This window comes from Cupriavidus sp. 05N38 (genome assembly GCF_056397345.1).
This window is the reverse complement of sequence record NZ_JBFTNF010000003.1, coordinates 284,866-340,629: the sequence shown is the minus strand read 5'-3', so window position 1 is coordinate 340,629 and position 55,764 is coordinate 284,866. Positions and strand designations below refer to the sequence as shown.

At 68.4% G+C, this 55,764-nt stretch carries 54 protein-coding genes, 1 pseudogene and 1 riboswitch (2 of these 56 cut by a window edge); of the genes and pseudogenes, 27 read left to right on the top strand and 28 right to left on the bottom strand.

What is annotated here, in order from left to right:
* The 6 genes from AC1DK4_RS04685 to AC1DK4_RS04660 form a co-directional block, all read right to left on the bottom strand.
* Positions 1–174 carry the beginning of a TonB-dependent receptor gene (locus tag AC1DK4_RS04685; protein ID WP_477131412.1) on the bottom strand. It extends 1,995 nt beyond the left edge of the window, so the window shows 174 of its 2,169 coding nt (coding positions 1–174); the start codon lies at positions 172–174; the stop codon falls past the left edge of the window.
* A gap of 168 nt (positions 175–342) precedes the next feature.
* The gene (locus AC1DK4_RS04680) at positions 343–813 is read right to left on the bottom strand and encodes a hypothetical protein (protein WP_441617431.1); all 471 of its coding nucleotides are present in this window, start codon (positions 811–813) and stop codon (positions 343–345) included.
* On the bottom strand, positions 803–2,143 hold the full coding sequence (gene zigA, locus AC1DK4_RS04675; RefSeq protein WP_441650205.1) for a zinc metallochaperone GTPase ZigA: 1,341 nt from the start codon (positions 2,141–2,143) through the stop codon (positions 803–805). Before zigA ends, AC1DK4_RS04680 begins: the two co-directional genes overlap by 11 nt.
* Positions 2,144–2,437: 294 nt before the next feature.
* Positions 2,438–3,124, bottom strand: a complete 687-nt coding sequence (gene dksA / locus AC1DK4_RS04670; RefSeq protein WP_441650206.1) for an RNA polymerase-binding protein DksA — start codon at positions 3,122–3,124, stop codon at positions 2,438–2,440.
* 304 nt (positions 3,125–3,428) lie between these two features.
* Positions 3,429–4,508, bottom strand: a complete 1,080-nt coding sequence (locus AC1DK4_RS04665) for a CobW family GTP-binding protein (protein ID WP_441617437.1) — start codon at positions 4,506–4,508, stop codon at positions 3,429–3,431.
* A 100-nt stretch (positions 4,509–4,608) separates the two neighbouring features.
* On the bottom strand, positions 4,609–5,130 hold the full coding sequence (locus tag AC1DK4_RS04660; protein ID WP_441617439.1) for a Fur family transcriptional regulator: 522 nt from the start codon (positions 5,128–5,130) through the stop codon (positions 4,609–4,611).
* Positions 5,131–5,367: 237 nt separating this feature from the next.
* Between AC1DK4_RS04660 and AC1DK4_RS04655 the strand changes: the two genes are divergently transcribed.
* The 4 genes from AC1DK4_RS04655 to hslU all read left to right on the top strand — a co-directional run bounded on the left by AC1DK4_RS04655 (position 5,368) and on the right by hslU (position 9,752).
* Complete coding sequence (locus AC1DK4_RS04655; RefSeq protein WP_477131411.1) at positions 5,368–6,267, top strand: alpha/beta fold hydrolase; 900 nt, start codon at positions 5,368–5,370, stop codon at positions 6,265–6,267.
* Between the two features lie 309 nt (positions 6,268–6,576).
* Positions 6,577–7,563, top strand: a complete 987-nt coding sequence (locus AC1DK4_RS04650; protein WP_441650207.1) for a tripartite tricarboxylate transporter substrate-binding protein — start codon at positions 6,577–6,579, stop codon at positions 7,561–7,563.
* Positions 7,564–7,822: 259 nt separating this feature from the next.
* The gene (gene hslV, locus AC1DK4_RS04645; RefSeq protein ID WP_477131410.1) at positions 7,823–8,359 is read left to right on the top strand and encodes an ATP-dependent protease subunit HslV; all 537 of its coding nucleotides are present in this window, start codon (positions 7,823–7,825) and stop codon (positions 8,357–8,359) included.
* A gap of 61 nt (positions 8,360–8,420) precedes the next feature.
* Complete coding sequence (gene hslU, locus AC1DK4_RS04640) at positions 8,421–9,752, top strand: ATP-dependent protease ATPase subunit HslU (RefSeq protein WP_477131409.1); 1,332 nt, start codon at positions 8,421–8,423, stop codon at positions 9,750–9,752.
* Between the two features lie 77 nt (positions 9,753–9,829).
* Here hslU and AC1DK4_RS04635 read toward each other — a convergent pair whose 3' ends face one another.
* Positions 9,830–10,384: a YcnI family copper-binding membrane protein gene (locus tag AC1DK4_RS04635; protein WP_441617449.1), complete on the bottom strand. Its 555-nt coding sequence runs from the start codon at positions 10,382–10,384 to the stop codon at positions 9,830–9,832.
* A gap of 258 nt (positions 10,385–10,642) precedes the next feature.
* Here AC1DK4_RS04635 and AC1DK4_RS04630 point away from each other — a divergent pair, with 258 nt between their 5' ends.
* The 3 genes from AC1DK4_RS04630 to AC1DK4_RS04620 all read left to right on the top strand — a co-directional run bounded on the left by AC1DK4_RS04630 (position 10,643) and on the right by AC1DK4_RS04620 (position 12,138).
* Positions 10,643–11,221 (top strand): hypothetical protein, encoded by a 579-nt coding sequence (locus AC1DK4_RS04630; protein WP_441617451.1) that lies wholly within the window; start codon positions 10,643–10,645, stop codon positions 11,219–11,221.
* 153 nt (positions 11,222–11,374) lie between these two features.
* On the top strand, positions 11,375–11,578 hold the full coding sequence (locus tag AC1DK4_RS04625; protein ID WP_441617453.1) for a CsbD family protein: 204 nt from the start codon (positions 11,375–11,377) through the stop codon (positions 11,576–11,578).
* Between the two features lie 263 nt (positions 11,579–11,841).
* Positions 11,842–12,138, top strand: a complete 297-nt coding sequence (locus AC1DK4_RS04620; protein WP_477116317.1) for a hypothetical protein — start codon at positions 11,842–11,844, stop codon at positions 12,136–12,138.
* 49 nt (positions 12,139–12,187) lie between these two features.
* Here the strand turns inward: AC1DK4_RS04620 and AC1DK4_RS04615 are convergent, their stop codons facing one another.
* Complete coding sequence (locus AC1DK4_RS04615) at positions 12,188–12,808, bottom strand: response regulator transcription factor (RefSeq protein ID WP_441617457.1); 621 nt, start codon at positions 12,806–12,808, stop codon at positions 12,188–12,190.
* Positions 12,805–14,187: an ATP-binding protein gene (locus tag AC1DK4_RS04610; protein WP_441650133.1), complete on the bottom strand. Its 1,383-nt coding sequence runs from the start codon at positions 14,185–14,187 to the stop codon at positions 12,805–12,807. The genes AC1DK4_RS04615 and AC1DK4_RS04610 overlap by 4 nt, the downstream gene beginning before the upstream one ends.
* 195 nt (positions 14,188–14,382) lie before the next feature.
* Between AC1DK4_RS04610 and AC1DK4_RS04605 the strand changes: the two genes are divergently transcribed.
* Complete coding sequence (locus AC1DK4_RS04605) at positions 14,383–14,862, top strand: copper chaperone PCu(A)C (RefSeq protein ID WP_441617461.1); 480 nt, start codon at positions 14,383–14,385, stop codon at positions 14,860–14,862.
* 33 nt (positions 14,863–14,895) lie between these two features.
* Here the strand turns inward: AC1DK4_RS04605 and AC1DK4_RS04600 are convergent, their stop codons facing one another.
* Positions 14,896–15,831, bottom strand: a complete 936-nt coding sequence (locus AC1DK4_RS04600) for a LysR family transcriptional regulator (protein ID WP_441650132.1) — start codon at positions 15,829–15,831, stop codon at positions 14,896–14,898.
* 18 nt (positions 15,832–15,849) lie between these two features.
* Here AC1DK4_RS04600 and AC1DK4_RS04595 point away from each other — a divergent pair.
* A pseudogene (locus AC1DK4_RS04595) lies at positions 15,850–16,439 on the top strand (DMT family transporter).
* Here the strand turns inward: AC1DK4_RS04595 and AC1DK4_RS04590 are convergent.
* The 3 genes from AC1DK4_RS04590 to AC1DK4_RS04580 are packed head-to-tail and all read right to left on the bottom strand — an operon-like array spanning position 16,440 to position 17,476.
* Positions 16,440–16,655 carry a cysteine-rich CWC family protein gene (locus AC1DK4_RS04590; protein WP_441650131.1) on the bottom strand — a complete coding sequence of 72 codons (216 nt, stop codon included), beginning with the start codon at positions 16,653–16,655 and terminating at the stop codon, positions 16,440–16,442.
* Positions 16,652–16,885: a zf-HC2 domain-containing protein gene (locus AC1DK4_RS04585; RefSeq protein WP_441617469.1), complete on the bottom strand. Its 234-nt coding sequence runs from the start codon at positions 16,883–16,885 to the stop codon at positions 16,652–16,654. The genes AC1DK4_RS04590 and AC1DK4_RS04585 overlap by 4 nt, the downstream gene beginning before the upstream one ends.
* Before the next feature lie 15 nt (positions 16,886–16,900).
* Entirely contained in the window at positions 16,901–17,476 is a 576-nt protein-coding gene (locus AC1DK4_RS04580) for a sigma-70 family RNA polymerase sigma factor (RefSeq protein ID WP_441617471.1), read from the bottom strand.
* 271 nt (positions 17,477–17,747) lie between these two features.
* Here AC1DK4_RS04580 and argB point away from each other — a divergent pair, with 271 nt between their 5' ends.
* The 3 genes from argB (at position 17,748) to slmA (ending at position 20,390) form a co-directional block, all read left to right on the top strand.
* Positions 17,748–18,665, top strand: coding sequence for an acetylglutamate kinase (gene argB, locus AC1DK4_RS04575; RefSeq protein WP_441617473.1), 918 nt, complete (start codon positions 17,748–17,750; stop codon positions 18,663–18,665).
* A 61-nt stretch (positions 18,666–18,726) separates the two neighbouring features.
* Complete coding sequence (locus AC1DK4_RS04570) at positions 18,727–19,710, top strand: pyrimidine 5'-nucleotidase (protein ID WP_441617475.1); 984 nt, start codon at positions 18,727–18,729, stop codon at positions 19,708–19,710.
* Positions 19,707–20,390, top strand: coding sequence for a nucleoid occlusion factor SlmA (gene slmA, locus AC1DK4_RS04565; RefSeq protein ID WP_441617477.1), 684 nt, complete (start codon positions 19,707–19,709; stop codon positions 20,388–20,390). Before AC1DK4_RS04570 ends, slmA begins: the two co-directional genes overlap by 4 nt.
* A gap of 86 nt (positions 20,391–20,476) precedes the next feature.
* Here the strand turns inward: slmA and AC1DK4_RS04560 are convergent, their stop codons facing one another.
* From AC1DK4_RS04560 to creB, 4 genes are all read right to left on the bottom strand, one after another.
* Positions 20,477–21,028, bottom strand: coding sequence for a metal-dependent hydrolase (locus tag AC1DK4_RS04560; protein ID WP_477131408.1), 552 nt, complete (start codon positions 21,026–21,028; stop codon positions 20,477–20,479).
* A gap of 16 nt (positions 21,029–21,044) precedes the next feature.
* Positions 21,045–22,484, bottom strand: a complete 1,440-nt coding sequence (gene creD, locus AC1DK4_RS04555) for a cell envelope integrity protein CreD (RefSeq protein ID WP_441650129.1) — start codon at positions 22,482–22,484, stop codon at positions 21,045–21,047.
* A gap of 120 nt (positions 22,485–22,604) precedes the next feature.
* On the bottom strand, positions 22,605–24,035 hold the full coding sequence (gene creC, locus AC1DK4_RS04550) for a two-component system sensor histidine kinase CreC (RefSeq protein WP_441650128.1): 1,431 nt from the start codon (positions 24,033–24,035) through the stop codon (positions 22,605–22,607).
* A gap of 37 nt (positions 24,036–24,072) precedes the next feature.
* A complete protein-coding gene (creB, locus tag AC1DK4_RS04545) occupies positions 24,073–24,780 on the bottom strand; it encodes a two-component system response regulator CreB (RefSeq protein WP_441650127.1) in 708 nt (235 codons plus the stop codon).
* 336 nt (positions 24,781–25,116) lie between these two features.
* Here creB and metX point away from each other — a divergent pair, with 336 nt between their 5' ends.
* Complete coding sequence (gene metX / locus AC1DK4_RS04540; RefSeq protein ID WP_441617487.1) at positions 25,117–26,289, top strand: homoserine O-succinyltransferase MetX; 1,173 nt, start codon at positions 25,117–25,119, stop codon at positions 26,287–26,289.
* Positions 26,286–26,897: a methionine biosynthesis protein MetW gene (metW, locus tag AC1DK4_RS04535; protein WP_441617489.1), complete on the top strand. Its 612-nt coding sequence runs from the start codon at positions 26,286–26,288 to the stop codon at positions 26,895–26,897. Before metX ends, metW begins: the two co-directional genes overlap by 4 nt.
* Before the next feature lie 40 nt (positions 26,898–26,937).
* Here the strand turns inward: metW and AC1DK4_RS04530 are convergent, their stop codons facing one another.
* On the bottom strand, positions 26,938–27,861 hold the full coding sequence (locus AC1DK4_RS04530; RefSeq protein ID WP_441617491.1) for a LysR family transcriptional regulator: 924 nt from the start codon (positions 27,859–27,861) through the stop codon (positions 26,938–26,940).
* Between the two features lie 207 nt (positions 27,862–28,068).
* On the opposite strand from AC1DK4_RS04530, the gene AC1DK4_RS04525 reads away from it, so the two are divergent.
* Both AC1DK4_RS04525 and AC1DK4_RS04520 read left to right on the top strand, forming a co-directional pair.
* On the top strand, positions 28,069–28,917 hold the full coding sequence (locus tag AC1DK4_RS04525) for a DMT family transporter (RefSeq protein WP_441650136.1): 849 nt from the start codon (positions 28,069–28,071) through the stop codon (positions 28,915–28,917).
* Positions 28,918–29,042: 125 nt separating this feature from the next.
* Positions 29,043–29,876 (top strand): acyl-CoA thioesterase, encoded by an 834-nt coding sequence (locus AC1DK4_RS04520; RefSeq protein WP_441650126.1) that lies wholly within the window; start codon positions 29,043–29,045, stop codon positions 29,874–29,876.
* Positions 29,877–29,895: 19 nt separating this feature from the next.
* On the opposite strand, the gene AC1DK4_RS04515 is transcribed toward AC1DK4_RS04520, so the two are convergent.
* On the bottom strand, positions 29,896–31,155 hold the full coding sequence (locus AC1DK4_RS04515; RefSeq protein ID WP_441617495.1) for a muropeptide transporter: 1,260 nt from the start codon (positions 31,153–31,155) through the stop codon (positions 29,896–29,898).
* A 185-nt stretch (positions 31,156–31,340) separates the two neighbouring features.
* Here AC1DK4_RS04515 and AC1DK4_RS04510 point away from each other — a divergent pair, with 185 nt between their 5' ends.
* On the top strand, positions 31,341–32,276 hold the full coding sequence (locus tag AC1DK4_RS04510) for a M48 family metallopeptidase (RefSeq protein WP_441650135.1): 936 nt from the start codon (positions 31,341–31,343) through the stop codon (positions 32,274–32,276).
* Between the two features lie 142 nt (positions 32,277–32,418).
* Positions 32,419–32,892: an excinuclease ATPase gene (locus AC1DK4_RS04505; protein ID WP_441617497.1), complete on the top strand. Its 474-nt coding sequence runs from the start codon at positions 32,419–32,421 to the stop codon at positions 32,890–32,892.
* A 76-nt stretch (positions 32,893–32,968) separates the two neighbouring features.
* On the opposite strand, the gene argC is transcribed toward AC1DK4_RS04505, so the two are convergent.
* Both argC and AC1DK4_RS04495 read right to left on the bottom strand, forming a co-directional pair.
* Positions 32,969–33,916 carry an N-acetyl-gamma-glutamyl-phosphate reductase gene (gene argC / locus AC1DK4_RS04500; RefSeq protein WP_477131407.1) on the bottom strand — a complete coding sequence of 316 codons (948 nt, stop codon included), beginning with the start codon at positions 33,914–33,916 and terminating at the stop codon, positions 32,969–32,971.
* A gap of 87 nt (positions 33,917–34,003) precedes the next feature.
* Positions 34,004–34,780 (bottom strand): exodeoxyribonuclease III, encoded by a 777-nt coding sequence (locus AC1DK4_RS04495; RefSeq protein ID WP_441617501.1) that lies wholly within the window; start codon positions 34,778–34,780, stop codon positions 34,004–34,006.
* Between the two features lie 30 nt (positions 34,781–34,810).
* Here AC1DK4_RS04495 and pyrE point away from each other — a divergent pair, with 30 nt between their 5' ends.
* The 4 genes from pyrE to AC1DK4_RS04475 all read left to right on the top strand — a co-directional run bounded on the left by pyrE (position 34,811) and on the right by AC1DK4_RS04475 (position 38,796).
* The gene (gene pyrE / locus AC1DK4_RS04490; protein ID WP_441650125.1) at positions 34,811–35,500 is read left to right on the top strand and encodes an orotate phosphoribosyltransferase; all 690 of its coding nucleotides are present in this window, start codon (positions 34,811–34,813) and stop codon (positions 35,498–35,500) included.
* Positions 35,501–35,681: 181 nt separating this feature from the next.
* On the top strand, positions 35,682–36,422 hold the full coding sequence (locus AC1DK4_RS04485) for an acetoacetate decarboxylase (RefSeq protein ID WP_441617505.1): 741 nt from the start codon (positions 35,682–35,684) through the stop codon (positions 36,420–36,422).
* A 132-nt stretch (positions 36,423–36,554) separates the two neighbouring features.
* On the top strand, positions 36,555–37,337 hold the full coding sequence (locus AC1DK4_RS04480) for a 3-hydroxybutyrate dehydrogenase (RefSeq protein WP_441617507.1): 783 nt from the start codon (positions 36,555–36,557) through the stop codon (positions 37,335–37,337).
* Between the two features lie 241 nt (positions 37,338–37,578).
* The gene (locus tag AC1DK4_RS04475) at positions 37,579–38,796 is read left to right on the top strand and encodes a DUF3734 domain-containing protein (RefSeq protein ID WP_441650134.1); all 1,218 of its coding nucleotides are present in this window, start codon (positions 37,579–37,581) and stop codon (positions 38,794–38,796) included.
* 216 nt (positions 38,797–39,012) lie between these two features.
* Here the strand turns inward: AC1DK4_RS04475 and AC1DK4_RS04470 are convergent, their stop codons facing one another.
* Genes AC1DK4_RS04470 through AC1DK4_RS04455 form a run of 4 tightly spaced genes read right to left on the bottom strand, consistent with a single transcriptional unit; the run spans position 39,013 to position 42,556 of the window.
* Complete coding sequence (locus AC1DK4_RS04470; RefSeq protein WP_441650124.1) at positions 39,013–39,822, bottom strand: polyphosphate kinase 2 family protein; 810 nt, start codon at positions 39,820–39,822, stop codon at positions 39,013–39,015.
* Positions 39,823–39,870: 48 nt separating this feature from the next.
* Positions 39,871–40,737, bottom strand: coding sequence for a diaminopimelate epimerase (dapF, locus tag AC1DK4_RS04465; RefSeq protein WP_441617510.1), 867 nt, complete (start codon positions 40,735–40,737; stop codon positions 39,871–39,873).
* A gap of 53 nt (positions 40,738–40,790) precedes the next feature.
* Positions 40,791–41,684 (bottom strand): lipid A biosynthesis lauroyl acyltransferase, encoded by an 894-nt coding sequence (locus AC1DK4_RS04460; protein ID WP_441617512.1) that lies wholly within the window; start codon positions 41,682–41,684, stop codon positions 40,791–40,793.
* Positions 41,685–41,689: 5 nt separating this feature from the next.
* The gene (locus AC1DK4_RS04455) at positions 41,690–42,556 is read right to left on the bottom strand and encodes a lysophospholipid acyltransferase family protein (RefSeq protein ID WP_441617514.1); all 867 of its coding nucleotides are present in this window, start codon (positions 42,554–42,556) and stop codon (positions 41,690–41,692) included.
* 379 nt (positions 42,557–42,935) lie between these two features.
* Here AC1DK4_RS04455 and metK point away from each other — a divergent pair, with 379 nt between their 5' ends.
* Positions 42,936–44,099, top strand: coding sequence for a methionine adenosyltransferase (gene metK, locus AC1DK4_RS04450; protein ID WP_477131406.1), 1,164 nt, complete (start codon positions 42,936–42,938; stop codon positions 44,097–44,099).
* Positions 44,100–44,334: 235 nt separating this feature from the next.
* On the top strand, positions 44,335–45,306 hold the full coding sequence (locus AC1DK4_RS04445; protein WP_441650123.1) for a Kdo hydroxylase KdoO: 972 nt from the start codon (positions 44,335–44,337) through the stop codon (positions 45,304–45,306).
* A gap of 39 nt (positions 45,307–45,345) precedes the next feature.
* On the opposite strand, the gene AC1DK4_RS04440 is transcribed toward AC1DK4_RS04445, so the two are convergent.
* Positions 45,346–46,749 (bottom strand): coniferyl aldehyde dehydrogenase, encoded by a 1,404-nt coding sequence (locus AC1DK4_RS04440; protein WP_477131405.1) that lies wholly within the window; start codon positions 46,747–46,749, stop codon positions 45,346–45,348.
* A gap of 442 nt (positions 46,750–47,191) precedes the next feature.
* On the opposite strand from AC1DK4_RS04440, the gene AC1DK4_RS04435 reads away from it, so the two are divergent.
* Positions 47,192–48,871, top strand: a complete 1,680-nt coding sequence (locus AC1DK4_RS04435; RefSeq protein ID WP_477131404.1) for a GMC family oxidoreductase — start codon at positions 47,192–47,194, stop codon at positions 48,869–48,871.
* Between the two features lie 58 nt (positions 48,872–48,929).
* On the opposite strand, the gene AC1DK4_RS04430 is transcribed toward AC1DK4_RS04435, so the two are convergent.
* Entirely contained in the window at positions 48,930–50,474 is a 1,545-nt protein-coding gene (locus AC1DK4_RS04430; RefSeq protein WP_441650121.1) for a methyl-accepting chemotaxis protein, read from the bottom strand.
* Between the two features lie 204 nt (positions 50,475–50,678).
* Positions 50,679–52,340: an acyl-CoA dehydrogenase family protein gene (locus AC1DK4_RS04425; RefSeq protein ID WP_441617524.1), complete on the bottom strand. Its 1,662-nt coding sequence runs from the start codon at positions 52,338–52,340 to the stop codon at positions 50,679–50,681.
* A gap of 251 nt (positions 52,341–52,591) precedes the next feature.
* A riboswitch (TPP riboswitch) is annotated at positions 52,592–52,693 on the top strand.
* Between the two features lie 101 nt (positions 52,694–52,794).
* Between AC1DK4_RS04425 and thiC the strand changes: the two genes are divergently transcribed.
* Both thiC and AC1DK4_RS04415 read left to right on the top strand, forming a co-directional pair.
* Entirely contained in the window at positions 52,795–54,681 is a 1,887-nt protein-coding gene (gene thiC / locus AC1DK4_RS04420) for a phosphomethylpyrimidine synthase ThiC (protein WP_441617526.1), read from the top strand.
* Between the two features lie 134 nt (positions 54,682–54,815).
* On the top strand, positions 54,816–55,764 hold the 5' portion of the coding sequence (locus AC1DK4_RS04415) for an FAD-dependent oxidoreductase (protein WP_441617528.1). The gene runs 230 nt beyond the window's last position; 949 of the gene's 1,179 nt are visible here — the first part of the coding sequence; it begins with the start codon at positions 54,816–54,818; its stop codon lies off the right edge, out of view.

Sequence of the window (55,764 nt, the reverse complement as noted above, 5' to 3'; positions counted from 1 at the left end):
GGTCGCGGCTGCCGGGGTGGCGGCAGGGGCAGCGGTGGCGGAGGTGGCCGGCGCGGCGGGAGCGGCAGGCGTGCCCTGCGCCAGGGCGCAGGTGGAGGCCGAGGCGATCAGGGCCACGACGGCGGCCAGCGGCGTGCGCCGCAGGAAATATTCTTGTTGGAGGCGGTAAGACATGGCTCGCGGTGCTCTTGGATGCTGTCGAGCGCGCGGCGCCGGCGCCCGCACGTGTGCCTCGGGCTGCCCGGCGCGGCAGGAAGGCGCGGGCGGCGGCGGGCACGGATTGCGGATCGTGGCGCGTTGCGTCAGGGAACGGGCGGCGGCATGGCTGCCGCGGCCCGGAAATCAGGCGAGAGCGGAGACGGCCGGAGGCGCGCGCGAGTGGAAGGGCCTGGCCGGCGGCAGGTCAGGCTTGCGCCAGCCCTTGGTTGGCGGCAGCGGGGATTGCAGGTGTGTCAGCGCCGGCAGGGCCGGCGTGCCGCAATGGCTTGCGGCCACGGTGGCGCCGTCGAACAGGACGCAGAAGTGCCCGGCCAGCTTGAGCGACAGCGGGGTGTCGGGTTCGGGCTGGGCCACGTGTCCGGACGCGCTGGCCGCGGCGGCGGCAACGGCGGCCGGGAATTCGTGCGTGGCGCTTTCGCGCTCGCCGGCCAGCGCCGGCGCATACAGCAGCCCGCCGTGATGGATGCGGTGGGTCAGCCCGGCATGCTGGGACAGCAGCAGGCATAGCGCCAGCCACAACGCCGGCCACAGGCCGAGGCCATGCGCGCGGCGGCGCTGCAGGCGCTGCCAGGGAGGCAGAGGCTTAGTGGCCATGCCCGCCGTGCCCGTCGTCGTGGCCATGCGCGTGACCATGCGCGTGGCCGTGATGATGGCCATGGCCGTGGTCATCGCAGCCGCAGTCGTCGCCATGCACGTGATCGTCGTCCAGGCCATCTTCCCAGGCCGGGAACGGGTCGGGGTAGCTCGCCCAGGCTTCGGGGCCGCCCGCCATCTCGGCATCGGTCAGCAGACAGGCGTCGAGCAGCGCTTCCAGCGCGGGGCGGTCTAGGTCCTGGCCGATCAGCACCAGTTCCTGGCGGCGGTCGCCGAAGGGAGCGGGCTGGCCGTCCACGGTCATGTCGGCTTGGATCTCGGCGCGGCTGTCTTCTTCCTCGGGCCATTCGGACGCATCCAGCGCGGCCCACCAGGCGCCGGCGCCGCCGTGGCGGCACACGCCGCCGGCCTGGCCCCAGGTGCCCGCCGTGTCCATGCGGGTGGCCAGCCAGAAGAAGCCCTTGGAGCGCAGCACGCTGCCGTGCTCGCGCAGCCATTCGGTGTGGATCAGGTCGGCGAAGCGCTGCGGGTGCAGGGGGCGGCGGCGGCGGTAGACGAAGCTGCCGATGCCGTAGGCCTCGCTTTCCGGCACATGCTCGCCACGCAGCTCGGCCAGCCAGCCGGGGGCGGCGGCGGCGGCGTCGAAGTCGAAGCGGCCGGTGTCGAGCACGCTGTCCAGCGCTACCTTGCCGAAGCTGGCCGGCACGATGGCCGCGCGCGGGTTGAGCGAATGCAGGATGCCGGTCAGGCGCGCGCGTTCGGTGTCGCTGACGAGGTCGAGCTTGTTGAGCACGATCACGTCGCAGAATTCCACCTGCTCGATCAGCAGGTCCACCACGGTGCGGTCGTCGTCCTCGTCGCGGGCCTGGCCGCGGTCCTGGAGGAAATCGGCTTCGTTGAAGTCCTGCAGGAAATGCGCGGCGTCGACCACCGTGACCATGGTGTCCAGGCGGGCGATGCTGTCCAGCGCCACGCCCTGCTCGTCCTCGAAGGTGAAGGTTTCGGCGACGGGCAGCGGTTCGGCCACGCCGGTGGATTCCACCAGCAGGTAGTCGAAGCGGCCTTCGCGCGCCAGCTTGCCGATCTCGGCGAGCAGGTCCTCGCGCAGCGTACAGCAGATGCAGCCGTTGGACAGCTCGATCAGGCGCTCGCCAGCCTGTGCCACCAGGCCGTCGCCGACCAGCCGGGCGTCGATGTTCACGTCCGCCAGGTCGTTGACGATCACCGCCACCCGCTTGCCTTCGCGGTTGGCGAGGATGTGGTTGAGCAGGGTGGTCTTGCCGGCACCGAGAAATCCGGACAGCACGGTGACGGGCAGGCGATCGGCCATGGCGGGAAGGCACGCCGGGAGAAGGCGCGCGTGTTATTGCAACAAAGTTGCGACTGTATCAGAAAGCGGGAGGTTCCGGGCCTTCCGGGCGCGTGGGGCGCACGAATCCTGCCGTCCCTAATGATAGGTCCGTGACTGTGACACCACAACGGCGTGTCGGGAAGCTGGCGCCCGCCCGGGCAACATGGAAGGCGGCGGGCCGCAAGCAGGGCCCCAATCGGCGCCCCAATCGGCGTCCCAAGCAAAACGGCCCGGAAAACCGGGCCGTCTGGGAGCGCGGGGGGCGGGGCCGGCTCAGTCGCCGAACAGCTTCTGGCGCAGTTCCCTGCGCTGCTGGGCTTCCAGCGAGAGCGTGGCGGTGGGGCGCGCCAGCAGGCGCGGCACGCCGATCGGCTCGCCGGTTTCCTCGCACCAGCCATAGTCGCCGGACTCGATGCGGGCCAGTGATTGCTCGACCTTCTTGAGCAGCTTGCGCTCGCGGTCGCGCGTGCGCAGTTCGAGCGCGTGTTCTTCCTCGATGGTGGCGCGGTCAGCCGGATCCGGGACGATCACCGTTTCACGCAGGTGCTCGGTGGTCTGATCGGCGTTCTTCAGGATATCGTCGCGCAGCTGCTCAAGGCGATTCTTGAAAAAGGCGAGTTGCGCCTCGTTCATGTAATCCTTGTCGCCCATCTTCAGGATTTCAGCTTCAGTCAGAAGTTTATTGCTGCTCATGGTTGCTGCTGATTCTCTTGTTGATGCGACCGGCGGCGTCTTGGTCCGCTCGGGTGCAGTGTCCTGCCGCTTGCGCGGCTCGGACGTTTCGCTCTGGCTGGCTGCAGTCTTGCTGCTTTGCGTGCCTCCCTTGGCCTCGCCCGCACCGGCGTGCACCGTGCTGCCGCGGGGAGCAGGCGCAGCCTTGGTGGGCCGCGCCTTCAGCGTCTCGGCCGCAGCGCTACCGTTTTTGCTGCGGCTTTCTTTCGTTTTCGTTGCGGCTACCATGGGACACCTCTCTTTCTCGCGTCGGTCGATGTCGGCGCGGGAGGGGTGCCCCGGGCGGAAGGCGGTCCCCGCACGAAGCACTGCGACCGCACCTGCCGGCAGCCCGCCTCATGCTGACGACGACCGCCGCCCTGCATTGCGCGGATGCCGCAACCGAGGCTGCGTAACCCGCACTAAATCCAGACTATTGTACTTGAACAAAAATTTTGGAGATATGGGGGAAAAGCGGGGGAGTTTTCCCTGAGTTCCCACCCCCCTCGCCGGAGGGGGATGGCAGGGCAGGCCTTGGGCGCCCGCCGCGGGGTCAGGCCAGGCAGGTAGCCAGGCCCTTCAGGATGGCGTCCTTGGGCAGGTCCACGCCGATGAACACCATCTTGGTGCCGGGGGTTTCGTCGCCCCATTTGGCGCCGATATCGCTGCCCATGAGCTGGTGCACGCCCTGGAACACCACCTTGCGGTCGACCGCGTCCATGTACAGCACGCCCTTGTAGCGCAACAGGTGCTCGCCGTAGACCGACAGGATGCCGGACAGGAACTCCTCCAGCTTGCCATAGTTGAACGGCTTGTCGCTGCGGAAGACGAAGGAGCCGATGCGGTCGGTGTGATGGTGATGGTGGTGGTGGTCGTGCTGGTGACCGTGGCCATGATCGTGGCCGCAATCGTCCGCGCACTGGTCGCCGTGGGCGTGGTCGTGCCCATGGTCGTGCTCGTGCTCTTCCTCCTCGGCGCGCAGGAAATCGGGGTCGATCTCCAGCTTTTCGTTCAGGTTGAAGCCGCGCAGGTCGAAGATCGTGTCGATCGGCGCCTCGCCGAAATGCGCCGTGCGCACCGGCGCGCGCGGGTTCATGTGCAGCAGGCGGTGGCGCAGATCGGCCATGTCGGCTTCCGGCACTAGGTCCGCCTTGGTGATGAAGATGGCATCGGCAAAGCCCACCTGGCGCTGCGCTTCTTCCTGCTTGTCGAGCTGCAGGTGGGCGTGCTTGGCGTCTACCAGGGTGATCACGGCGTCCAGCAGGTAGCGCTGGGCGATCTCGTCGTCCATGAAGAAGGTCTGGGCCACCGGGCCGGGGTTGGCCACGCCGGTGGTCTCGATCACCACGCGGTCGAAATCGATCTCGCCGGCGTCGCGCCGGGTCACAAGCTGCGACAGCGCGGCCACCAGGTCGCCGCGGATGGTGCAGCAGATGCAGCCGTTGCTCATCTGCACGATCTGTTCGCGGCCATCCTGCACGAGGATTTCGTTGTCGATGTTTTCTTCGCCGAACTCGTTCTCGATCACGGCGATCTTCATGCCGTGCTGCTCGCTCAGGATGCGCTTGAGCAGGGTGGTCTTGCCGCTGCCGAGGAAGCCGGTCAGGATGGTGACCGGGATCAGTTTTGACATTGTTTTCTCCGGGAAGGGAATTCCGCCTGGCCTGGCGTGCGCGGGGCCGGTGTTGTTTGGGGTGATGCCGGGGGCATGTGCGGGCAAGCGGTGCGCAAGCTCATCCGGTGCGCCCGGGTGTGCGCGCGCCGCATTCGGCGCAGACGCCGTTGACGGTGAGCTCCACGTGCTCGACGGCGAATCCGCTCGGCACGCTGGGCGCCGACTGGGCCGGCACGCCGGCGCCATCCAGGCAGAAAGTGCGGTCGCAGCGGTTGCAGTGAAAGTGGCTGTGCTGCCGGTGCACCTGGGCGCGCGCGGCCTCGTGCTCGACCAGGCTGAAGCGGAATACGCGGTCGTGGCCGGCGCGCTTTTGCGCCAGGCCCTGCTCGACCAGCCAGTCCAGCACCCGGTAGACGGTGACGCGGTCGACCGCCTCGCCGTCGGCCGGCATGCGGTCGATCACTGCCTGGTGGGTGAGCGCTTCGTCGCTTTCCATCAGGCAGGCCAGGATGCCCAGGCGCGGCTGGGTGACGCGGGCGCCCAGTTCGCGCAGGCGCTCGTGGGCGGCTTCCAGGGTGGCCGCCGCCGGCGCCATGCTTGCGGCAGGCGTGGCCAGGTTGGGGATGGGGCTGCTGCTCATGGGCCGATTTAACCATAGCCCCCGTACTGATGCAATTCAGTTGCGTCAACTGCGCTTCGGCACAGGCCGCTTCCGGTGGCTGGCCGGTCTCGCGCCGGGCTTGCCCCGGCAGCGTCCCGGGAGCGGCTATCATCGGCAGCAGCAGGCCGCGCCGCGCATCCCGGGAGGGCTTCGCGCCCGGCGGCCCGCCGCATTGCCGCGCATGAATTGACGCAGATCCGCCAGGAGACTCCGAAGATGCAGAACGATGCCAGTGCCCTGCTGTTCCCCAATTTCGAGCCGTTCCGCATGCAGGTCGGCGAGGTGACCATCGCCGGCGTGCAGGGCGGCTCGGGCCCGCCCTTGCTGCTGTTGCACGGCCATCCGCAAAGCCACCTGATCTGGCACAAGGTGGCGCCAGCGCTGGCCGACCGCTTCACCGTCATCGCCACCGACCTGCGCGGCTACGGCGCCAGCGACGCGCCCCCGGGCAGCACCGGCCACGAGAACTACAGCAAGCGCACCATGGCGCAGGACCAGGTGGACCTGATGGCCCGCCTGGGCTTCGGCAGCTTCGCGCTGTGCGCGCACGACCGCGGCGCGCGCGTGGCGCACCGCCTGTGCATGGATCATCCGGGCGCCGTCACGCGCGCCATGCTGCTCGACATTGCGCCCACGCTGGCGATGTACGAGCGCACCAGCATGGCCTTTGCCGCAGCCTACTGGCACTGGTTCTTCCTGATCCAGCCGGCGCCGTTTCCCGAAACGCTGATCAATGCCGAGCCCGAGTTCTATCTCAAGAAGCTGATGGGCCTGCGCCAGGCCGRCCCCAGTCCCTTCGTCCCCGATGCAATGGCTGCCTACATTGCCGCCATGCGCGATCCGGCCCATGTGCACGCCATGTGCGAGGACTATCGCGCCGCGGCCACGGTCGACCTGGATCACGACCGCGCCGACCGGTCCGACGGCCGCCGCGTGGCAGGCCCGCTGCGCGTGCTGTGGGGCGAGCACGGCGTGGTGGCGCGCTGCTTCGAGCCGCTCTCGCTCTGGCAGGAGGTCGCCGCCGACGTCAGCGGCGGCGAGGTGCCGTGCGGTCACTACATTCCGGAGGAAGCGCCGGAGATCCTCCTGCGTGAGATGCTGGACTTCTTCTGCTGAAGGGAGGTTGCCGCGTAAATGCAGAAGCGGTGAAGAGAGAAGCGGTGAAGTTAAGATGTGATGAAAATGTATTCCCGGGTTTTTCCGGATATTTGACACTTTTCGACATTGATAGCATTGCGCTCCGGTTGCGCGGCGGTTGCCGCGGGCCGCATACGCTGTGCCTTGCGCCATGGTCGGCGCCGCCGTTCCGGACGGGGTCGGCGGCACAGGATCGGCGGCACAGGAGCGGCGGCGCCCGACAGGGCGCGCGCCGGTCCGGCCGGGACAGCGTGGAATGGGAATGAGCCGGGTATCCAGGAGAAAAGCATGAAACGAGTTGCACAGTTTGTAGCGGCCGCGCTGGCGGTTGGCGTGATGGGCGTAAATGCGGGCGCGCAGGCGCAGGAATTCCCGGGCAACAAGCCAGTGTCTGCCGTGGTGCCGTTCGCGGCGGGCGGTCCGACCGACAAGGTCGCGCGCGAGCTGGTCATGATCATGTCCAAGCACCTGGGCACCACGATGGTGATCGAGAACCTCGGCGGCGCCGGCGGCACCATCGGTGCCAAGAAGGTGGCGCAGTCCAAGAACGACGGCTACACCATCCTGATCCACCATATCGGCATGTCGACGGCGCCGGCGCTGTACCGCAACCTCGGTTTCGATCCCCTCAAGGATTTCGAAATGGTGGGCGAGATCGCTGACGTGCCGATGGTGATGGTCGGCAACAAGACCCTGCCGCCGAGCAACTTCAAGGACCTGCTGCCGTACATCAAGGCCAATTCGGCCAAGCTGTCGCTGGCCAACGCCGGCATCGGCTCGGCCTCGCACCTGTGCGGCCTGCTGTTCCAGAGCGCGATCCAGACCGAGCTGACCACGGTGCCCTACAAGGGCACGGCGCCGGCGCTGACCGACATCCTGGGTGGCCAGGTCAACCTGATGTGCGACCAGACCACCAATATCGCCGGCCAGCTCAAGGCAGGCGCGCTCAAGCCCTACGCCGCCATGCAGAGCCGCCGCGTGGAAGCCTTCAAGGACATCCCGACCGCGGCCGAGCAAGGCCTGCCGGGCGTGGAAGTGAAGATCTGGCACGCCATGTACGCGCCCAAGGGCACGCCCAAGCCGGTGGTGGACAAGCTGTCCGCCGCGCTGCAGAAGGCCGTGACCGACCCGACCTTCCGCGCCAAGATGGCCGAACTGGGTGCGGAAGCCGTGCCTGCCCCGCGCGCCACGCCGGATTCGCTGAAGACGCTCCTGACGGCCGAAATCAACAAGTGGACCCCGGTCATCAAGAAGGCCGGTGTCTATGCCGACTGATCTCGCGGCGCGATCCGGCGAGACCAGGCGCTGAATCCAGCGCCGGATGATGAAAAGGCCACGCGTGAGCGTGGCCTTTTTGCTTGCCGCTTCGCGCGGCCATCCGCCCGCCGCTTGGCGGCACCGCGGGTGTCTCGTCTATATTGGTCTGGTGCCCGTGCCCGGCAGGCGGCCCGGGTGGCACGGCCCGCACGGCGGCTCTTGAATTCGTGGGCACCCGTCGCCAAGTAGCCTCCAGGCATATTCACGCGAAGGCATCATGGAACAGTATCACGGCACTACCATCGTCAGCGTCCGGCGCGGCAACCAGGTTGCGCTGGGCGGTGACGGCCAGGTCACTCTGGGCAATATCGTGATGAAGGGCACCGCCCGCAAGGTGCGCCGCATCTACAACGGCAAGGTCCTGGTCGGCTTCGCSGGCAGCACCGCCGATGCGTTCTCGCTGCTCGACCGCTTCGAGGCCAAGCTGGAGAAATACCAGGGCAACCTGACCCGCGCCGCCGTCGATCTCGCCAAGGACTGGCGCTCGGACCGCGCGCTGCGCCGGCTCGAGGCCATGCTGATCACCGCCGACCGCGACACCACGCTGGTCATCACCGGCAACGGCGACGTGCTCGACCCCGAGGGCGGCATCGCCGCGATCGGCTCGGGCGGCGCCTATGCCCAGTCGGCCGCCAAGGCGCTGGTGGAGAACACCGAACTGGCCCCCAGGGATATCGTTGAAAAGTCGCTGGGCATCGCCGGCGAGCTCTGCATCTACACCAATACCAATTTCGTCATCSAGACGCTGGAATAAGCGTCGGCCGGCCGCGCTGCCCGCAGGCGCGCGCCGGTCCGTCCCTTCTTGAACGGATACCATGTCGCATACCATGACCCCGTCGGAAATCGTTTCCGAACTCGACAAGCACATCATCGGCCAGGACAAGGCCAAGAAGGCGGTGGCGGTCGCGCTGCGAAACCGCTGGCGCCGCCAGCAGGTGGAAGAGCCCCTGCGCCAGGAAATCACCCCGAAGAACATCCTSMTGATCGGSCCSACSGGCGTGGGCAAGACCGAGATCGCGCGSCGCCTGGCCAAGCTGGCCGACGCGCCCTTCATCAAGATCGAGGCGACCAAGTTCACCGAGGTGGGCTATGTCGGCCGCGACGTCGACACCATCGTGCGCGATCTCGCCGAGATGGCAGTCAAGCAGGCGCGCGAATCCGAAATGAAGAAGGTGCGCACCAAGGCAGAGGAATCCGCCGAGGACCGCCTGCTCGACGTGCTGCTGCCGCCGCCGCGCGACATCGGCTTCAACCAGCCCGAGGAAAAGGATTCCAACACCCGCCAGGTGTTCCGCAAGAAGCTGCGCGAAGGCCAGCTCGACGACAAGGAAATCGAGCTCGAGGTTTCCGCCGGCGCCCCCAGCATGGACATCATGGGTCCTCCGGGCATGGAAGACATGACCGAGCAGATCCGCACGATGTTCGCCGGGCTCGGCCAGGGCAAGAAAGCGCGCCGCAAGATGAAGGTGCACGAAGCGTTCAAGCTGCTGATCGACGAGGAAGCGTCCAAGCTGCTCAACGACGAAGAGGTCAAGCACAAGGCGGTGGCCAACGTCGAGCAGAACGGCATCGTGTTCCTGGACGAGATCGACAAGATCGCCAGCCGCAGCGAAGTCGGCGGCGGCGAGGTCTCGCGGCAGGGCGTGCAGCGCGACCTGCTGCCGCTGGTCGAAGGCACGACGGTCAACACCAAGTACGGCATGATCAAGACCGATCACATCCTGTTCATTGCCTCCGGCGCCTTCCACCTCTCCAAGCCCAGCGACCTGATCCCGGAACTGCAGGGCCGCTTCCCGATCCGCGTCGAGCTGGAATCGCTGTCGGTATCCGATTTCGAAGCCATCCTGACGCAGACCGACGCCAGCCTGACCAAGCAATACCAGGCGCTGCTCGCCACCGAGCAGGTCCAGCTGGTGTTCGCGCCGGACGGCATCCGCCGCCTCGCGGAGATCGCCTTCTCGGTCAACGAAAAGGTCGAGAACATCGGTGCGCGCCGCCTCTACACGGTGATGGAGCGGCTGCTGGAAGATCTGTCCTTCCACGCCACCAGGTCGTCCGGCGAGACGGTCACCATCAACGCGGCCTACGTGGACGAGCGCCTCGGCGACCTGGCCGGCAACGAAGACCTGTCGCGCTACGTGCTGTAAGCCATGGTTCCGGCCATCGAGGCCGGCGATCGCCCCGCGCGGGACCTGTGTCCGCGCGGGGCGATCTGCATTCGGGCCTAGTGCGCGTGCCCGGCATGCCCGGACGCGGCGGGGGCCACGACCTCGAGTTCCGCCGCCGGCGTCTTCAGCTCATGCAGGCTCTGCCCCTCGGCCGGCACCTGCGTCCACGCCGCGCTCCCGTCCTCGCATTCCTGCAGCACCGGGAAATACAGCTTGCCCGCCTGCTCGGGCAGCTTCATCAGCATCACGAACTCATCGAAATGCGCGTCGGCCAGCGAGCCGCCGAACCAGCGCACCGTGCGCACGTCCTCGGTCACGGTCTTGCCGTGGGAGCTGCGGGGCCTGGCCAGCGCGGCGCGCTTGATCTCTAGCTGCCAGCCTGCCTTGGGCTGCGGGTGCGCGCCCTGCACGCTCTCGGGAATGGTCACCGTGATGGCCCTTGTCGCGCTGCCGTTGCAGCCATGGCCCACCATCAGCGCGCCCTTGAAATAGCTGCCGGCGGCAGCGCTCTTCTGCTCGAACACGATATGGGCGAAGGCGGGGGAGGCCGCGCTCGCGGCGAGCGCGGCAAGCACGACGGCAGCTGCGGGCAACAGGCGGGATGCGGTCATCTGGTTCTCCTTGGAAGCGCAACAGTCTAGCGCCAATGGTACGCCCCGCCCCTGCGGCGCCGGGACGCAGGGCCCCGCGAGGCAGGTTGCACCATGTGTGGGAATTGTCTGACGAGGCTTTCGGAGCCGCACGCCTGCTTGCGGGCGGTGCCGCTGCGTAATCTTGTTCATACGGTGTGGGCAAGAGCGGACCGCCGGCGGCCAGAGCCAGCGGCAGGACGCCATCCACGATATCCCGCCACTGAAAAGGAGCATGACATGATGAAGAAATGGCTGATTGCAGTAGCGTGTTCGATGATGGTTGCAGCCCCGGCTGGCTACGCGCTGGCACAGGGTGCGCCGGGATCGAAGGCTGACTACGACGCCGCCGTGAAGACGGCAAATGCCAACTACAAGGCCGCGCGGGCCCAGTGCGACAGCCTCAGGGACAACGCCAAGGACGTGTGCGTGAAGGAAGCCAAGCGCGACCAGGACGTTGCCAAGGCCAACGCCGAAGCCACGCGCGACGGCACCGCCAAGGCGCGCGCCAAGGCCGAGAAGACCAAGGCCGACAGCGACTACGACGTCGCCAAGGAAAAGTGCGACGACCAGAAGGGCAACAACAAGGACGTATGCGTGAAGGAAGCCAAGGCCGCGCACGAGCAGGCCCTGGGCGTGGCCAAGGTCGACAAGGCCGCCGCCACCGGCACCAGCACCGACGTGGCCGAAGCGCGCCGCGATGCCAAGAAGGACACCGTGGACGCCTCCTACAAGGCCGACAAGGAAAAGTGCGATGCCATGTCGGGCGATGCCAAGGACAGGTGCCAGGCCAACGTGAAGACCAAGTACGCCAAGTAAGCGTGAATCAAGCGTGAAAGGTGACCGGCCCGCGCCCGCGGGCCGGTCACGCGGATCGGGCCTGTCCGGAGCGATCCGCGACGATGCGCAAGGTACGCGTATCCACTGCATATCCACTGCATCCACGACCACATCCACGACCAAGGAGCACACATGAACTGGGATCAGATCGAAGGCAAGTGGGACCAGGCCAAGGGCAAGATCAAGGAAAAGTGGGGCGAGCTCACCGACGACGACCTCACGCGGATCCACGGCAAGCGTGACCAGCTTGCCGGCCGCATCCAGGAACGGTACGGATATACCAAGGAACGTGTCGAGGAAGAAATGAAGGCATGGGAGCGTGACACGCGCTGGTAAGGACGGTAAGCATTGGTAAGCGCACTGGCACGCACTGCCATGTGATGCCAAAGTGGCGGCCGGCTCGATCGAACGATCGCAGCCGGCCGGTTGCCGCCCCCGCCGCACTCCCGCCCGGATATCCGCCGGCGGGCTTTCCCACGATGCGTGTGGCGATGCGGGCAGCGTCCATGGCCTCTGCGCCGGCCCGCCCAAGGGCCGCATGCCACTGCTGCAGGCCGGTCTTCATCAACCAGAGAAATCCACCAGGCAGGAGGACCGAAATGAAACGCGAGCTACTGTCCTACTTCGCAGTGCTGGGCGGCATCGCTGCCGCGACCCTGTTCCTGTGCGCACGTCCCGATGCCGCGCCGGCCCCCCGCGCGGCGGCGCAGCCCGCGGCGCTGCGGCACGCCGTCATGGCACGCGCCGAGGCAACGCCGCCGGCCGCCGAACTGGCGGTGCAGGCCGGGGACCTCGGCTCGCGCGCCGACCGCCATGCCAGCGACGCGCTGCGCCTGGCGCAGCAGCCGGCGCGGGACGAAGACCTCGAGTGGGATTACGTGCAGCTGCGCCTGTGAGCGCAGCGGGCGCACCGCCAGGGATTCCCGGCGGCGCGCCCGCGCCACGCTAGCGCGAGACGGGCCGCTTGCCCAGCTTGCGCTGCAAGGTGCGCCGGTGCATGTTGAGCGCGCGCGCGGTGGCCGAGATATTGCCGTCGTGCTCGGCCAGCACGCGCTGGATATGCTCCCACTCCAGGCGCGCCACCGATAGCGGCACGGGCTCTTCCATGGCGGCTTCGGCCGCGTCCTCCGATACCCCCGCCATCAGCGCGGTCAGGATCGAATCCACATTGGCCGGCTTGGCCAGGTACTCGTCGGCGCCATGCTTGACCGCCGCCACCGCGGTGGCGATGCTGGCGTAGCCCGTCAGCACCAGGATCCGCGCATCGGGCAGCGCAGCCCGCAGCGGGCCGACCAGGTGCAGGCCCGATTCCGCCGGCGCGGTGCTGCCGGCCTCGGGCGGCGCGCTCAGGTGCAGGTCCAGGGTGATGTAGGCGAACGGCGTCTGCGCGGCCAGCGCCAGCGCCTGCTCGCGGTTGTGCGCGATCTGCACCGCATAGCCGCGGCGGGTCAGCGCGCGCGCCAGCGCGCCGGCGAACACGGCATCGTCGTCGACGACCAGGAAGGGCGCGGCATTGCCGGGACCGGTCGGCTCGGCGGCGGCGGAATCGTGGGAAGCGTCGGTCATGGCTGGGTCGTTGTCATGGGTGAGGCAATCGGAGGGACATCCTGCGGCGCGGCGGCCGGCTCGGGCAAGTGCAGCTCGGCTACGGTGCCGCCCTGGTGATGGTCGTGCCAGGCCAGCCAGCCGCCCATCTGCAGCGCTGCGCTCTGCGCCAGGTAGGCGCCGATGCCCTGGCCGCCGTGCATGCTGGTCATCGGTGCTTCGCCCAGCCGCGCGCGCTGCGCGGGCGGGATGCCGAGGCCACGGTCGGTGACGCGGAAGGTCAGCGTGGGCTGCTCGCCCTCGTCTTCCAGCGCAATGGCCAGCCGCAGCGGCACCTGCTCGTGGCCGGCGGCCAGCTGGCTGCGCGCGGCGTTGTCCAGCAGGATGGTCAGGATCTGGCCGACGCGGGCGGCTTCCACCGGCTGCGCGGCAGCCTCGCCGACGACGCTGGCCTCCAGGCGCGCGTGCGGGTGGCGCAGCTGCCAGCGCTCCACGAAGCCGTCCAGCCATGCGTCCACGCGCTGGGGCGCGGCGGTCTCGTGGTCGTCGCGCAGGCGCGCCAGGATCGACTTGCACAGCTCGAGCTGCTGCTCCATGGTCTGCAGGTCGGGCAGGTAGGCGCCGATCCGGGTGACGCCGAGCCGGGCGTCCGCGGCATCGGCGCGCAGCTCGCCCGCGATCACGGCCAGCGTGGCCAGCGGCGTGCCGATCTCGTGGGCCACCGCCGCGGCCTGGTCGTTGAGCGCCTCGATGCGCGCGTCGCGCAGCAACTGCTCGCGCGCAAGGTTCAGCTCGGCATCGCGCTGGCGCAGCACGTTGGACAGGCGCGCCACGAACACCGCGATCATGGTCGCGCTGACCACGAAATTGAGCCACATTCCGGCCAGGTGATAGTTGATGGCGTTGTCCGGGTTGTACAGGTTCAGCGGCACGTACTCGACCAGCATCAGGCTGTAACAGGCCATCGCGTAGAAGGCCAGCACCACCACGTGGCGCCACGGCAGGATGGCCGCGGCGATGGCCAGTCCGGGCAGGTAGAAGGAGACGAAGGGGTTGGTCGCGCCACCGGTGAAGAACAGCGCGGCCGACAGCGCGGTCAGGTCGACCAGCAACTGCCCCATCAGCTCGGCGTCGCCGGGCCGCGCGCCGCGCCCGCGCTGCTGGCGCAGGCGCAGGCCGGTCAGCAGGTTGAACAGCGTCTGCAGCGTGAGGATGGCCAGCAGCGGGCTGTAGGGCAGGATCACGCCTGCCACCGCCTCGCACGACACCAGCAGCAGGGCCTGGCCGCCCAGCAGGGCCCAGCGCAGCCAGAACAGGCGGCGCAGGCTCACCAGGTTGTGGCGCAGGGGGCCGGGTCGGGGAGTGGCCGGGCCGGTCGGCACGGCGGCAGTGGATTCCATGCCGCGAGTTTAACAACGACGCAGGGCCGGCCTGCGCTGTGCGACACCTTGCCGCATTGGCCCGCTGCGGGCCCGCTGCCAGACTGCCCGGTTACGTGCCGCCATCGTCGCCATCGCCATCGCCATCGCCATCGCCGCGGGCATGGTCTAATGATCCGTTTGCAGTCCAATACCCGTTCAGTGGAGATGATTCCCATGCAAGCCAGATTCCTCGCGGCCGTGCCCGCCGCCCTGCTCGCCGCGCTGTGCTCGGGCGCGGCCTTCGCGCAGGTCGATGTCAGCAACGCCTGGGCGCGCGGCACGGTGCCCGCGCAAACCGCCACCGGCGTTTTCATGACCTTGCATGCGCACGAGCCGGCCAAGCTGGTCGGCGTGAGCACGCCGGCCGCGGCCACCGCCGAAGTCCATGAGATGAAGATGGACGGCAATGTGATGCGCATGCGCGCGGTGGGGGCGCTGGACCTGCCCCGCATGCAGGACGTGGAACTCAAGCCGGGTGGCTACCACGTGATGCTGATGGGCCTCAAGGCGCCGCTGAAGAAGGGCGATACCGTGCCGCTGACGCTCAAGATCGAGCAGGGCGGCAAGGTCATCGAGCAGAAGGTCGACGCCGAAGTGCGCGACCTGGCTGCAGGCGCCCCCGCCGCCGGTGCGCACGCCGAGCACAAGCACTGAGGCCTGGCGCCCGGGGGGCCGGGCGCCGCGGCGTCAGCGCCGCAGGCTGATGGCGTCGCCAGGCTCATCGCCGGCCGCGACCGCCGTCACCCGCTCGCGCAGCCAGGTATGGCCGGGATCGGCCTCGGTGCGGTCATGCCAGATCAGGGTAAAGGCAAAGCCCGGGAGCGCGAAGGGCGGTTCGAACACCGCGAAGCGCGCATCTTCCTCGAAGGCGGCCAGGCTGCGGCGCGCCGTGGTCAGGACCAGGTTGGTGCCGGCAATCAGCGCCGGCGCCACGCTCCAGTGAGGCAGCACGCAAGCGATCTTGCGCCGCCCGCCGATCTTGGCCACGGCGGCGTCGATGGCGTCCACGCGCTCGCTGTGGGTTGCCACCAGCACATGCGAGCGGGCCAGGTAAGCCACCTGGTCCAGCTTGCCCGGGCCGCGCACCGTCGCCGCATCCACCATGCAGGCATAAGACTCATCGAACAGCGCCGCGCCGCGCACGCCTTCGGGCAGTTGCTCGAACACGCCCAGCGCCAGGTCGATCTCGCCGTCCGCCACCTTGGCCACCATGCTTTCGCGGCTGGCCTGGGTGACGACCAGGTCGATGCCGGGCGCGGCCTTGCGCACCGCGCGCAGCAGCCCGGGCAGCAGCGCCATCGCACCGTAGTCGGACATTGCCAGGCGGAAGCTGCGGCGCGCCGTGGCCGGCTGGAAACCCGACGGCCCCAGCAGGATGCGCACCTGCGCCAGCGCCTCGGCCAGCGGCCCGGCCAGTTCGTGGGCGCGCGCGCTGGGCACCAGTCCGCCCTGGCCGCGCACCAGCAGCGGATCGTCCAGCAACTGGCGCAGGCGGCCCAGCGCATGGCTGACGGCCGGCTGGCTCAGGTGCAGCCGCAGGGCGGCGCGGGAAATATGTCGTTCGGCCAGCAGGGCTTCCAGCACCACCAGCAGGTTCAGGTCGATTGCACGTAGATCATTCATGGGGCGAATATTAACCGTATGAATCGAGAATTGGAAATTCGCCGTGCAATATTTCACACTGAGACATCGAATCGAAGCCGAGGGAGAGATGCGATGTCCAGTCTCAATGCCGTGCCGCCGCTAGCCGCCGGCCTGTTTCCTGTCCTGGTGGCCGTGGCCGCCGGGGCGGTCATCCCGTTCCAGGCCGGCGCCAATGCGATGCTGGGCCGCAGCCTCGGACATCCGCTGTGGGCGACCGTGGCCTCGCTGCTGGTCAGCCTGGCGGTGGTGCTGCCGGTGCTGCCTTGCTCAAGGCGCCCTTGCCGGCGCTGGCGCCCGCCGCGCGCGGCCCGGCCTGGATGTGGGCCGGCGGCGTGGCGGGGGTGTTCTATATCACGGCGGCGCTGATCCTGGCGCCGCGCCTGGGCGCGGGGGGCTTTCTCGCCGCCGTGGTGGCGGGGCAGATGGTGGCGGCGCTGGTGATGGACCAGTTCGGGGTGGCCGGCTTCGCCGTGCGCGCGCTCACACCGGGGCGGGCCGCCGGCGCGCTGCTGGTGGTGCTGGGGATGGCGCTGATGCAGTATGCGGGCAGCCCGGCCGCCGACCGCGTGACGCAGCCGGCCGGCTGATCAGCCGGCGTCGGCGGCTTTGCGGCGCCGGGCCAGGCAATCCGGGCACAGGCAATGGTGGCCGGGCACGATGCGCCGTGCCGGCAGCAGTGGCTCGCTGGCGCACCAGCACTGCGGCAGGCCGGCCGCGTAGCCGCACACGAAGCTCGCACCGCAGGCGCTGCAGTGCTCGACCGGGCGCAACTGGCCGGTGAGCACGGTGGCGGGGTCGCTCATGGCCGGGAGCCCGGCTCGTCGGGCTCGTCCTCGCGGCCCAGCCGGCTCATGGCGGTGCGCATCAGGCGCATCTGCGCCGAAAAATTGGTGCAGGCGTCGCAAATGGCAAGGTGAGCCCGCATGCGCACGCGCTCGATCCAGCTCAGCGGGCGGTCCATGCCTTCCATCGTCAGGCGGTGGATTTCGCGGCAGTTCGGCAGCAGGGGATCGCGGGGTGGCGTATCTGGCATCTCAGTCTCGGTCGGTCAGGCCTTGTGCCCGAACCAGTTCAGCTCCAGGCATTCGCGCAGGCGCATGCGGGCACGGTAGAGCATGACCCAGGCATTGGTCGTGGTGATGCCCAGTTCCTGACAGATTTCCTCGGTTTCCAGCTCCAGCCATTCCCGCATCATGAAGATGCGGCCGATTTTGGCCGGCAGCTTGTCGACGCACAGCTGCAGGATCTCGAAGAACTCGCGCCGCTCCAGTGTGCGGTCCGGGTTGCCCCAGTCGGAGGGCGGCGTGTGATAGTGGCCATTCTTGGTGAACAGGGCGTCCATGGCGTCGACGTCCGACTGCGCTTCGCCATCGTCGTCGCCGCCAAGCGCCAGGCGCACCTCGCGCCGGCCGCTGCGCAGGGTGTCGATGATCTTGTGCTTGAGGATGCCGATCAGGTAGGTCTTGAGCGCCGACTGGCCGGAAAAGCGCTCGGGGTGCTCGAGCGCGGCCACCAGGGTGTCGGACACGGTATCCTCGGCCAGTGCCTCGTCGCGCAGCTGCAGGCGCGCGAAGCGCAGCAGGTGGGGACGCAGGGCATTGAGTTCGTCSGGGTGCAGGCTCATGGTTGTCTTGCCGCTGTTCTTGTGTGGCGTGGTGCTCGCGCGGCCGTCGGACTGTTGCGCAGAGGGAACGCCATGGTGCACCGCAGGACGCATGCACCGGCCTTGCACCCCCGCAGTGCCCCCGTTGGTTCGCGTGCGCCCCGGTTTCTTGTAAAATCGGCGCCTGCCGCGGCCGGAGGTGGCTTGTTCGGGGCAAAAAGCCCGGAAACACTTGCCTGCCGCAGGTCAGAATCGCCATGATACCTGTTGAATCTCACGGATGTCCCTTGCCATGAACGCCGACACCCCTGGGCCTGCCGCAACCGCGGTGGCCGCCATTGCCCCAGCCCTCAAGGCCGAAATCCTCGCCGAGGCGCTGCCCTATATCCGTAAGTTTCACGGCAAGACCATCGTGGTCAAGTACGGCGGCAACGCCATGACCGAGGAAAAGCTCAAGCACGGCTTCGCGCGCGACGTGATCCTGCTCAAGCTGGTCGGCATGAACCCCGTGGTGGTCCACGGCGGTGGCCCGCAGATCGACGAGGCCCTGAAGAAGGTCGGCAAGGTCGGCACATTCATCCAGGGCATGCGCGTCACCGACGAAGAGACCATGGAAGTGGTCGAATGGGTGCTGGGCGGCGAAGTCCAGCAGGACATCGTCATGCTGATCAACCAGTACGGCGGCCAGGCCGTGGGCCTGACSGGCAAGGACGGCGGCCTGATCCGCGCCAAGCGCCTGAAGATGCCGGACCGCGAGAACCCGGGTGCCTTCATCGACATCGGCTACGTGGGCGATATCGAGGCCATCAACCCGGCCGTGGTCAAGGCGCTGCAGGACGACGCCTTCATCCCGGTGATCTCGCCGATCGGTTTCTCCGACGACGGCCAGGCCTACAACATCAACGCSGACGTGGTGGCTGGCAAGATGGCCGAGATCCTCAAGGCCGAGAAGCTGGTCATGATGACCAACATCCCGGGCGTGATGGACAAGGCCGGCAACCTGCTGACCGACCTGTCGGCGCGCGAGATCGAGGAACTGTTCGCGGACGGCACCATCTCCGGCGGCATGCTGCCGAAGATCTCGTCGGCGTTGGACGCGGCCAAGAGCGGCGTCAATTCGGTGCACATCGTCGACGGCCGCATCGAACACTCGCTGCTGCTCGAAATCCTGACCGAACAGGCGTTCGGCACCATGATCCGCTCGCACTAGAGCGGCGTCCCCAGGCAGCGCGCGCCGCGCGCTGCCAACCCGGTCTCTCTCTCCTTCCCGCGTGCCAACACCAACACCGCCCCCGCGCCGAAGCCTGCGCGGTGCGCGCCGACGCCGCCCCGCGGGCGACAATTCCGGCCGCACCGTCTGGTTGTTCGACCTCGACAACACGCTGCACGACGCCTCGCACGCGATCTTTCCCGCCATCAACCAGTTAATGACGGCGTACGTGGCGCGCGTGATCGGCTGCGACGAGGCCACCGCCAGCGAGGTGCGCGTAAAGTACTGGCAGCGCTACGGTGCCACGCTGCTCGGCATGATCCGCCACCATGGCGTGGACCCGGCCGACTTCCTGCGCGCCGCGCACGACTTCCCGGAACTGGCGCAGATGGTGCGCGTGCGGCGCGGCCTGGTCGCGCACCTGCGCCGGCTGCCCGGGCGCAAGATCCTGGTGACCAATGCACCTGCCGAATACGCGCGCGCGGTGATGCGCGTGGCCGGCATCCGGCACTGCTTCGAGCGCGTGGTCGCGGTCGAGGACATGTGGGTGCACGGCCACCTGCGGCCCAAGCCGGACCGCCGCATGCTGCGCCGGCTGCTGGCCCAGGAGGGCGTGGCGCCGCACCGCGCGGTGCTGGTGGAAGACACGCTGTCCCATCTCAAGCGCTACGCCGGCACGGGCATCCGCACCGCATGGGTGACGGGCTACCTGCGCACGCTGGCGCCGTCGCGCCCCCATGATGTGCCGCTGCCGGCGGGCGCCGCGGTGGCGGGCGCGAGCGGCGATGCCGTGCTGCGCAGCACGCTGGATGCCGAGGACCGCCGGCACGCCGGCCATGCCGCGCAGGAGCGCAGCGTGACGCTGGTGGCGGCCGAGACGCAGGACCCGCCGGCCGCCTCCGTGGCGGGCACGAGCGCGCCGCAGGCGCAGCCGGCTTCGCTGCCGCGCGTGCGCGCGCGCATCGTAAATCGTCCCGGCTATGTGAACGTAAAAGTACAATCCATGCATCAACTCAAACAAAGAATGCGGGGAATCGGGTCATGATGCAGAGCAACGGGCGCCCGTCGGGCGCCGCTTCGAGCGCCGCTCCGGGCGCCTCCGCAGTCGCCGGCGGGCCAGGCGCGGGCGCCGACGGGGCGCCGGCACGCAAGCGCCCGCGTCCGGGCGAGCGGCGGGTGCAGATCCTGCAGACACTGGCCGGCATGCTGGAAGTGCCGCGCGGCGAGAAGATCACCACCGCGGCGCTGGCCGCCAAGCTTAGCGTCTCCGAGGCGGCGCTGTACCGCCACTTCGCCAGCAAGGCGCAGATGTTCGAAGGCCTGATCGGCTTTATCGAGCAGACCGTGTTCGGCCTGATCAACCAGATCACCACGCAGGAAGAGCACGGCCTGCGCCAGGCGCACGCCATCGTGCGCATGCTGCTTTCCTTCGCCGAGAAGAATCCCGGCATGACGCGCGTGCTGACCGGCGAGGCCCTGGTTGGCGAGCACGATCGCCTGCAGGAACGCATCAACCAGGTGGTCGACCGCATCGAAGCCTCGCTGCGGCAGTGCCTGAAGGTCGCCATCAGCCAGGGCGCTTTCCCGGCGGACGCCGACGTATCGGTGCGCGCCGCGCTGATCATGGCCGCCGTGCAGGGCCACTGGCACCGCTACGCCAAGAGCGGCTTCCGCAAGCTGCCGAGCGAGAACGCCGAAGCGCAGCTGCGCGTGCTGCTGGGCTGAGCCGCCTGCGGCTTCCCGTTTTTCCCGCCGCATCTTCCTGCATCTTCCTGCATCTTCAGGCACCTGGGCACCTGGATGCCCCGCACTCATTCCACGAGTGCGGGCGCGCCATGCCGCGCGCGCCCGGCCCGCTCCAGCCAGCGCCGCAGGCTGGCGCCGAGCGTACCGGCGGCGAGCAGCGGCAGGCCGATCCACAGGCATTCGAGCCAGAAGCGCGCAGCGCCGAACAGACCCGGCGGCGACAGCGGCAGCGGCCGCCAGGGCAGAGTCACGCGCTGGCTCGTGAGCGGGAAGAACAGCGCGGCGCCGATGCCGCGGTCCATGAGCAGGTCCAGCATGGGGTGCGACACGGCGCTTGCCGCCACGAACAGGAATGAGATTCCGCGCCGCCAGCCGCAGCGCCGCGCCGCCAGCGCGGCCAGCAGGCCGAGCGCCAGCGCGAAACCGATCGAGTGCGTCAGGCCGCGGTGGCCGAACACCGTGTCGTAGCGCACGCCGGCATACCAGACGTTGAGCATGTCCAGGTCCGGCAGCACGCTCGCGGCGACGCCCGCGAGCAGCAGGCCGGCCGGCACGCGGCGCGTGCCGAGGCCGGCCGCCAGGGCCAGCGGCGGGGCGCAATGCAGATAGGTGGGCATGGCATGGTCTCCTTGCTCAGGCTTGCCCGGCGGGTGCTTCGGCGGGGGCCTCGGGCTTGTCGCGCAACGGCTGCCAGGCCGCGCCGGCCGCGTACCAGTCGATGCGGCGGGTCAGCACCATGATGGCCGCCAGGATCACGAACAGCAGCAGCGAACCGAGCATCAGCGCATTGTCCTCCGACAGCAGCAGCCCGTAGAGCGCGCCGTACAGCACGGTCAGGAGCACCGCGAACGCCAGCCCGCGCCGCCAGCTCTGCAGCACGAAGGACAGGTAGAAACCGAGCAGCCCGATGCAGGCGGTGCTGGCGGCCAGGTAGGCCAGCGCGAAGGCGATATGCTCGGACAGGCTCAGCAGCAGCAGGAAGAACACCGCCAGCGCCAGGCCCACCAGCAGGTACTGGATCGGATGGATGCGCAGGCGCTTGACCAGCTCGAACATGAAGAAGCCGGCAAAGGTCAGCAGCACGAACAGCGAGCCGTACTTTACCGCGCGCTCGACTTGCAGGTAGACGTTGACCGGCTCGATCAGCGTCACCGAGACCGTCTCCAGCATGCCGTCGCCGGAGCCGGCGAGCTGGTTGCGCACGCGCGTGTTGTACGCGGTCACGCTCCAGTTGCTGCGAAAGCCCCCGGCGTCCACGCTGCGCGTGCGCGGCAGGAAGGTGCCGTCGAAGCTCGGGTGCGGCCACGCCGACGCCAGCGAGATATCGTTCTGGTCGGCCACCGGCGCGAAGGCCAGCGACTGCGCGCCCAGCAGCGGCAGCGTCAGCGAGAACGGGACCACGCGCCGCGTGCCGGTCGCGCCGGTTGCGCCGTCGAGGCTGGAGGCGGTCCTGGCCGCGATCTCCGGCGCAGGCTTGGGCGCGGGCAGGTCGATATCGGCGTGCAGGCCCTGCGGCAGGTTCTTCAGCCCCGCGCCTTGTTCGAGCTTGAGGCGCTTGCCGTCGAGCTCGAGCGTGGGCGTCGCCATCAGCCCGCGGGTGTCGCCGAGGCCGATCGCCACGAACGGCTGTCCCGGCTCGAAGCTCACATGCCCCGCCGAGCGCGGCAGCTCGCCGGCATCGGGCAGGGCGATGGTGCCTTGCCAGCGGCTCTGCAGCTCGTACACCAGCACCTTGTGGATGCCGCGGTAGCGCTCGTTCGGCGTGATGTCGCCGCTCACGCGCAGCGTGGCGGGGAACACCAGCATCTGCTTTTCCTCCGCCTGCAGCACGGTGGCATTGGGCTGCTTGGGGTCGCTACGGTCCGCCACGCGCGTGACTTCCTTGTACGGCAGCACCAGCACCGGGCCGGTCAGGGTTTGCGGGCCGGCGTAGCTCTGCCAGACGCTGCGCACCGCCTGGTCGCGGTATTGCCTGCGGTCCTGCACGGTGTTGTCGACCAGGTGCAGGGGAATCAGGATCAGCAGCACCAGCAGGGCGGTGATGGCGGACTTGAAGAACAGGATGCGGTTCATGGCGGCAAGCGCGAGAGTCAGGATGACGCCAAGCTTAGGACCGCCGTGTGAGGTGCCGAGGAAGCCTGTGTGAAGCGAGTGTGTGGCGAATGTGGCGGTGCCGCGGGCGCGCCCGCCGTGCTATGCCGCCGGCAAGGTCAGCGTGGCACAGGCCCCGCCTTGCGCGCGGTTGGCCAGTGCGATCCCGCCGTGGTGCAGCGTGGCGATCTCGCGCACGAAGCACAGGCCCAGCCCGGTGCTCTTGTCCTGCCCGCCGGGGCGCGGCAGCGAGTAGAACCGCTCGAACAGGCGCGGCAGCGCATAGTCCGGGATGCCCGGGCCCTGGTCGGCCACGTGCACGGCGACGGTGTCGCCGGTCTGCTCCACCGACACGGCCACGGTGCTCTGCGCGGGGGCGAAGTCGAGTGCGTTCTCCAGCAGGTTGGCCAGTGCCTGGTGCAGCAGGAACGGATCGCCCTCCACGACCGCATCGGACTGTGCGGGCAGCAGGTGCAGCGACAGTTCGCGCTGGCGCGCGCGTGGCTCCAGCTCCAGCAGCAGTTGCCCGATCAGCGGCAGCAGCGCCACGCGCTCGCGCGTCTCCAGGCGCTGGCATTGTTCCAGCGCGGCCAGCGCCAGCAGTTTGCGGATCATCTGCTCGAGGCGCTGGGCCTGGCGGCGGATATTGGCGACGAAGCGGCCGCGGTCCGCCGCGCTCATGTCCTCCTGCAACAATTCGGCCGCGCCGCTGATGGCCGCCAGCGGGCTCTTCATCTCGTGCGTGAGGGTGTGGATGTAGTGCTCGACGTACTGCTTGTCCTCCAGCCGCAGGCGCATGCTTTCCACCGAGCGGCCGAGCTCGGCCAGCTCGCTGGCGCCGCGCAGCGGCATCTCGGCGCGCTCGCCCGCGGCCACCGAACGCGCGTATCGCTGCAGGCGGCGCAGGCCGTGCACCAGCCACAGCGTGCAGGCCAGGCCGATGACGAAGGCGCCGCCCATCAGCAACAGGCCGTTGAGCAGGATCTTGCGCTGGCTGCGCTCGATGAACGGCGCCATGGTGACGTTCGGCTTGGCCACCGTCAGCACGCCGATGATCTTGTCGCCGTCGCGGATCGGCGCGGCCACGTGCATGACCGTGCTGGCGTCGTCGTCCGGGTTGGCGCGCGTGCTGCGCGCACCGTATTCGCCGCGCAAGGTGCGGTAGACATCGTTCCAGCGCGAGTAGTCCGCGCCCACGGCGGCATCGCCGGAATCGAAACGCACGATGCCGCCGGCGTCCGTGATGTAGATGCGATAGCCCACCGCGTCCTTGTGCATGCCCCACACGTTGGCGTCGACCTTGTCCTCGCGCAGGCGCGCCATGCGCCGAGCGAAGGCCCCGTCGGCGATGTGGCCGCTCTTCATGTCGTCGGCGGCCAGCACTGCGAGCACGTGCGCGGTGTCGACCAGCGTGTCCTCCATGGCCTGCCGCACGCCCGGCTTGACCTCCTGCACGAACACGCGCAGCGTGAGAAAGGCCGCCAGCCCGACGATCAGGAAGAAGCCGAAGAAGATGCGAAGGCCGATATGCATGCGTGGCGGTCAGTGCAGGGTGAACGGGGGGAGGCGCTCAGCCTTCGAGCGAATAGCCCATGCCGCGATGTGTGCGGATCGGGTCGCAGCCGGAGTCGAGCGCGCGCAGCTTGGCGCGCACGGTCTTGACGTGGGTGTCGACGGTGCGGTCGCTGGTGTCGGCGGCGTCGTGCCAGACCAGCTCCATGAGCTGCGCGCGCGAATAGATGCGGCCCGGGTGTCCGAGCATCAGTGCCAGCAGCCGGTATTCGTAACGCGTCAGGTCCAGCCACTGGCCGCGCCAGGCCAGGCGCGCGCCGTCGGCGTCGAGCGTGAAGCCATCGGGCCGGGCGTTGGCGGGCGGCAGTGGCGCGACGGGTTGCGCCGACAAGCGCGTGCCGGCGCGGCGCAGGATCACCCGCACCCGTGCGGCCAGCTCGCGCGGCGAGAAGGGCTTCACCACGTAGTCGTCGGCGCCGATCTCCAGGCCGACGATGCGGTCGATTTCCTCGTTGCGCGCGGTCAGGAAGATCACCGGCACGTCGGAGAAGGTGCGCAGCGTGCGGCAGACCTCGAAGCCGTTGATGTCCGGCAGGCCCACGTCCAGGATCACCAGGTCGGGCACCTGCGCGCGCAGCCGCTCCAGCGCGGCGCCGCCGAGCGCGCAGTGGGCGACCGTCATGCCGTCGGTGGACAGCGCATAGAGGATGGTGTCCGCGATCGCGGCTTCGTCTTCGATGACCAGGATACTGGGCGGGTTCGTCAAGGCAAGGCTCGTTGGCAGTAGGGGCAGGCAGCGGTGCGGCCGGTTTGCTCTATAATAAGCGGGTCGCGCCGATTTGATGACTGGCTTGCGGGCGCGCGGCAGCCTCGGGCTCCATTGCACATGCGTGCGGGAGCGTCGCGGCGGCCAATATAAATGCGGCTAAAGAGGTTGGGTCGGTACCCTGCCACGCAAGGCACCGACGCGCGGGAAACAAGACCCGCGCAAAACCCGATTGGCTGCGCCGCCGTTCATGCAAAGAGCAATTCAAGCTGCATGCAACGGCCACGCAAATGCCGGTCGGGTTTTTTTATGCCCGTTCGCTGACGGGCCGATTCCATGACAGACGTAGCTACGCCTCCTGCCACGCTGGCCTTGCCCGCCGATTCGGTCGGCATCGTCACGCCGCAGCGCATGCATTTCCCCGAGCCGCTGAAGCTGCGCAACGGCACCTCGATCACCGACTACGACCTGATGGTCGAGACCTACGGCACGCTCAACGCAGCCCGCTCCAACGCCGTGCTGGTGTGCCACGCGCTCAATGCCTCGCACCACGTGGCGGGCGTGTACGCGCACGATCCGCGCGACGTGGGCTGGTGGGACAATATGGTCGGCCCGGGCAAGCCGCTCGACACCAACCGCTTCTTCGTCATCGGCGTCAACAACCTCGGCTCGTGCTTCGGCTCGACCGGGCCGATGAGCCCGAACCCCGCCACCGGCAATCCCTACGGCGCGATGTTCCCGGTGGTGACGGTGGAAGACTGGGTCAACGCGCAGGCGCGCGTGGCCGACCAGTTCGGCATCGCGCAGTTCGCCGCGGTGATGGGCGGCAGCCTGGGCGGCATGCAGGCGCTGGCCTGGAGCCTGATGTATCCGGAGCGGCTGCGCCACTGCATCGTGGTGGCCTCCACGCCCAAGCTGTCGGCGCAGAACATCGCCTTCAACGAGGTGGCGCGCAGCGCCATCCTGTCGGACCCCGACTTCCACGGCGGCAACTACTACGCGCACAACGTCAAGCCCAAGCGCGGCCTGCGCGTGGCGCGCATGATCGGCCATATCACCTACCTGTCCGACGAGGACATGGCCGAGAAATTCGGCCGCGAGCTCAAGACCGACGACATCCGCTTCTCGTTCGACGTCGAGTTCCAGGTGGAGAGCTACCTGCGCTACCAGGGCGACAAGTTCGCCGAGTATTTCGATGCCAATACCTACTTGCTGATCACGCGCGCGCTGGACTACTTCGATCCGGCGCTGGCGTTCGGCGGGGACCTGAAGCGCGCGGTGGCGCAGACGCAGGCCAGCTTCCTGGTGGCCAGCTTCACCACCGACTGGCGCTTCGCGCCCAACCGCAGCCGCGAGCTGGTCAAGGCGCTGCTCGACAACAAGCGCCCGGTCAGCTACGCCGAGATCGACGCGCCGCATGGCCACGACGCCTTCCTGCTGGACGACCCGCGCTATCACGACCTGATGCGCGCCTACTACGAACGCATCGCCGAGGAGATTGGCGCATGAATGCCGCTGCCAACCCCAATATCCTGGCGCTGCGCCCGGACTTCCGCGCCATCGCGCGCTGGATCGAGCCCAATTCCACCGTGCTCGACCTGGGCTGCGGCGACGGCAGCCTGCTGCGCGTGCTGCAGGACGAGCTGGACGTGCAGGCCTACGGCATCGAGATCCAGGACCAGGGCGTGCTGGCCTGCGCGCAGAAGGGCGTGCACGTGATCCAGCAGAACCTGGAAGGCGGGCTGGCGCTGTTCGAGGACAAGAGCTTCGATACGGTGATCCTGTCGCAGACGCTGCAGACCATCCACAACACGGCGCAGGTCCTGCGCGAGACGCTGCGGGTGGGGCGCGAATGCATCGTGTCCTTCCCCAACTTCGGCTACTGGCCGCACCGCCTGTCGGTGTTCCGCGGCCGCATGCCGGTGTCGGAGGCGCTGCCCTACCAGTGGTACAACACGCCCAACGTGCGCGTGCTGACCATCAGCGACTTCGAGGCGCTGGCGCCCAAGGTCGGGCTGCGCATCGTGGACCGCGTGGTGATGCACGAGGGCGTGACCGTGAACTGGGGCGGGAACTGGCGCGGCAGCCTGGCGGTGTACCGCGTTTGCGCGACCTGATCGCGACCTGATCGCGACCTGAGCGCCAACTGAGCGCAGGCTAGCCGCTCGCGCCGTCTCCCGCGCCGGCCTGCGCCACCAGGTGGTCGACGAAGGCGCGGACCTTGGGCGCCAGGTGGCGCGTCGGCGTATAGACCGCGTAGGCGGTGCCCACATAGGGTTCCAGGATCTCCCAGCCGTCCAGCACGGCCGCCAGCCTGCCGGAGGCCAGTGCCGCCGCGGCGGAGAAATCGGGCACCAGTCCGATGCCGCCGCCGGCCTCGGCCATGGCCACGATCGCCATGCTGTTGTTGAGCGTGACCCGTGGCGGGATCCGCAGCGACACGGCCTGGCCGTCGTCCTTGCGCCGCAGGCTCCAGCGCTCGCCGAAGGCGCCGTAGCCGAGGTAGATGCAGCGGTGCGTGGCCAGCGCGGCCGGCTCCTGCGGCGTGCCGTGCCGCGCCAGCCAGCCGGGTGCGGCCACCAGCCGGTAGCGCACCGGGCGCAGCGGCCGGGCCGCCAGGCCCGGCGCCAGTTCGCGCGCGATGCGGATGGCGACGTCGACGCCTTCCTCCACCAGGTCCACCAGCCGGTCGGCCAGCGTGAGCTGCAGGTCCAGCTGCGGGTAGCGGTCCAGCAAGGCCGGCAGCAGGGGCGCCAGCCACGCCTGGCCGAACACCACCGGCGCCGTCACGCGCAGCAGCCCTTGCGGCGCGGCGCCGTAGGCTCCGGCCAGCGTGTCGACTTCCTGCGCCGCCGCCACCATGCGCGCGCAGGCGGCATGCACGGCCTGGCCCAGTTCGGTGAGCGCGAAGGCGCGGGTGGTCCGCTGCAGCAGGCTGCCGCCGATGGCCGCCTCCAGCCGCGTGACATGGCGGCTCACCGCCGACGGCGTCATGCCCAGCTGGCGCGCGGCGGCGGAGAAGCTGCCGCATTCCACCACCCGGGCAAACACGGCCATGGCATTGAGTTGCGCGACGGGCATGGATGACCTCCTGCATTTGTGACGGCAGGTCAAATAGTAATTGCATTGCTGATGGATTGTTGACCTGTGTGCATGGTGAAACAATGCATCCATGCAAAGCACAATCCGCAGGAGAACGACATGAGCAGCAATCAATCCACTGCCGCCGCCGGGGCGCATGGCGCGGCGCCTGCCGCCGGCTCCGGGCAGCGTGGCGGCGCCTGGCGCATGGTGGCGGCCATGGCGCTCTCGGGGACCATCGGCTGGTTCGTGGTCACCAGCGGGCAGCCGCCGGTGGACGTGGTGTTTTTCCGCTGCCTGTTCGGCGGCGCCGCGCTGCTCGGCACGCTGGCGCTGCGGCGCGGCTGGCAGCCCATGCGCCGCGCCGAATGGGGCTGGCTGGCGCTGGGTGGCGTCACGCTGATCCTCAACTGGCTGTGCCTGTTCTCGGCCTATGCCTATAGCGGCATCTCGGTTTCCACCGTGGTCTATCACACCCAGCCGTTCTTCCTGCTGCTGCTGGCGGCGCTGTTCCAGCGCGAAGCCATCGCGCCCGGGCGGCTGGCCTGGCTGGTGCTGGCCTTCGGCGGCGTGATGCTGATCACCGGCATCGAGCATGGCGGCGCCGGCCGCGGCATGCTGGCCGGCGTCGGGCTGGCGATGCTGGCGGCCCTGCTGTACGCCATCACCACCATGGCCACGCGCCGCCTGAAGGGGATTCCTGCCGGGCAGATCGCCGGGCTGCAGATGGTGCTGGGCGTGCTCATGCTGTCGCCGCTGGCGCATCCGGCGGTGGCCAGCTTCGATGGCCGTACCTGGGGCGCGCTGCTGGCGCTGGGCCTGGTGCATACCGGCGTGATGTACACGCTGCTCTACGGCGCTTTCCAGCGGCTCAATGTGCTGTCGATCGCCACGCTGTCGTTCGTCTATCCGCTGGTGGCCATCGTGATCGACGTGCTGGTGTTCGGCGTGGTGCTCACGGCGCTGCAACTGGCGGGCATGGCGATGATCCTGCTGGCGGTGGTAGGCAACCAGCTTGGCTGGGCGCCCTGGCAGCGCAGGCGGGCAGGGGACTGACGGCAAACACGCCGGTTCAGCGGACCAGGGCGGTTTTGGCGTATTATCGAACGGTCGTACTTTTTTGTAGACCGATCATCCGGTCCCGATTGCAGAACCACAAGACGCCGAGACGCCGAGACATCATGACCGCCACGCAAGTCGCCAGCCTGCCCGTCCATTCCTTCGACCACGCGATCGCGCTGGAGCCGGCGGGCGGCAACCTCTTCCACGGCCGCACCACGCCCGCATACTGGAACATGATCGGCCCGTTCGGCGGCATCACGGCGGCCACCCTGCTGCAGGCCGTGCTCCAGCATCCGGCCCGGCTCGGCGATCCGTCCGCGCTGACCGTCAACTTCGCCGGCCCGATCGTGGAAGGACCGTTCGTGATCGAAGCGCGTCCGGTGCGCACCAACCGCAATACGCAGCACTGGTCGATCGAACTGCGCCAGGGTGACGAGGTGGCCACTACCGCCACGGCCTTTTTTGCGGTGCGCCGCGAGACCTGGGACTGCACCGAGGCGGCGTTCCCGCAGGTGCCGGCCGCCGACGCCGTGCCATCCATGGCGGGCTTCGCCCCGGTGCGCTGGCTCAAGGCCTACGATCTGCGTCCGGTGCGCGGCGCCAGGCCCGATGCCGAGCCTGGCACCGAGAATCCCGACAGCCTGACCCAGTTCTGGCTGCGCGACGCGCCGGCGCGCACGCCGGACTTTGCCGCCATGGCGGCGTGGTGCGACACCTTCTACCCGCGCATCTTCCTCAAGCGCGCCGGCTTCGTGCCGGCCGGCACGGTGTCATTGACCACGTACTTCCATGCCGATGCCGCCACCCTGGCCGGCCTGGGCGACAGCCATGTGCTGGGCAGTGCGCAGGCGCAGGTGTTCCGCCAGGGCTTCTTCGACCAGAGCGCCCAGATCTGGAGCCCGCGCGGCGAGCTGCTGGCCACCTCGCACCAGATCGTCTACTACAAGCAGTAAGGAGGCCGCGGCCGCCGGCTCAGGCGGTCACGGCGCGCGCGCTGGCCTCGTAGCGGTGCACGGTGTTGCGCATCGCCCAGAGCAGCGCCACGCCCGGCAGCGCCACCACCACGGTGCTGAGGTAGAACGCCGGCCAGCCGAAGGCCTCCACCAGGTAGCCCGAGCTGGGGCCCACGTAGACGCGCCCGACCGAGGCCAGCGCCGACAGCAGCGCGTACTGGGTGGCGGAAAAGGAGCGGTTGCACAGCGTCATCAGCAGCGCCACGAAGGCGGCCGTGCCCATGCCGCCGCACAGGTTCTCCACGAAGATGGTGGCGCCCATGCTCCACAGGTGCGGCGGCGTCACCGCCAGCAGCCAGTAGCCGAGGTTGGACACGGCCTGCAGCACGCCGAACAGCAGCAGCGAGCGGTACAGGCCAAGGCGCACCATCAGCGTGCCGCCAAACAGCGCGCCGACGATGGTGGCGGCCAGTCCCAGCGTTTTGTTGACCAGGCCCACTTCGCCGGCCGAGAAGCCCACGCCGCGGATCAGGAAGGTGGTGGAAAGGCTGCCGGCAAAGGCATCGCCAAGCTTGTACAGCACGATCAGCAGCAGCAGCCACCACGCGCCCGGACGCGAGAAGAAGTCGCGCAGCGGCCCCAGCACCGCCTCCTCCATCGAGCGCGGCGTGCGTGCCGGCGACTCGGCCTCGGGCGCCCACCACAGCGAAAAGATACCGATGCCCATCAGGCCGGCCATCAGGATGTACATCTGCTGCCAGCCCATCACGCGGTCGGCCAGCCACAGCGCCAGGCCGCCCGACACCAGCATCGCCAGCCGGTAGCCCAGCACCTTGACCGCCGCGCCGACGCCGCGCTCGGGCGCGCGCAGCACGTCGGTGCTGTAGGCGTCGAAAACGATGTCCTGCGAGGCCGACAGGAAGGCCACCAGCGTGGCCAGTGCGGCCAGCGTCCACAACGCCTCGCGCGGCGGGCAGAAGGCCATCCCGGCGATGCCCAGCACCAGCGCGAGCTGCGTGACCAGCAGCCAGCCGCGGCGCCGGCCAAGCAGCGGTGGCGTGTAGCGGTCCATCAGCGGAGCCCACAGGAACTTGAAGATATAGGCCTGGCCCACCAGCGAAAAGAAGCCGATGGTCTTGATGTCGAGGCCTTCCACCGTCATCCAGGCCTGCAAGGTGCCGGAAGTGAGCGCCAGCGGCAGGCCGGAAGCAAAGCCCAGCGTCAGCATGGCGCCGATGCGGCGGTTGCGGAAAATGTCGAGATAGTCTTGGAAGGTCATGAATCAGTGGGCATCAGGCCGGGCGAGGCGCCGTGTATTATTGCATTACCGTTGCGGCCGGCCCCGGTGGATGTCCGGCCCTTTTCCAGTCCAAATCGTTCCGCGTGCCGCCGACCGCTTCCGGGGAATCTTCCATGTCCGATTGCCAGCGTTGTCAGAACCGCCACCGGCGGGCCGGGATGGCGATGCCGCGGCGGTTCGCCGCACTGGCCCTGGCCGCCTCGGCCGCGTTCGGCATGACGGCGGGCCTGGCGCAGGAGGCCGGGCCCGACGACGGCATCCGCGTGCAGCGCGGCGGCGCCTCGGTGCGGCAGATCGTCCCGGTCGAGGTGATCGAGCAGCAGGCCTCGCAGGAGTACGAGCAGCTCAAGGAAGAGGCGCAGTCCAAGCGCACGCTGATGCCGGACAGCAATCCGCAGCTGATCCGCCTGCGCGCCCTCGCCAAGCGGATCCTGCCGCAGACGCCACGCTGGAACGAGCGTGCGCGGCAGTGGAAGTGGGAGGTCAACCTGATCACCTCGAAGCAGGTCAATGCCTTCTGCATGCCGGGCGGCAAGATCGCTTTCTACACCGGCCTGCTCGAGCAGCTCAAGCTGACCGACGACGAGGTCGCCATGGTGATGGGGCACGAGATCGCCCACGCCCTGCAGGAGCATGCGCGCGAGCGCGCCGCCAAGTCCGAGATCACCAATCTCGGCGCCAATGTCATCTCGCAGCTGTTCGGCTTCGGCAACCTGGGCAATATGGCCATCGGCGCCAGCGCGCAGCTGCTCACGCTGCGCTTCTCGCGCTCCGACGAGACCGAGGCGGACCTGGTCGGCATGGATATCGCCGCGCGCGCCGGCTTCGACCCGCGCGCCGCGATCTCGCTGTGGCAGAAGATGGGCATGGTGTCGCAGGTCGCGGCGCAGCCCGGCTCCGAGTTCCTCTCCACCCATCCCTCCGGCCGGACCCGTATCGCCGAGCTCGAGAAACACATGCCCGAGGTGTTGCCGCTGTACGCGCGCGCCATCGAGTCCAATATGGCCAGGCTGCCGGCTTACCGCGCCAATATGGCCAACCTGGGCGACGCGCCGGTCGACAGCGGCGACGACGACCGCCAGGCGCCACTAAAAAAGTAAAGACGGCCAGGGCCTCCGCCTTGCGGCGTATCGCATACGATGAAAGGCAGGCGTGGCTGGCGTGGTCCGGGCCGCCCGCCGGGTGCCATGGCGCGCAGCGCCGATGGCATTTCCCGTTGCGTCGCTGAGCAAGGAGCGGAACATGAAACGATGGGTGCGGTTCAGCCTGATGGCCGGTGCCCTGCTGGCCGGAGCCAACGCGCAGGCCGGCGACCAGTTGCTCAACCAGCCGATCGACAAGGCGCTGGCGTCGGCCGATGCCAAGGCGCGCGTCGATCCGTCGATCAAGCTCCAGTTTGGCCTCAACCGGCCGGCCGATGTCCAGGGCGGGCAGTCGTTCAAGACCGTCAAGCGCATCCGCCGGCCCATTGACACTAGCAGCGCCACCGGCGGCCCGCCGCCGCCGGGCGACGAGGAACTGTGCGCGACCACCTTCGTGCAGGCGGTGCAGGAGCTGCAGCAGCGCGCGATGAAGGAGGGGGGCAACGCGGTGATCGATATCCGCAGCAACTGGAAGAACGACGAGACCGCCAGCGACAGCACCTATGTCTGCGCCAAGGGCGGCGTCTTTATCGGCGTCGCGCTCAAGGGCGTGGTGGTCCGCACGGGCAGCTGAGCCCGGCTGCGGCCGCCCACGAAAAAAGCCGGCGGCTGCCGGCTTTTTTCGTTTGCCGCGAGCGGCAGGGCGAGGATCAGGCGCTGAGCCCGGTTGCCTCGTCCGCGCCCACGTGCACGTTCATGCATTGCACGGCGGCGCCGGCGGCGCCCTTGCCCAGGTTATCCAGGCGCGCCATCAGCACGATGCGCTCGGCCGAGCCGAACACGAACAGGTCCACGCGGTTGGTATCGTTGCTGGCCTGCACGTCGAAGAAGCCGCCGTCGAGATTGGCCTCATMGCCCACCGGCATCACGCGCACGAACTGCTCGCCTTCATAGTGCTTGCGATAGATGTCGGCGATCTGCTCCGGCGTGACCTTGCGCGCCAGGCGGTCCGGGTACACCGGCACCGTCACCGCCAGGCCCTTGAGGAAGTTGCCGACGATCGGGTTGAAGATCGGTGCCTGCGCCAGGCCGGTCTGCACGCGCATTTCCGGCAGGTGCTTGTGCGCCAGGCCCAGGCCGTAGGGACGCGGGCTGTTCAGCTTCGGGTTACCGCCGGCTTCGAACTCGGCAATCATCTGCTTGCCGCCGCCGCTGTAGCCGGTCAGCGAGAAAGCCGAGACCGGATAGTCGGCCTGCATCACGCCGGCTTCCACCAGCGGGCGCACGGCCAGCACGAAGGCACTGGCATGGCAGCCCGGCACGGCGATGCGCTTGCTCGCGCGGATCTTCTCGCGCTGGCCGCGCGTCAGTTCCGGCAGGCCGTAGGCCCAGCTGTCGGTGGTGCGGAAGGCCGTGCTGGCGTCGATCACGCAGGTGTCCGGGTTGGTCACCAGAGACACGGCTTCGCGCGAGGCCACGTCGGGCAGGCACAGGAAAGCGACGTCGGCGGCATTCAGGAATCGTGCTCGTTCGGCCGGATCCTTGCGCTTGTCGTCGGCGATACGCAGCAGTTCCACGTCGGAACGGCCGGAGAGATAGTCGAGCAACCGGAGGCCGGTGGTGCCTTCCTGACCATCTACGAACACTTTGAAAACCATGGCGGACTCACTCGGAAATACGAAGGTTCCCGTGCCGGAATCGGACGGGAGCCTGCATTGTAACTAGGTTGGAACAGGTTCGGGCCGCTACAGCGGGAAGTCGTAGTCGATCGACAGCGGCGCGTGGTCGCTGAACTTCTCGTCCTTGTAGATCGAGGTGGCGTGCGCCGTCCCGGCTATCTTCGCGGTCGCCAGGTGGTAGTCGATGCGCCAGCCGACGTTCTTCGCGTAGGCCTGGCCGCGGTTGCTCCACCAGGTGTACTGCTCGGGGCGCGGGTCCAGCTTGCGGAATACGTCCACATAGCCGTGCACATCGAACAATTCGCCGATCCAGCTGCGCTCTTCCGGCAGGAAGCCCGAGTTCTTCAGGTTGCCCTTCCAGTTCTTGATGTCGATTTCCTTGTGCGCGATGTTGACGTCGCCGCACAGCACGATCTCGCGTCCGCTGGCCTTGAGTTGCAGCAGGTGGGGCAGGAAGGCTTCCATGAAGCGGAACTTGGCGAGCTGGCGCTCTTCGCCGCTGGAGCCGGACGGCACGTAGACGGAAATCACGGCCAGGTGCGGATACTGCACCTCGACGTAACGGCCCTCGCTGTCGAACTCGGCGCAGCCGAAGCCGGTGATCACGCGCTCGGGCTTGTGGCGGGTGTAGAGGCCGACGCCGCTATATCCTTTCTTCTCCGCGTAGTGGAAATAACCGTGGTAGCCGTGCGGCGCGAGGAACGCTTCGGTCATGTCGGCGGCCTGGGCCTTGAGCTCCTGGACGCAGACCATGTCGGCGTCCTGCTTGGCCATCCATTCGAAAAAGCCTTTCTTGGCCGCGGAGCGGATGCCGTTGAGGTTGGCGCTGATAATCCGTAACATCTCGGGAAATTTTGAAATCAGAGAGAAAAGATGACGCAGCAGACGACGCCGCAGCCCGGCGCTGGTGACCTCAGCCAGACTTTCATCCGCTTCGCGCTGGACGCCGGCGTGCTGTCCTTTGGTGAATTCGTGACCAAGGCCGGCCGCAAGTCGCCGTACTTCTTCAACGCGGGCCTGTTCAACCAGGGTGCAATGCTGGGCCAGGTGGCGCAATTCTATGCGAAAACCCTGCTGGCCTCGGGTCTGGACTTCGACGTCCTGTTCGGACCGGCCTACAAGGGCATCACCCTGGCCTCGGCCACCGCGGTGGCGCTGTCCGGCCTCGGACGTGACGTGGGCTTCGCCTACAACCGCAAGGAGGCCAAGGACCACGGCGAAGGCGGCACGCTGGTCGGCGCCAAGCTCAAGGGCAAGGTGGTGATCGTCGACGACGTGATCTCCGCCGGCACCTCGGTGCGCGAATCGATGCAGATGATCCGCGCCGCCGGTGCCGAGCCTGCCGCCGTGCTGATCGCGCTCGACCGCATGGAAAAGAGCGGCACGGCCGAGCAGGTCGGCACCCATTCCGCGGTGCAGGATGTACAGCGCGAATATGGCGTGCCGGTCATCTCCATCGCCAGCCTGAAGGACCTGCTCGCCTACCTGGACGCTTCCCAGGATCCCGCTCTGGGCGGCTCGCGCGAGGCGGTTGCTGCCTATCGCCAGCGCTACGGCGTATAGTCTGGTTTCTGTCGCCCGGGGCATTGCAAGGTTTTGTCGCCATGCAGCAGGCCACGGGAACCGCGCGGAAAAATCGCCGGTCTGATTGATCTCGCTGGCCGGCCGGGATGGTCCCGTCGCCAGCGATTCGCCTTGCCGCCCGGCAAGGCGGCGCAGCATCTCTTCAGGAGGTTAGCTGGCGATGGACATCAAGACGATCCGCGAGCAGGCATTCGCCATGCCGCTCACCAGTCCGGCCTATCCGATGGGTCCGTACCGCTTCATCCACCGGGAATTCTTCATCATCACCTACCGCACCGATCCCGCGCTGCTGCGCGCGGTGGTGCCGGAACCGCTGGAGATCACGGATGCCGTGGTCAACTACGAGTTCATCCGCATGCCCGATTCCACCGGGTTTGGCGACTACACCGAATCGGGCCAGGTGATTCCCGTCACCTACGAAGGCAAGGCCGGTACCTACACCCATGCCATGTACCTGGACGACCATCCGCCGCTGGCGGGCGGGCGCGAGTTGTGGGGCTTCCCGAAGAAGCTCGCCAGCCCCAGGCTCGAGGTCCACACCGATACCCTGGTCGGCACGCTCGACTACGGTCCGGTGCGCGTGGCCACCGGCACCATGGGCTACAAGCACCGCGAACTCGACAAGGACGCGCTCGGCCTGGCGCTCTCCAGCACGCCCAACTACCTGCTCAAGGTCATTCCGCACGTGGACGGCAGCCCGCGCATCTGCGAGCTAGTGTGCTACTTCCTCAAGGACGTGGAGATGAAGGGCGCCTGGACCGGCCCGGCGGCACTGTCGCTGTCGCCGCACGCGCTGGCGCCGGTGGCCGCGCTGCCGGTGCTGGAGGTGCTCGGCGCCAGGCACTTCGTGGCCGATCTCACGCTCGGGCTGGGCGAGGTGGTGTTCGACTACCTCGCCTGAGCGGCCCGCACGCTCGCCGGTGCGGCCGGTCCTGCCCGGCCTGCCGTCCGGTTCTTCGCTCTTTTCATTCCCGCGCACCGCGGGCATTGCGCCCGCAGCAACCAACCCGCATCAACCATACGAGGTGTCTTCATGAAGCTCCAGGGAAAAACCGCCATCGTCACCGGCGCCGCCAGCGGCATCGGCAAAGCCATTGCCGACCTGCTGGCCAGGGAAGGCGCGGCGGTCGCCATCGCCGACCTGAATCTCGAAGCGGCGCAGAAGGCCGCGGCCGACATCGAGGCGGCCGGCGGCCGCGCCATCGCGGTGGCGATGGACGTAACCAGCGAGGATGCCGTCAACAGCGCCACCGACGAGGTCGCCAAGGCCTTCGGCGGCATCGAYATCCTGATCTCCAACGCCGGCATCCAGATCGTCAACCCGATCCAGAACTACGCCTTCTCCGACTGGAAGAAGATGCAGGCCATCCACGTCGACGGCGCGTTCCTCACCACCAAGGCCGCGCTCAAGTACATGTACAAGGACAAGCGCGGTGGCACCGTGATCTACATGGGCTCGGTCCACTCGCACGAAGCGTCGCCGCTGAAATCCGCCTACGTCGCCGCCAAGCACGCGCTGCTCGGCCTGGCGCGGGTGCTGGCCAAGGAAGGCGCGGAGTACAACGTGCGCTCGCACGTGATCTGCCCGGGCTTCGTGCGCACGCCCCTGGTGGACAAGCAGATCCCGGAACAGGCCAAGGAGCTGGGCATCAGCGAAGAGGAGGTGATCCGCCGCGTGATGCTGGGCGGCACCGTGGACGGCGTCTTCACCACCGTGGACGATGTGGCCCAGACCGCGCTGTTCCTTTGCGCATTCCCGTCGGCGGCGCTGACCGGCCAGTCGTTCATCGTCAGCCACGGCTGGTACATGCAGTAAGCAAGGACGGCCGGCGCGGCGGCACCATGCCGCCGGCCGGCCGCGCGAAGGACAAAACCATCAAGGAGAAGCCGTGGCAGGCGGACGTCGGCAGAAAGCAAATCAGGCAGTGACGAAGATCGAGAAGAACGGCGCGCGCAGCGAAGCCGCGGCCGTGGTGGCCGACCCCGCCGCGCCCGAGGTGAGGCAGGCGGTGGCGAAGGCGAGGGCCAAGGCACCAAGGGAGCCGGAACCCARTTTCCTGCCTCCCGGCGGCTGCGCGGCGCCCGACCTCGCGCCCGAGGGCGCCGGCCGCAAGCGTCCCGCGCACCACGAATACACGGTCAGGGCGCTGGTGCTGCAGGGCGGCGGCGCGCTCGGCTCCTACCAGGCCGGCGTGTACCAGGGCATGGCCGAAGCCGGTATCGAGCCCAACTGGGTGGCGGGCATCTCCATCGGCGCGCTCAACGCGGCGGTGATCGCCGGCAACGCCCCCGAGCGCCGGGTCGAGCAGCTGCGCGCGTTCTGGGAGTACATCTGCCAGCAGCCCTGGCTGCCCAGCCTGCTGCCTTACGAGATGGTCGCGCAAAGCGCCAGCCAATGGCCCGACCCCGTGCGCATCTGGTTCGACGGCATCGAAGCCGCCCGTGCCGTGCTCGAAGGCCAGCGCGGCTTCTTCCAGCCGCGTCCATGGCCGATGCTGTTCGAGCACCAGGGCGGACCCGGCCAGGCCAGCTACTACGACACCGGGCCGCTCAAGACCACGCTCGAACGCTTCGTCGACTTCGACCGGATCAACCACCACCACAACGAAATGCGGGTATCGGTGGGCGCGGTCAATGTGCACAGCGGCAATTTCGCCTATTTCGACAACACGCGCCGCAAGCTGCGCGCCGAACACTTCATGGCATCCGGCGCGCTGCCGCCCGGCTTCCCGGCCGTSGAGATCGACGGCGAGTTCTACTGGGACGGCGGCCTGGTTTCGAACACCCCGCTGTCCGAAGTCCTCACCGCCCAGCCCCGCCGCGATGCGCTGATCTTCCAGGTCGACCTGTGGAGCGCGCGCGGCAAGCTGCCGCACAACCTGCTGGACGTGGCTGAACGGCAGAAAGACATCCAGTACTCCAGCCGCACGCGCACCATCACCGACTACATGGGCGAGCAGCAGAACTACCGCCGCATGCTCAGCGAAATCATGGCGCTGGTGCCGCAGGCGCAGCGCGACAACGACTGGTACCGCAAGGCAGCCGAATACGCGTGCGACGCGCGACGCAACGTGATTCAGCTCATCTACCGGGACAAGACCTTCGAGGGCAACGCGAAGGATTACCAGTTCGGCCTGCTCACCATGAACGAGCACTGGACGAGCGGGCTGGATGATATCCGCGAGACGTTGCGGCATCCGGAGTGGCTGGCGATGCCCACCCACGAGAGGCCGTTTGTCACGCATGACATCCATCGGGGGAATGGCGGGAAGTAACGGGAAGTAATGAGAAGTAGCGGCGCGAAGTAACGGGATTTACGTGGTTTCGCCTTGGCGATACCACGTTCAAATTCAAAGGCTTAAAGACTTAAAGGCTTAGAGGCAGCCTGGAAAGCCTTTGGATCTGCCTTCGTTGCCGAACCTGATCCTGGATTTGCGGCGAAAGCCCCGGGCCCCGCAAAACCGGAGCCCCCCAGGAAAGACCTCCTGCCCTCATACCACTTTCAATTTCCCTAAGCCCGGAGCCGCGGCCGGGTAAGCCGGCTTCAACCTGGAAAACACCTCGGAAATAATCTCCGCCACCATCAGGTTCCGATGCGTCTTGGAATCCGCCGGAACGATATGCCAGGGCGCTTCCGGCGTGCTGGTCGCGGCGATCGCGGCCTCGTAGGCCGTCATATAGCTCTTCCAGTACTGCCGTTCCTCCAGGTCCTTCGGGTCGAATTTCCAGTGTTTCTGCGGATCTGCCAGGCGGGCTTCCAGCCGGGATTTCTGCTCATCCCTGGAGATGTGCAGGAAGCACTTGATGATGGTGGTGCCAGTTTCCATCAGCAGCGTCTCGAAGGCGCGCAACTGCTTGTAGCGGCGCTGGCATTCGTCTTCGTCGATCCACTCGTGCACGCGCGTGATCAGCACATCTTCGTAATGGCTGCGGTTGAACACCACGATCTCGCCGGCGCGCGGGACCTGGGCGTGGATGCGCCACAGGTAGTCGTGCGCGAGTTCTTCAGCGGTGGGGGATTTGAAGCTGACCACGCGGATGCCCAGCGGGTCGAAGCTGCGGAAGACGCCACGCACGGTGCCGTCCTTGCCGCTGGTGTCCATCCCTTGCAACACCACCAGCAGCTTGCGCTTGTGCTCGGCGTAGAAAATGTCCTGCTGCTGGTCGAGCTGGACGCTCAGTTCCGCGATGCGGGCCAGGTCGGCGGCCTTGTCGCCGCTGGAGAGCGGCTTGGCGCCGGCGTCGAAGTCGGCCAGTCGGAAGTTCTTGCCAGAGGTGACGCGGAAATCGGCGAGCGGCATTGGCACTCCATCAGGGGGGCGGCCCGGCCGGGCCGCGAGCCCCTATGGTCAGCCAGGCAGCCGCTCCAGGTCAATGCTGCCTTCGAACACGGTGGTGGCCGGGCCGGTCATGCGTACCGGCTCGCCTTCGCCGTCCCAGGCGATGGTGAGGTCGCCGCCGTGCGTATGCACCAGCACCGGCGAGTCGAGCAGGCCGCGGCGGATGCCCGCGACCACCGCCGCGCAGGCGCCGGTGCCGCAGGCCAGCGTTTCGCCGGCGCCGCGCTCGAACACGCGCAGGCGCACGGTGTGGCGTTCCTGCACCTGCATGAAACCGGCGTTGACGCGGTTGGGGAAGCTCGCGTGATGCTCGATGATGGGGCCGTCCTGCAGCACCGGGAAGGCCTCGGTGTCGTCCACCACCTGCACCGCGTGCGGGTTGCCCATCGAGACGGCGGAAATCCATTCCGTGCGGCCGTTTACCTCGAGCCCGTAAAGGGTGTCGCGGCCTTCGGCGCGGGTCGGCAGGCCGTCGGGGCGGAAGGGCACACGGGCCGGTTCCAGTTCGGGCGCGCCCATGTCGACGGTGACCTGGCCGTCGTCCTGCAGCGTCAGCGTGATCACGCCGTTCATGATTTCCACGCGCACCGAGCGCTTGTCGGTCAGGCCCTGATCGGTGACGAAACGCACGAAGCAGCGTGCGCCGTTGCCGCAGTGCTCCACTTCGCCGCCGTCGGCGTTGAAGATGCGGTAGCGGAAGTCGACGTCGTCGCGGGTGGGCTTCTCCACCACCAGGATCTGGTCGGCGCCCACGCCGAAATGCCGGCTGGCGAGCGCGCGCCACTGCGCGGGTGTCAGGTTCAGGGTCTGGCGGATGCCGTCGAGCACGACGAAGTCGTTGCCGGCGCCATGCATCTTGGTGAACTGGAGTTTCATGGTGCGATTGTATTCCTCGCCGGGCGTGCCTGCCGGACACGCCGCGGGCGGTTTCAGTAGATCTCGGGCTCGCCCGGCGGGCGGTGCTTGAAGCGCTTGTGCACCCAGTAATACTCGGCGATGCGCGGGCGGATGCAGTCTTCGAAGAAGGCGTTCATGCGCCGCGTGTCGTCGGTCACGCTGTCGCCGGGATAGTCTTCCCAGGCAGGCAGCACATGCAGCACATAGCCCTGGTAGTCGGGCAGCATCTCGGTGTAGATCGGCACCACCCTGGCACCGGTCAGGCGCGCCAGGCGCGACACGGAGGTCAGCGTCAGGGCCTGCACGCCGAAGAAGGGGACGAACTCGGAGTCGCGCTCGCCGAAGTCCATGTCGGCGATCAGTTGCAGCGCTTCGCCCTTGCGCAGGCAGCGGATGATGTCGCGCGCGCTGTCGTTGCGGGCGATCATGTTGGCGCCGAAGCGGCCGCGCGCATGCTTGAGGAAGCCGTCGAACAGGTCGTTCTTCTGCTTGGTGTAGAGCGAGGCGCCCGAACGGCCCACATGGTCGCGCAGGTGGATGGTCAGGCGGATCGCGCCGGCTTCCACGCCGGACAGGTGCTGCGTGACCAGGATGTGCGGCTTGCCGTCCAGCGCCACCAGGTCGGCATGATCCTCGATGCGCACCCAACGGCGCATCTGCTTCTCGCTGCCGGTCCAGAAGATGCCGCGCTCGGCAAAGCTGCGGAACACGGTGCGGAAGGTCTGGCGCGACAGCGCCTCGATCTCGGCGTCGCTGCGCTCGGGAAAGCACAGGCGCAGGTTGGTCTGCACCACCTTGCGGCGGCTGCTGGGGATGAGGTAGAGCAAGCTGCCCAGTCCTTCGCCGAAGCGCGCCACCAGCGGATAGGGCAACTTGCCCAGCACGGTCAGCAGGGCAATGCCCAGCCAGGTAAAGATACGGCTCATTTGTTCTAGTTGGAGAGCGGCGCAGGTTCGGGAGGGGCCTCGGCGCCGCGCGGTTGCTTGTATCGGTTGTAGCCCCACAGGTACTGCGTGGGCGCGGCGCGGACCAATGCCTCGATGGCCTGGTTGAGCACGGCGGCAGCTTCGCCCGGATCGTCCGGCAAGGGTTCTTCGATCACCTTCATATGCCCGAGGAAGCCTTCGCCGCGCGGCAGGCGCTCGGCGAAGATCGCGGCGATGGGCGAACCGGTGTGCTGCTGCAGGCGCTGCACCAGGGTCATGGTGTAGGCGGGCTTGCCGAAGAACGGCGCCCACGCGCCTTCACCGCCAGGCGGTACCTGGTCAGGCAGGATGCCAACCGCTTCGCCGCGCTTGAGCGCCTTGAGCAGCATGCGCACGCCGCGCGGCTCCGCGGGTGCCATGGCAAGATTGTGACGAGTGCGCATCTTCAAGATCCAGGCGCGCAGCCAGGCCTGGTGGGGTGGCTTGTAGAGCGCGGTGACCGGATGCTTGAGCGCGAACGCCTGCGGCAGCACTTCGAAGCAGCCCAGGTGGGGAACCAGGATGATCAGCCCGCGGCCTTGCGCCATCAGGCGGTCCAGTTCAGGCCACAGTGGCAGGGCAAAGCCGTACAAGCGCCGCGGCGGGTTGCGGCGGCACCAGAAATACGGCATCTCCAGGATCATGCGGCCGGTGGCGCGCGCGGCTTCTGCCAGCGTGGCCGCGTCAGCGCCCGGATAGGCCTGGCGCATGTGCGCGGTCAGCCGCGTGCCGTAGCGTCCCGGCAGGCGCGCTGCCAGCAGGCCCAGCGCACCGCCGGCGGCGTGCAGCCACGACAGCGGCAAGCGGGAAATCAGCCAGAACAAAAAGGTCATCGGATCGTGCTCTGCGGCACGGTGGCCGGGTTCAGTGATTCATGTTTTGCCCGCTGCTGCCGTTAGAGGGGGCAATCGAAATGACATGGGGTCCGTTACCGGGCCCGCACACCGCTTGCACTGTCAGACAGGCGCCTGTGCCTGCGGTTTCACTGCGAAAAGGCCGCCACCGGCCCCGGCAGCGCCGCACGGGCAACCCCAATCGGAACGGGGGCGCTGCAGGCCGGCTCGCAGCCGCGTATAATAACGCGTATCGCCGAGTTAACTGACAACTTGCGGGGCGATACCGTTCTACCGGAACGGCTTGAAAATACCGCTAAAGCGTCGCCGCCCGGACTGAATAGGTTGGCACGCAATAGCCAACCTGGAGAATAAGTTCGTGGCAAACGACTTCCTGTTCACTTCGGAATCCGTCTCCGAAGGCCATCCCGACAAGGTCGCAGACCAGATTTCCGACGCAGTCCTGGACGCCATCCTGGCCCAGGACAAGTACGCGCGTGTAGCGGCCGAAACCCTTTGCAACACCGGGCTGGTAGTCCTCGCCGGGGAAATCACCACGACCGCCAACGTCGACTACATCCAAGTCGCGCGCGACACCATCAAGCGCATCGGCTACGACAACACCGACTACGGCATCGACTACAAGGGCTGCGCCGTGCTGGTCGCCTACGACAAGCAGTCGCCCGACATCGCGCAGGGCGTGGACCGTGCCTCCGACGACTACCTGAACCAGGGCGCCGGCGACCAGGGCCTGATGTTCGGCTACGCCTGCGACGAGACGCCGGAACTGATGCCCTTCCCGATCTATTACTCGCACCGCCTGGTCGAGCGCCAGTCGCAGCTGCGCCGCGACGGCCGCCTGCCCTGGCTGCGCCCGGATGCCAAGTCGCAGGTGACCGTGCGCTACGTCGATGGCCGCCCGCACAGCGTGGACACCGTGGTGCTGTCGACCCAGCACGCGCCGGACATCAGCCAGGCGCAGATCCGCGAAGCCGTGATCGAAGAGATCATCAAGCCGGTGCTGCCGGCCGCGATGCTCAAGGACACCAAGTACCTGGTCAACCCGACCGGTCGCTTCGTCATCGGCGGCCCGCAAGGCGACTGCGGCCTGACCGGCCGCAAGATCATCGTCGACACCTACGGCGGCGCCTCGCCGCACGGTGGCGGCGCGTTCTCGGGCAAGGATCCGTCCAAGGTCGACCGCTCGGCCGCCTATGCCGCCCGCTACGTGGCCAAGAACGTGGTCGCCGCCGGCCTGGCGCGCCAGTGCCAGGTGCAGGTCAGCTACGCCATCGGCGTGGCCCGCCCGATCAACGTGACCGTGTACACGGAAGGCACCGGCAAGATCTCCGACGAGGCGATCGCCGCGCTGGTGCAGGAGCATTTCGACCTGCGCCCGAAGGRCATCGTGCAGATGCTGGACCTGCTGCGCCCGATCTACGAGAAGACCGCCGCCTACGGCCACTTCGGCCGCGAAGAGCCGGAATTCTCGTGGGAAGCGACCGACAAGGCTGCCGTCCTGCGCGCTGCCGCCGGCCTGTAAGGCTGTCGCGTCCGTACCGAAAAGCGCCGCCTCCGGGCGGCGTTTTTCTTGTGCCCGCGGCAGGGGGCGCGAAAGCCGCCCGGCTTGCCGGAGATCAACCGCGGCGCTCCAGGCGTGGCGCGGCGGGGCCGCGAGGGTAGAATCGCGGGATCGCAAGGCTGCCCGTGCAAGTGGCGTCTTGTCATCCCGCGGGAGCCCGCTGGATTCCGCCGGAGCCCGCATACCGAGGATGCCCATGCCACAAGAATCGACTCATTCGACCCGCCCGGTCTCCACGCCCGCCGTCTCCGGCCCGGCTACCGTGCCCGGGGCGAGCGAGCCTGCCTTCAACCTGATCCGCACGCAGCCCTACACGGACTGGGCGCCGCAGGTCGACGCCGCCACCGCGGCAGGCCTGCGCCAGCAGCTGGAGCAGGGCGCGGTGCTCTACTTCCCGCAGTTGCAATTCCGCTTCGAGACCGGCGAGGAGCGTTTTCTCGACAGCCGCTGGTCCGACGGCAAGTCCAAGAACATCAACCTGCGCGCCAACGACCGCGCCGTGCGCGGCGCCACCGGCAGCGAGCGGGATCTCGGCGACCTGTACCGGCTGATCAAGCGCTATGCCGAGTCCAGCGAAAAGCTGGTGCTGAGCCTGTTCCCGGAATACGGCCCGCACATGGTGCGCGCCGGCACCTCGCTGCGCCCGAGCGAAATCGCCGGCCGCCCGGTGAGCTGGCGCAAGGACGACACGCGCCTGCACGTGGACTCCTTCCCGTCCAACCCGCTGCTGGGCCAGCGCCTGCTGCGCGTGTTCCACAACATCGACCCGCAGGCGCCGCGCGTGTGGCGCGTGGGCGAGCCCTTCGGCGATTTCGCGCGCCGCTTCGTGCCGCAGACCAAGGGCATGTGGCCGGGTCAGGCCCGCCTGATGGAGTTGCTGCGCATCACCAAGCGCCGCCGCTCGGAGTACGACCATCGCATGCTGCAGCTGCATGACCTGGCCAAGGCGGACCTGGCATACCAGGCCAGCGTGCCGCAGCAGGAATTCCACTTCCCGCCGGGTTCCACCTGGATTGTGTTCAGCGACCAGGTGCTGCATGCGGCCATGCGCGGCCGGGCGATGATGGAACAGACCTACTACCTGTCGCCGAAGGCCATCAGCGATCACACGCACTCGCCGGAGGCGGTGCTGGCGCGCATGCTGGGCCGGCCAATGCTGTCATCCTGACGCGAGTCCGGCCCTGGGGCGCGGGCCGGCGGCGCCGCGTCAGCGCATCAGCATCCGGATCATCGTCTCGAAGCGCTTGCCGTATGGCGGCTTGAGCAGTCCGGCGCCGTTCAGTCCGGATTGCCGGAAGATCGGCTTGAGCTTGGAGAAGGTCTCGAAGCCCGCTTCGCCGTGGTACGCGCCCATGCCGCTGGGCCCTACGCCGCCGAAGGGCAGGTCTTCCTGCGCGATGTGCAGCAAGGTCTCGTTGATGCTGACGCCGCCTGCCACGGTCTGCGCCATCACGCGGTCGATCGCGCCGCGCTCCTTCTCGAACAGGTAGAGCGCCAGCGGCCGCGGCCGCGCGTTGACATAGCCAATGGCCTCGTCCAGCGAGCGGTACGTCACCAGCGGCAGCACCGGGCCGAAGATTTCTTCCTGCATCACGGTCGCGCCGTCGGGCACGTCGAGCAGCAGCAGCGGCGCCAGCCGGCGCCGCTGCGGGTCGGAGTGCGCCTGCGTCAGCGGCACCACGCGGGCGCCCGCGCGGGCGGCGTCGCCGACCAGGCCGTCGAGCCGCGCGAAATGGCGCGCACTGATGATGGTGGTGTAGTCGGGATTGCTGCCGAGGTCCGGGTAGAGCCTGCCCGCGCAGGCGCGCGCCGCTTCGACGAAGCGGTCGCGCATCGCCTCCGGCAGCAGCACGTAGTCGGGCGCGATGCAGGTCTGGCCGGCATTGAGCAGCTTGCCGACCAGGATGCGCTCGACCGCGCGCTCCAGGTCGGCACCCGGGCCGACGATGGCCGGCGACTTGCCGCCCAGCTCCAGCGTGACCGGCGTGAGGTTGGCGGCCGCCGCGCGCATCACATGGTGGCCGACCTGGGTCGACCCGGTGAACAGCAGGTGATCGAAGGGCAGGGCGGAGAAGGCGCTTGCCACCCCGGCGTCGCCGTTGACCACCGTGAGCTCGTCGGCGGCGAAGGCCTGCTGCGCCAGCGTGGCGAAGAGCGCGGCAAAGCGCGGCGTGTACTCGGAGAGCTTGACCATGGCGCGGTTGCCCGCGGYCAGCGCGCCCGCGAGCGGGCCGATGGTCAGGTAGAGCGGATAGTTCCATGGCACCACGATGCCGATCACGCCCAGCGGCTGCGGCATCAGCCGCGAGCTGGCCGGCTTGAACCACAGCCCGGTGCGCGCGCGCCGCACCCGCATCCAGCGCTTGCCGTGGCGCAGCGCGCCGTCGATGCCGGCCAGGCTCGGGAAGACCTCCAGCAGCGCGGTTTCCTGGCGCGGCCGGTTGCCGAAATCCGCGCTGATGGCCTGCGAGATCTCGTCCTGATGATCCGTCACCAGCTTGCGCAGACGGCGCAGGCGGTCGGCGCGCACGGTCCAGGCCGGTGCCTGGTCGCTGCGCGAGGCGGCGCGCATGGCGTCGAATACGGATGACATCTCGGGCACTTCTCTCATGTGGCGATCTCCCATGGGCCATGCGCTGCCCGTGGCGCGCGCGGCGTTATCGATTCCCGCACCATATGCCATGCCGTGCGCGGTGACAATGCCGGCCGCCCTGGCGGGAACCGCTTCAAACGGGCGTATTCCGGCCGTATTCCGGGCGTATTCCCGCAGGACTGGCGGGTGTCTCCGGGCGCATGCGGCTGCCTCCGCGGGACCTGCCGCCGGCACGCTCGCAGGTGCATTCCCCGCCCCGCTTCCGGCTTGGTTCCGCCTTCGTTCCGCCTGCGTGCCCGTGCATCTCCGGCGGCCGGCCAGCCACCTTGCGCGTCTCCCGCTTCCCCCTTTTCAGCTCCCGTGCAAAGCGCCTACACTGGTTTTCAGACCGGATCTGCGGGCAGCCGCGGCGGGCGCCGCAAGCCCGGGCGCACCGACCTCCGACCACGCGGAGAGACAGATGGAAACCACCTTTGACTATCTCGTCGTCGGCGCCGGTTCGGCCGGCTGCGCACTGGCCGGGCGCCTGGCCGACAGCGGCAGCGACAGCGTGGCGGTGCTCGAGGCGGGCGGGCACGATCACCATGTGCTGGTTTCCGCGCCGGCGGGCGCCGCCCTCATGCTGCCGCGCGCGGGTGCGCGCAATTACGGCTACCGCACCGTGCCACAGCCCGGCCTGGACGGGCGCCGCGGCTACCAGCCGCGCGGGCGCGGGCTCGGCGGGAGTTCCTCGCTCAACGCCATGATCTACACGCGCGGCCGTCCGTCCGACTACGACGGCTGGGCCATGGGCGGCTGCGACGGCTGGGCCTGGGACGACGTGCTGCCCTACTTCCGCCGCGCCGAATGCAACGAACGCCTGGCCGGACGCGACGACGACCCGCTGCACGGCGGCAGCGGCCCGCTGCACGTATCGGACCTGCGCACGCCCAATGCCTTCGGCCAGCGCTTCATCGAGGCGGCGCAGCAGGCCGGCTACCGCCGCAACGACGATTTCAACGGCATGGAACAGGAGGGCGCAGGCTGGTACCAGGTGACCCAGCACGGCGGCGAGCGCTGGAATGCCGCGCGCGCCTATCTCCATCGCGGCGATGCCGACGACCGCGCCAGCAACGCCGGGCGCGCCAACCTGCATGTGCTGACCGGTGCGCAGGTGCTGCGCATCGAATTCGACGGCCGCCACGCAGTGGGCGTGACGGTGCGGCTGGACGGCCGCGAGACCTTGCTGCGGGCGCGCCGCGAGGTGATCGTCTCGGCCGGCGCCTTCGGCTCGCCGCAATTGCTGATGGTGTCGGGGGTAGGCCCGGGGGCGCATCTGCGCGAGCTGGGCATTCCCGTGGTGCACGACCTGCCGGGCGTGGGCGCCAACCTGCAGGACCATCTCGACATCATCGTGCACAAGCGCGTGGCGGCATCGGAGCTGTTCGGCGTGTCGGTGGGCGGTGCCTTCCGCCTGCTGGCCGAGATCCTGCGCTACCGGCGCGAGCGCACCGGCATGCTGACATCCAACTTCGCCGAGGCCGGCGCCTTTCTCAAGAGCCGGCCCGAGCTGGAGGAGCCCGACCTGCAGCTGCACTTCGTGGTCGGCATGGCCGACGACCATATGCGCCGCATTCGCTTCGGCCACGGCTATTCGTGCCACGTCTGCGTACTGCGCCCGCACAGCCGCGGCGAGGTCACGCTGGCCTCGCCCGATATCCGCGAGGCTCCGCTGATCGATCCGCGCTATCTGTCCGACCCGCGGGATCTCGACGACCTCGTGTCCGGCGTGCGCATCGTGCGCCGCATCCTGGCCCAGCCGCAGCTGGCGGCGTTCGGCGGCAAGGAGCTCTATTCGGGGCACCTGCCCGCGGAGGGCGGCGATGACGGCGTCATCCGCGCCATGATCCGCGAGCATGCCGACACCATCTATCACCCGGTGGGCACCTGCCGCATGGGCATGGACGAAGGCGCGGTGGTCGACCCGCAGCTGCGCGTGCGGGGCGTGGAGGGTTTGCGGGTGGTCGACGCATCGATCATRCCGACGCTGATCGGTGGCAACACCAACGCGCCCGCCATCATGATCGGCGAACGGGCGCATGACCTGATCCGCCACGGCCCGCGCGTGGTGCTGCGCCTGGCGGAGACGCTGGCGGTGTAGCCGGCGCCGGCAGGCAAGGGCCCGGCGCGCGGCGGCCGGGCCCGATGCGCCGCGCCGCTCAGGCCTTGGCCAGGCGGAAGGACGATACCGTGTCGCGCAGCTTGCCGGCCTGGTCGTCCAGGGACTGCGCCGCCGCGGCCGCCTCTTCCACCAGCGCCGCGTTCTGCTGCGTGACCTGGTCCATCTGCCCGACTGCCTGGTTGACCTGTTCGATCCCTGCGCTCTGCTCGTCCGACGCCGCGGCGATCTCGGCGATGATGTCGGACACGCGCTTGACTGCCTGCCGCACATCGTCCATGGTCTTGCCGGCGTCCTGGGCCTGCGAGGAGCCGGCGCGCACGGTGCCGACCGATTCGTCGATCAGGTCCTTGATCTCCTTCGCCGCGCTGGACGAGCGTTGCGCCAGGCTGCGCACCTCGCCGGCCACCACCGCAAAGCCGCGGCCCTGCTCRCCGGCACGCGCGGCTTCCACCGCGGCGTTGAGCGCCAGGATATTGGTCTGGAAMGCGATGCCCTCGATCAGGCTGGTGATCTCGGCGATGCGGCTGGAGCTGGTGGCGATCGCGCCCATGGTCTGCACCACCTGCTGCACGGCGGTGGTACCGTGTTCGGCCACGCGGGCCGCATCGCCGGCCAGGCCACTGGCCTGGCGCGCGTTGTCCGCGTTCTGCCGCACGGTGGTGGTCAGCTCCTCCATGCTCGATGCGGTTTCTTCCAGCGACGCCGCCTGCTGCTCGGTGCGTGCCGACAGGTCGGTGTTGCCCGCCGCAATCTGGCGTGCCGCCACGCCCACGGACTCCGTCGAGGTGCGGACTTCGCGCATCGCCACGCCCACCCGCCCAAGCAGGGTGTTGAAGGCCGCCGCGGTACGGCCGATCTCGTCCAGGCGGCCGACCGGCGCGCGGCGCTCCAGGTCCAGGCTTTCGCTGACGTATTCCAGGGTCTGCTCGATCTCGGCCAGGCTGCCGTGGATGCGGCGGTACAAGGTCACCGCCAGGGCGCCGGTGACCAGCACGGCCACGGCGATCACGACCGAGAACACCACCACTGCAGTGCGGTACTGCCCGCGGTTTTGCACGACCGCCCGCTCGCCCAATTCGCCGTTGTAGGCGATGTGCTCGTCGAGCGCCTTGCGCAGGACGGCGGAAGCGTCGTGCAGTTCGCCGCTCAACAGCATTGCCTGGGCGCCGAGGTAATCGTTGGCCCGCGATTTTTCCAGCAGGGCGGGGCGCGCATCGCGATAGCGCTTGAAGGCCGCGCGGTCCGCTTCCAGCAGCTTGCCGTCGGTGTCGTCGCTGATATCGTCGCGGCCGTACTTGGCGGTGGTGGCTTCGAACTTCTGGTCGGCGCGCGCCATGGCTTGCTCCATGCCGGCCTTGGCCTTGGGGTCCTCGCTCATGGTGTGCTGGTACATCGCGATGCGCATCGCATTCACGTCGTCCTTGAGGCTGCCAAGGGTGCGCACGCTGCCCAGCGTGTTGTCGTTGAAGTATTCGAAGCGATCTTCCGACTGGCTGAGCTGCCAGATGCCGCCGAGGCCGACCACCAGCAGGGCCAGCAGGGCAAGAGAGAGGGAAAGCAACAAGCGTTGACTGATATTCATGTCGGGATGGGCGACGCCCGCCTCGGCGGAGCGCGGCACTGAGTCAGGAAAATGGACGATCCGGCACTTATGTATGCAATGTATGCCATTAGTGTCAAAGGCTGTTTACGGCAGGACCGGCAGCAGCTGTAGCGCTGCCGGGGAATTAAGAAGGGGGGGCGGGCCGGGAAGATGGCCCGGGGGCAGGCCGGAGCGGGCCGGCTTTCAGGCCGGCCAGGCGCGCGCCACCACGCGCGCCAGCCCGGCCGCGTCGCCCTCCAGCGTGCCGAACACGCGGCCGTGCTGGCGCCCGAGGCGGCTTGCCACGAAGTGCTCGGCATCCTCGGCATCGGCATGGCCCAGCATCAGCGCCGCCTGCGCGGCCAGCACCAGGCCCTGGGCAAAGCGCCGCGCGCCGGCCTCCATGTGTTCGGGGGCGTCGCGCAGCATGGCCTGCAGCGAGGCCAGCTCGGCGCGCACCGCCGGATGTCCGCCGGCGCGCCGGGCCAGGTCCTGCAGCAGCCGGGCGCCGTCTTCGGGATTGCGCTGCAGCGCGCGCAGCACGTCCAGGCACATGATGTTGCCCGAACCCTCCCAGATCGAGTTGACCGGGGCTTCGCGATACAGCCGCGCCATCGGCCCGTCTTCCACGTAGCCGTTGCCGCCCCATACCTCCATGGCTTCGCCGGTGACCTCGATGGCGCGCTTGCAGATCCAGAACTTGGCCGCCGGCGTGACGATGCGCTTCCACGCGGTGGCCAGCGGATCGGTGTCGGCGCGCTCGAAGGCTTGCGCCAGCTCCATCATCAGCAGGGTCGCGGCCTGGCTTTCCAGCGCCAGGTCCGCCAGCACGTTGCGCATCAGCGGCTGGTCCGCCAGCAGGCGGCCGAAGGCCATGCGGTGGCGCGCGTGGTGGAGCGCCTGCACCAGCGCGGCGCGCGTGATGGCGGCGCTGCCGATCACGCAGTCCAGCCGCGTATGGGTGGCCATTTCGATGATGGTCGGGATGCCGCGGCCTTCCTCGCCGATCAGGATGCCGGTGGCGCCGCGGAACTCCACCTCGCTGCTGGCGTTGGAGCGGTTGCCCAGCTTGTCCTTGAGGCGCTGGATCTGCACGGGGTTCTTGCTGCCGTCGTCGCGAAAGCGCGGCACGAAGAAGCACGACAGCGGCCCGTCCTCGGCACCCATGCGCGCCACCACCAGGTGCGCATCGCACATCGGCGCGGAGAAGAACCACTTGTGGCCGGTGAGCTCGTATTCGGCGCCGCGGCCCTCGCCGCGCACGGCGCGCGCCACGGTGGTATTGCTGCGCACGTCCGAGCCGCCCTGCTTTTCCGTCATGCCCATGCCGATCATGACGGCGCGCTTGTCGCGCCAGGGCAGGTCGCGCGCATCGTGTTCCGTGGCGAACAGCTTCGGCCCCAGTTCGGCAAACAGCGCGGCCTCCTTCTGCAGCACCGGGATGCTGGCGAAGGTCATGGTGGGCGGGCACAGCGAGCCCGATTCGGCCTGCGCCTGCAGGTAGTAGCCCGCCGCGCGCGCCACCCAGGCACCGTCGCGCGGCTGCGCGAACGGCAGCGCCTGCAGCTGCTGGCCGCGCAGCAGCCCCAGCAGTTCGTGCCATGCCTGCGGGAATTGCACCTCGTCGATGCGCTCGCCGGTGCGGCTGTGCGTATGCAGTTGCGGCGAATCGCGGTTGGCCTCGGCCGCCCAGCGCTGCACGTCGGGCTCGCCCAGGCGCGCGCCGAATGCCTCCAGCGCACCGGCATGCCAGCCGCCTCCCAGCCGTTCCAGCGCGGCGCGCAGCACCGGGTCGCCGGCGAACAGGTTGTGGCCGGCGAGATCCGGAACCTGGTTGAACACGCGATGGGTGGCGGCTTCGGTCATGCGGTCTCCAGGGTGGCGTGGTGCGTGATGTCGCAGTGTTGTCCTGTTTTCTGCATGGTAGAGCAAGCCGCGCATCATGTGACGGCAAGGGGCGGCCCCGCACGGCGTCAACCATGCCGCTCCGGTGTGGTGCCCGCGTCCCACGATGCCTGCCGCGCTGCAACAAGCGCCAATGCTGACTTCCGCGCACGACTGTCCAGATTGAAACAGGGGTGGTCAAGCCCCGGCCCTTGTGCTTAAATTCACCCCGTTGGATGAAACAGGGGTGCCGTACGGATGGGCCGTGCGGCTGAGAGAGTCCCTTCGAACCCGATCCGGCTAGTACCGGCGTGGGAAGTTTCATGGTTACCGAACAGCTCCTGCCTCCAGCGAGGCACATGACCCGGACACAGCGCCGCGTCCATGCTCAGGGCTCCTGGTTTCGTCCATCCCCGCAAGAGAGAGGACGATACCCATGGCCCGCACAAACTCCGCCCCCGCCGCTTCCTTCGAGTCGCTCGAGACCGATCTCGACAAGAAGTTCGCCTATCCCGCTTCCAGCAAGACCTACCTGAGCGGCAGCCGCCCGGACATCCGCGTGCCGCTGCGCACGATCCTGCAGACGTCCACGCGCACGGACAAGGGCGAGATGTCCAACCCGCCGATCCCSGTGTACGACACCTCSGGCCCGTACAGCGACCCGGACGTGCATATCGACCTGAAGGCAGGCCTGCCCTCGGTACGCGGCAAGTGGATCGAAGAGCGCGGCGATACGGAAGTGCTGGCCGGCCTGTCGTCGGAATACGGCCTGGCGCGCGCCGCCGATCCGGCCACCGCCCACCTGCGCTTTGCCCAGCTGACCAACCCGCGCCGCGCCAAGGCCGGCGCCAACGTGTCGCAGATGCACTATGCGCGCCGCGGCATCATCACGCCCGAGATGGAATACGTGGCGCTGCGCGAGTCGCTGAACCTGCAGGCGCTGTACGACAAGCCCGAATACAAGGCGCTGCTGCGCCAGCACCCGGGCAATGCGCTGGGTGCGTCGCTGCCGCTGCGTCCGGAAGACATGACGCCGGAATTCGTGCGCAAGGAAATCGCCTCTGGCCGCGCCATCATCCCCGCCAACATCAACCACACCGAACTGGAGCCGATGGCGATCGGGCGCAACTTCCGCGTCAAGATCAACGGCAACCTGGGCAACTCCGCCGTGACCTCGTCGCTGGCCGAGGAAGTGGAAAAGATGGTGTGGTCGATCCGCTGGGGCGCGGACACCATCATGGACCTGTCCACCGGCAAGCACATCCACGAAACCCGTGAATGGATCCTGCGCAACTCGCCGGTGCCCATCGGCACGGTGCCCATCTACCAGGCCCTGGACAAGACCGGCGGCATCGCCGAGGACCTGACCTGGGAGATGTTCCGCGACACGCTGGTCGAGCAGGCCGAGCAGGGCGTGGACTACTTCACCATCCACGCCGGCGTGCTGCTGCGCTATGTGCCGATGACCGCCGACCGCGTCACCGGCATCGTCTCGCGCGGCGGCTCGATCATGGCCAAGTGGTGCCTGGCGCATCACAAGGAAAACTTCCTGTACACGCATTTCGACGAGATCTGCGAAATCATGAAGGCCTACGACGTSTCGTTCAGCCTCGGCGACGGCCTGCGTCCGGGCTGCATCGCGGACTCCAACGACGACGCCCAGTTCGGCGAGCTGCGCACGCTCGGCGAGCTGACCGACAAGGCCTGGAAGCACGACGTGCAGGTCATGATCGAAGGCCCGGGCCACGTGCCGCTGCAGCGCATCCAGGCCAATATGGACGAGGAACTCAAGCACTGCTACGAGGCCCCGTTCTACACGCTCGGACCGCTGGTGACGGACATCGCCCCCGGCTACGACCACATCACCAGCGGCATCGGCGCGGCCAATATCGGCTGGATGGGCACGGCCATGCTGTGCTACGTCACGCCCAAGGAACACCTGGGCCTGCCGGACAAGGAAGACGTGCGCGAAGGCATCATCACCTACAAGATCGCCGCCCACGCGGCCGACCTTGCCAAGGGCTGGCCGGGCGCGCAGCTGCGCGACAACGCACTGTCCAAGGCGCGCTTCGAGTTCCGCTGGGAAGACCAGTTCAACCTCGGCCTGGACCCCGAGCGCGCGCGTTCGTACCACGACGCCACGCTGCCGGCCGAAGGCGCCAAGATCGCGCATTTCTGCTCGATGTGCGGTCCCAAGTTCTGCTCGATGAAGATCACGCAGGAAGTGCGCGACTACGCCGCCTCGCTCAAGCCCGAAGCCGAGCAGGGCATGCAGGAAAAGTCGATCGAGTTCGTCAAGAGCGGCAGCAAGATCTACTCGTAAGGCAAGGGGGGCGGCCCCCGCGCAAGCGGGCGCCGCACACGTAGTACCGTGCCTTCGCGAGGAGGCGCTCCCAGACTTAAAGGAGGCCGGCGCCCGCCGCGCAGTCGCGGCAGCCGCCGGCGCAAAGCATCCCCATGACAGTGCAGTCGTTTGATGTGGCCGTGCTCGGCGCCGGCCTGGCCGGGCGCCTTTCCGCCTGGCAACTGGTGCGTGCCGGCCTGCGCGTGGCGCTGGTCGAGCGAGCCGGCCCCGATGGCGCCGGCTCCGCCGCGCACGTGGCCGCGGCCATGCTGGCGCCGCTGGCCGAATCCGCCATCGCCGAGCGCCGCATCGTCGAGCTGGGCGTGGCCAGCGTCGATCTCTGGCGCGCCTGGGTGGCCGAGCTGCCCGAGCCGGTGTTTTTCCAGGAAGACGGCACGCTGGTGGTCTGGCATGCGCGCGACCGCGGCGAGATGTCATTGTTCACCAGCCGCGTGCGCGCGGTGGCGCCGCCCGCGCTGGTGGCCGAGCGCATGCGCGCGCTCGACGGCAACGGCGTGGCCGCGCTGGAACCCGCGCTCGCGGGGCGCTTCCCGCAGGGCCTGCTGCTGGCCGGCGAAGGCCAGCTCGACAACCGCGGCACGCTGCGCGCGCTGCTGGCGTGCGCGGTGGCCGAAGGCCTGCATTGCGTGTGGGAAGCCGGCGAGATCGAGGCCCGGGACCTGCCTGCGCTGGGCATCAGCGCGGGCGCGGTGCTGGACTGCCGTGGCCTGGGCGCGCGCGCCGCGTGGCCCGCGCAGCCGGCCGCGCGCGGCACCATGCCCGGCCTGCGCGGCTTGCGCGGCGAGGTGGTGCGCGTGCACGCGCCCGAGGTCAAGCTGCACCGCCCGGTGCGCCTGCTGCATCCGCGCTACCCGATCTATATCGCGCCCAAGCCCAACGACCTCTACGTGATCGGCGCCACCGAACTCGAAAGCGAGGACGATTCGCCGATGAGCGTGCGCTCCGCGCTGGAGTTGCTGTCGGCGGCTTACTCGCTGCATCCGGCCTTTGGCGAAGCGCGCGTGCTCGAACTCAACGTGCAGCGCCGGCCCACGCGGCCGG

Excerpts from the sequence above, each read along its gene's own strand:
- AC1DK4_RS04520 (WP_441650126.1), top strand. The coding sequence starts at position 29,043 with ATGACCGCCACGCAAGTCGCCAGCCTGCCCGTCCATTCCTTCGACCAC.
- AC1DK4_RS04445 (WP_441650123.1), top strand. The coding sequence starts at position 44,335 with ATGCCACAAGAATCGACTCATTCGACCCGCCCGGTCTCCACGCCCGCC.
- AC1DK4_RS04470 (WP_441650124.1), bottom strand. The coding sequence starts at position 39,822 with ATGCCGCTCGCCGATTTCCGCGTCACCTCTGGCAAGAACTTCCGACTG.
- zigA (WP_441650205.1), bottom strand. The coding sequence starts at position 2,143 with ATGGCCGATCGCCTGCCCGTCACCGTGCTGTCCGGATTTCTCGGTGCC.
- AC1DK4_RS04625 (WP_441617453.1), top strand. The coding sequence starts at position 11,375 with ATGAACTGGGATCAGATCGAAGGCAAGTGGGACCAGGCCAAGGGCAAG.
- AC1DK4_RS04585 (WP_441617469.1), bottom strand. The coding sequence starts at position 16,885 with ATGCCAGATACGCCACCCCGCGATCCCCTGCTGCCGAACTGCCGCGAA.
- creC (WP_441650128.1), bottom strand. The coding sequence starts at position 24,035 with ATGCATATCGGCCTTCGCATCTTCTTCGGCTTCTTCCTGATCGTCGGG.
- AC1DK4_RS04660 (WP_441617439.1), bottom strand. The coding sequence starts at position 5,130 with ATGAGCAGCAGCCCCATCCCCAACCTGGCCACGCCTGCCGCAAGCATG.
- AC1DK4_RS04610 (WP_441650133.1), bottom strand. The coding sequence starts at position 14,187 with ATGGAATCCACTGCCGCCGTGCCGACCGGCCCGGCCACTCCCCGACCC.
- AC1DK4_RS04600 (WP_441650132.1), bottom strand. The coding sequence starts at position 15,831 with ATGAATGATCTACGTGCAATCGACCTGAACCTGCTGGTGGTGCTGGAA.
- AC1DK4_RS04605 (WP_441617461.1), top strand. The coding sequence starts at position 14,383 with ATGCAAGCCAGATTCCTCGCGGCCGTGCCCGCCGCCCTGCTCGCCGCG.
- AC1DK4_RS04460 (WP_441617512.1), bottom strand. The coding sequence starts at position 41,684 with ATGAGCCGTATCTTTACCTGGCTGGGCATTGCCCTGCTGACCGTGCTG.
- AC1DK4_RS04425 (WP_441617524.1), bottom strand. The coding sequence starts at position 52,340 with ATGACCGAAGCCGCCACCCATCGCGTGTTCAACCAGGTTCCGGATCTC.
- AC1DK4_RS04620 (WP_477116317.1), top strand. The coding sequence starts at position 11,842 with ATGAAACGCGAGCTACTGTCCTACTTCGCAGTGCTGGGCGGCATCGCT.
- AC1DK4_RS04665 (WP_441617437.1), bottom strand. The coding sequence starts at position 4,508 with ATGTCAAAACTGATCCCGGTCACCATCCTGACCGGCTTCCTCGGCAGC.
- AC1DK4_RS04630 (WP_441617451.1), top strand. The coding sequence starts at position 10,643 with ATGATGAAGAAATGGCTGATTGCAGTAGCGTGTTCGATGATGGTTGCA.
- slmA (WP_441617477.1), top strand. The coding sequence starts at position 19,707 with ATGATGCAGAGCAACGGGCGCCCGTCGGGCGCCGCTTCGAGCGCCGCT.
- dksA (WP_441650206.1), bottom strand. The coding sequence starts at position 3,124 with ATGGTAGCCGCAACGAAAACGAAAGAAAGCCGCAGCAAAAACGGTAGC.
- AC1DK4_RS04615 (WP_441617457.1), bottom strand. The coding sequence starts at position 12,808 with ATGACCGACGCTTCCCACGATTCCGCCGCCGCCGAGCCGACCGGTCCC.
- AC1DK4_RS04650 (WP_441650207.1), top strand. The coding sequence starts at position 6,577 with ATGAAACGAGTTGCACAGTTTGTAGCGGCCGCGCTGGCGGTTGGCGTG.
- AC1DK4_RS04510 (WP_441650135.1), top strand. The coding sequence starts at position 31,341 with ATGCCGCGGCGGTTCGCCGCACTGGCCCTGGCCGCCTCGGCCGCGTTC.
- creD (WP_441650129.1), bottom strand. The coding sequence starts at position 22,484 with ATGAACCGCATCCTGTTCTTCAAGTCCGCCATCACCGCCCTGCTGGTG.
- AC1DK4_RS04515 (WP_441617495.1), bottom strand. The coding sequence starts at position 31,155 with ATGACCTTCCAAGACTATCTCGACATTTTCCGCAACCGCCGCATCGGC.
- pyrE (WP_441650125.1), top strand. The coding sequence starts at position 34,811 with ATGACGCAGCAGACGACGCCGCAGCCCGGCGCTGGTGACCTCAGCCAG.
- AC1DK4_RS04485 (WP_441617505.1), top strand. The coding sequence starts at position 35,682 with ATGGACATCAAGACGATCCGCGAGCAGGCATTCGCCATGCCGCTCACC.
- metX (WP_441617487.1), top strand. The coding sequence starts at position 25,117 with ATGACAGACGTAGCTACGCCTCCTGCCACGCTGGCCTTGCCCGCCGAT.
- AC1DK4_RS04505 (WP_441617497.1), top strand. The coding sequence starts at position 32,419 with ATGAAACGATGGGTGCGGTTCAGCCTGATGGCCGGTGCCCTGCTGGCC.
- metW (WP_441617489.1), top strand. The coding sequence starts at position 26,286 with ATGAATGCCGCTGCCAACCCCAATATCCTGGCGCTGCGCCCGGACTTC.
- AC1DK4_RS04495 (WP_441617501.1), bottom strand. The coding sequence starts at position 34,780 with ATGTTACGGATTATCAGCGCCAACCTCAACGGCATCCGCTCCGCGGCC.
- AC1DK4_RS04635 (WP_441617449.1), bottom strand. The coding sequence starts at position 10,384 with ATGACCGCATCCCGCCTGTTGCCCGCAGCTGCCGTCGTGCTTGCCGCG.
- AC1DK4_RS04560 (WP_477131408.1), bottom strand. The coding sequence starts at position 21,028 with ATGCCCACCTATCTGCATTGCGCCCCGCCGCTGGCCCTGGCGGCCGGC.
- dapF (WP_441617510.1), bottom strand. The coding sequence starts at position 40,737 with ATGAAACTCCAGTTCACCAAGATGCATGGCGCCGGCAACGACTTCGTC.
- AC1DK4_RS04525 (WP_441650136.1), top strand. The coding sequence starts at position 28,069 with ATGGTGGCGGCCATGGCGCTCTCGGGGACCATCGGCTGGTTCGTGGTC.
- AC1DK4_RS04455 (WP_441617514.1), bottom strand. The coding sequence starts at position 42,556 with ATGACCTTTTTGTTCTGGCTGATTTCCCGCTTGCCGCTGTCGTGGCTG.
- AC1DK4_RS04590 (WP_441650131.1), bottom strand. The coding sequence starts at position 16,655 with ATGAGCGACCCCGCCACCGTGCTCACCGGCCAGTTGCGCCCGGTCGAG.
- AC1DK4_RS04680 (WP_441617431.1), bottom strand. The coding sequence starts at position 813 with ATGGCCACTAAGCCTCTGCCTCCCTGGCAGCGCCTGCAGCGCCGCCGC.
- AC1DK4_RS04530 (WP_441617491.1), bottom strand. The coding sequence starts at position 27,861 with ATGCCCGTCGCGCAACTCAATGCCATGGCCGTGTTTGCCCGGGTGGTG.